Below are 57,671 nucleotides of genomic sequence, written 5' to 3'. Positions count from 1 at the left end.
ACGGACATCGTCACCCCTCTCCCCACGCGCGACGCAGAGCCCTCGCGGGCTGCGCAGTTAATTCGTATTTTTTCAGTCAGTTACGCTTGACAAGGTTCGGGGGCGTGCGTAAAGTTCGCGGCCATTGCAGGCACGTAGCTCAGTTGGTTAGAGCACCACCTTGACATGGTGGGGGTCGTTGGTTCGAATCCAATCGTGCCTACCAAACATTTCCCGTCCTGCACGGGGCTGAAAAAGGGTGATCCGAAAGGGTCGCCCTTTTTTCGTTTGGGGGTGCGGGTGGAGAGGCCGGAGTGGGTTGCCAGGCTCCGCTTCGCGCCCAGGTCCGCTCCTGAAGACGCCTGACCCCTGAACCAAGTCGGTAGGAGCGGCGCCCTCGCCGCGATGGGCTTATCGGAGGCCGTCATCGCGCCGGGGGCGGCGCTCCTACCCAATCGTCGATCCTCGGCATTTGTAGGAGCGGGCATAACCGCGAAGAAGAATCCGCAGATCCTGCCTTCGCGCCCAGGTGCGCTCCTAAAGACGCCTGACCCCTGAACCAAGCTGGTAGGAGCGGCGCCCTCGCCGCGATGGTGTTATCGGAGGCCGTCATCGCGCCGGGGGCGGCGCTCCTACCACACCCTTATCAACCACCGGCGTTTCTGTAGGAGCGCGCATGACCGCGAAGATTGACCGGGCTCCGTCTTCGCGCCCAGGTGCGCTCCTACATTCAAGCCGGTGCATACCTTGTAGGAGCGGACCTGGCCGCGAAGCAGAATGCACGGCCCTATAACTCTTGCCCCCTCGATCAAATCTTCTTCAACTGATCACGCAGCTTGGTGATCTCGTCGCGAATACCTGCCGCCAGCTCGAACTCCAGATCCCGCGCGGCCTGGAACATCTTTTCCTCCAGCTGACGAATCCGCTTGGTGATCTCCGATGGCGAACGCAGGTTGACGGCGTATTCGCCGCCCTCTTCCGCAGCCTGGGCCTTCTTGCGTTTGTTGGAGCGGCTGCCGGGCACGACGGCGCCTTCCATGATGTCCTTGATGCTCTTGGTCACGCCGATCGGTGTAATGCCGTGCTCAAGGTTGAAGGCTATCTGCTTCTCGCGGCGGCGCTCGGTTTCGTTGATCGCCCGCTCCATCGACCCGGTCATCTGGTCGGCGTAGAGAATGGCCCGGCCATTGAGATTCCGCGCGGCCCGGCCGATGGTCTGAATCAGCGACCGCTCTGACCGCAGGAAGCCTTCCTTGTCGGCGTCAAGAATCGCAACTAACGCAACTTCAGGCATATCAAGGCCTTCGCGCAACAAGTTAATGCCAACTAGCACATCGAAGGTACCGATGCGCAGGTCGCGAATGATCTCCACGCGCTCGACCGTGTCGATGTCCGAGTGCAGGTAACGCACCTTGACGCCGTGATCGGCGAGGTAATCGCTGAGGTCTTCCGCCATGCGCTTGGTGAGCGTGGTCACCAGTATGCGCTGGCTCTTCTCGATGCACAGATTGATCTCCGAGAGCAGGTCGTCGACCTGGGTGCGCGCCGGCCGAACCTCGATGGTCGGGTCGACAAGGCCGGTCGGTCGAACCACCTGCTCCACCACACGCCCGGCGTGCTCTGCCTCGTAAGGCCCGGGCGTGGCCGATACGAAGATCGTCTGCGGGGAGATCGCCTCCCACTCATCGAAGCGCATCGGCCGGTTATCCAGCGCCGAGGGCAGGCGGAAGCCATACTCCACCAGCGTTTCCTTGCGCGAGCGGTCGCCCTTGTACATGGCGCCCACCTGCGGCACCGAAACGTGGGACTCGTCGATGATCAATAGCGAGTTTGCAGGCAGGTAATCGTAGAGCGTCGGCGGCGGCAGGCCTTGGGGGCGCCCTGAGAGATAGCGCGAGTAGTTCTCGATGCCGTTGCAGTAACCAAGCTCCATGATCATCTCGATATCGAACCGGGTGCGTTGCTCCAGGCGCTGTGCCTCGACCAGCTTGTTGTTCGCGTGCAGGTATTCCAGCCGCTCCTTGAGCTCGACCTTGATCTTCTCGACGGCGTCGACCAGATTCTCCCGCGGCGTCACATAATGTGATTTGGGATAGATAGTTGTGCGCGGAACCTTACGTAAAACCTCACCTGTTAGCGGGTCGAAGAAGCTGATGGTTTCCACCGTATCGTCGAACAGCTCGATACGGATCGCCTCGAGGTCCGACTCGGCCGGAAACACGTCGATCACGTCACCGCGTACGCGGTAGGTGGCACGGGACAGTTCCATGTCATTGCGGGTGTACTGCAGTTCGGCCAGGCGGCGCAACATGGTGCGCTGATCGATCAGATCGCCACGGCTGATGTGCAGCACCATCCGCAGATAGGACGACGGGTCACCCAAACCGTAAATGGCCGACACGGTTGCAACGATGATTGCGTCCGGCCGCTCCAGCAGCGCCTTGGTCGCGGAGAGGCGCATCTGCTCGATGTGGTCGTTGATCGAGGCGTCCTTCTCGATAAAGGTGTCGGACGACGGCACATAGGCTTCCGGCTGGTAGTAGTCGTAGTAGGAAACGAAGTACTCCACCGCGTTGTTTGGGAAGAACTCACGAAACTCGCCATACAGCTGCGCAGCCAGCGTCTTGTTCGGCGCCATGATGATCGCCGGGCGCTGCACCTGACTGATGACGTTGGCGATGGTGAAGGTCTTGCCGGAGCCGGTCACACCGAGCAGCGTCTGATGCGACAGCCCCGCTTCCAGCCCTTCCACCAGTTGATGGATGGCTACGGGCTGATCACCGGCCGGCTTGAATCGGGTTTGCAACTTGAACTGGCTCATGAGTACCGCTTCTGCCTCTTGATTGCGACCGCTCAGCATAACACTGGGCCTGTGACCATCAGAGTGGTGGCCGCGTCGGATGGTTTCAAGGGGCCGATGCGCCACTCGCATCGCCTGATCGGTCCGTCTATAATGTGCGGCCGCAAGCGGCATTCGCCGACACCCTCCATTCACCTGTCTCGAGTACCCCAGATACCATGAGTCTGTTCTTCCCTGTCGAAATGGCCCCACATGATCCGATCCTGGGCCTGAACGAAACCTATAACGCCGATCTGCGCGCGGAAAAGGTGAACCTGGGCGTGGGGGTGTATTACGACGAAGCAGGCAAGGTGCCTTTGCTGCGCGCCGTCCAGGCCGCCGAAGAAGCACGCGTTGCCGAGCATGCGCCCCGCTCTTACCTGCCGATCGAAGGCCTGGCGCCGTACGACCTGGCTGTGCAGAAGCTGCTGTTCGGTACCGAGTCGTCGATCGTCGAGTCCGGGCGTCTGATTACCGCCCAGTCATTGGGTGGCACCGGCGCGCTGAAGCTTGGCGCGGACTTCCTGTTCCGCCTGACCGGCAAGAAGCTGGTGGCGATCAGCGATCCGAGCTGGGAAAACCACCGTGCGCTGTTCGAAGCAGCGGGCTATGAAGTGGTCACCTACCCTTACTACGACGCCGCGACCAACGGCCTGAACCTGAGCGGCATGCTCGAAGGTATCGAAGCACTGCCGGAAGGCAGCGTCGTGCTGCTGCATGCGTGCTGTCACAACCCGACCGGTGTGGATCTGGGCCTGGCCGACTGGGCCCGAGTGATCGATGTGATCCAGCGCAAGAACCACGTACCGTTCCTGGATATCGCCTACCAGGGTTTTGGCGAGAACCTGCAGGACGACGCCCTCGCCGTTCGGCTGTTCGCCGAGACTGGCATGCCGTTCCTGGTGGCCAGCTCCTTTTCCAAGTCGTTTTCGCTGTATGGCGAGCGCGTTGGCGCGCTGACTTTGGTCACCTCGACCCCTGACGAGCGCGACCGCGTGCTCTCGCAGCTCAAGCGCGTGATCCGGACCAACTATTCCAACCCGCCGACCCACGGCGCCAAGGTTGTCGCAGCAGTGCTGAACAACCCCGAGCTGTATGCCATGTGGGAAGAGGAACTGGCCGAGATGCGCGAGCGCATCCGTGGTATGCGCCAGGCACTGGCAGAAAAGCTCAAGGACGCCGGCGTGACCCAGAACGTCGATTACATCCAGCGCCAGCGCGGCATGTTCTCGTACTCGGGTCTGAACAAGGATCAGGTCAAGCGCCTGGCGGATGAATTTGCCATCTATGCGGTCTCCAGCGGCCGGATCTGCGTTGCTGCGCTGAACTCAGGCAATATCGATCACGTTGCCAAGGCCATGGCTGCAGTGATGAAAGAGGCATAAGCGCCTGCGGAGCGCTTCAGGAAGTCCGGCGAAGGCGTTGACTTGGCTGGATTTTTTGATAAAGTGCGCAGCGTTCATTCCGCGATAGCTCAGTCGGTAGAGCAAATGACTGTTAATCATTGGGTCCCTGGTTCGAGTCCAGGTCGCGGAGCCAAACTGAAAAAGCCTGTGTAGCGATACACAGGCTTTTTTGTTGCCGCTCTATGGTCGGTCAGGCAGCGACGCGCTTGATCGCCTCGGCCGCCTCGGCACGGCCCTTGGCCGACTCCGCCTCGCCCATCGCCTGCCCCTCAACGTAGACGAACTCCACGTCGCTGATGCCGATGAAGCCCAGCGCGGTCTTCAAGTAGGGCTCCTGATGGTCCAGCGGACTGCCCTGATAACGGCCACCGCGAGCGGCGACCACATACACCTTGCGATCGCCAGCCAGGCCAATCGGGCCATTCTCCGTGTAACGGAAGGTTTTGCCCGCTGCCAGCACATGGTCCAGCCACGCCTTGAGCGTCGAGGTAATGCCGAAGTTATACATCGCCGAGCCGATGACCACGATGTCGCTGGCCAGCAATTCGTCGATCAGCTCAGCGGACCGCGCTGCGGCCTGACGCTCGGCCCCGGTCTGTGCATCGGCAGGCTTCATCCAGCCGCCCAGCAACGTCTCGTCCAGGTGCGGCAGCGGATCAACACCCAGCTCGCGGGTGATGATCCGCGCGTCCGGGTGCTTGTTGCCCAGCGCAGCGACCAATTGATCGGTGTACTCGCGAGATGCGGAGCCTTCCCGGCGAGCGCTTGTTTGCAGAACCAGTATCTGTGTCATGACATCGTCCTCTGTAGGTTGCCTTCAATGAAGAGATGCTATGATCTGGTTTGCCTATATAAAAGCGCAAAAACAAGCTTAATCGAATCGATTAATTCGATTCTTCTTCCGGCTCGCAGGCGACACGGGAGCGCACGCGATTGATCTCACGTTCGAAGGCCTGAGTGACCGTGGTGCTCTCGCCTTCGTTAACGGTGAGTCGCTTGCGCGGAGGGCGCTCGGGGCCGTTTTCGAAGTAGACCTCGCAGCGGGCGGCCTGGTCTCCATTGTTGGTCAGGCTGATGGTCGCCACGTTGCCGATATAGCCGGTGGTGCCTTCGATATCGACACCCTCGTTTTCCACGTTAAGATCGATGGTGAATGCAAAGGTCGTTGCAGGAAGGACCATCGCCAGTGCGATTGCACAGATTTGCCGCTTCATATCGGTTCTCCGTTTGAACGGGCACAAGGAACTAGCTCAATGAAAGCACCCAGGGTCACGCTGGAACAGTGGCGCACACTTCAGGCCGTGGTCGACAACGGCGGTTTTGCCCAGGCCGCCGAAGCGTTGCATCGCTCGCAGTCCTCGATCAGCTACACGGTAGCGCGCATGCAGGAACAGCTCGGCGTGCCGCTGCTGGAGATCGAAGGTCGCAAGGCAGTGCTGACCGAAGCCGGCGCCGCATTGCTGCGTCGCTCGCGCCAATTGGTCAAACAGGCGAGCCAACTGGAACAGCTCGCCTGGAATATGGACCAGGGCTGGGAAGCCGAGGTTCAGTTGGTAGTCGATGCAGCCTACCCCACCGGCCGCCTGGCCCGCGCGCTGCAGTCATTCATGCCGCTCAGCCAGGGCTGCCGCGTGCAGCTGCGTGAAGAAGTGCTGTCCGGTGTGGAGGAATGTCTGTTGTCCGGCAGCGCGGACCTGGCGATCTCAGGCATCAGCATCGCCGGGTATCTGCCGCAACAACTCAACGCGGTGGAATTCGTCGCGGTAGCCAACCCCAATCATCCGCTGCACCAGCTGCAGCGGCAACTGACCCACGCGGATCTGGAGAACCATCTGCAGGTGGTGATTCGCGACTCGGGCCGCCGCCAGCCCCGGGACTCCGGCTGGCTCGGCGCCGAGCAGCGCTGGACCGTGGCCAGCCTGGGTACCGCTGCCGAACTGGTCGCCAGCGGACTCGGGTTCGCCTGGCTCCCAAACCACGAGATTGTTCGCCAGATGGCGGACGGGCTGCTCAAACCGCTGCCCCTGCAGCAAGGCGCGAGCCGCTCGCATTTTCTCTATCTGTACGCCAACAAGGATCGACCGCTTGGCCCGGCAACGCGCATCCTGGCCGACCTGATCATTGAACATTCGATGACCGACGAGGCATGAGGCTTCAAACCGCGCCGCGAGTCTGTTAACAATAAGCGCTCGCGAAAAGGAACTCCTATGCCGCACCTTACCGCCAACGGCTGCCGCTTGTACTACACCGATCAGGGTCAGGGTGAGCCTGTGGTGCTCATTCACGGACTCGGTTCGAGTTCGCGGGACTGGGAGAACCAGACCGACGTGCTGCTCGAGCGCTATCGGGTCGTCAGCATCGATATGCGCGGGCACGGCCTCAGTGACAAGCCGCGCGGCGCCTATTCGATCAAGGGTTTTGCCGACGACGTGGTGTGCCTGCTGGAGATGCTCAAGGTGCAGCGTCCGCACATCATCGGCATCTCGATGGGCGGCATGATCGCCTTCCAGCTCGCCACCGATCACCCGGATGTACCTGCCAGTCTGACCATCATCAACAGTGCCCCGGAAGTCCGCCCGCGCCGACCCGGCGAGTTTGCCAAGGTGGCGCAGCGGCTGATCCTTGCGCATGCCCTGCCGCTGAGCGTGACTGCACGAGGGCTTGCGCGCGTGCTGTTTCCCAAGCCCGAACAGCAGGAACTGCGGGAAACCTTTGAGCAACGCTGGTGCGAGAACGATCGCAAGGCGTATCTGGCCTCGCTGCGTGCGATCATTGGCTGGAGCGTGGTCGAGCGGCTGGACCGCATCTGCTGCCCGGTGCTGGTCATCAGCGGGGACAACGACTACATGCCGGTCGAGCGCAAGCGGGAGTATGTATCCCGCCTCGGCGATGCTCGCCTCGAAGTGATCGCCGACTCACGCCACGCCACGCCCGTCGACCAGCCCGAGCACTGCAACCGCCTGATACTGGACTTTTTGCGCCAATCCGAGTCTGCTAGGCAACCTCAACAAGAAACCACCGGAGTCTGAAGATGTTCAAACGCCTCGCCGCTGCCTGCGGTCTGTTCCTGATTGCCACGACCGCCCACGCCGACAACCCCCGGGTGCTGTTGAACACCAGCCTCGGCGAGATCGAGATGGAGCTGTATGAAGACAAGGCACCGGTGACCGTCGCCAACTTCCTGCGCTACGTCGATGCGGGTCATTACGACAATCTCATCTTCCACCGCGTCATCCCGGGCTTCATGATTCAGGGCGGCGGATTCGATGCCAACATGCGTCAGCGCAGCGTCGGCGAGCCGATCAAGAACGAGGCGGATAACGGCCTGAAGAACAAGCGCTACACCGTAGCCATGGCCCGCACCAACGATCCGGATAGCGCCACGGCCCAGTTCTTCATCAACCACAGTAATAACGACTTCCTGGACCGCAACGCCAACAGCGCGGGCTACGCGGTGTTCGGCAAGGTCACCGAAGGCCAGCAGGTCGTCGAAACCATCGCCAAGGTACCCACCGCCAATCAGGGCATGCACCAGAACGTGCCGCAGAATCCGGTGACGATCATTAGTGCGAAGCGGGTTGAGGGAGAGCAGCAGTAAAGTAAAGAAAGTCAACGGCGCGATGGAAGGTCTATTTGAAAGCTAAGGGCCGTTAGAACCCATCGCGGCGGGGGCGCCGCTCCTACGGCGACGGTTCACTTACAGCCAAACCGCATCCCAATGTGGGTAATCGCCGATGCAGTCCACAAGGCCGGCGCGCAAGGGGTTGGCGATCAGGTAGCGCGCGACCTTCTGGATGTCCTCTTCCCTTCGCAGCGCGTGGTCGTGGAAACCGGGCTGCCACATTGGACCGCCATGCTGTCTTGCAGATACCGATTTCATTGCGCCCACCACTGTAGAGAGCGTTCCTCGCTTCAGCTCAAAAATCCAATGGAGGTGATCGGGCATGAGGACATATGCCATGGTCGCTACGCGCTTATCCGTATACAGAGTGGCGATCGTGGTCCTTGCCAAAGCGAAGTTAGCGAACAGCGGTTTGCGGCTGCGTGTAACGGTAGTGATCAGGTAGAGCCTGCCATGCTCCGAGGTCCGACCCTGTCGTAGGCAGTTTCCGCGCGGTGGCGATTTCGAATCTCTCACGCTAACCCTCTTCAGCAAGTAAATCGAAGGGTCGCATGGGGCGGAACGACAATGAAGCGGAACGAAGCGGTTTTGAGATCCGGTCGTCAGAGTTGAACCCACCCCTATCGCGGCGAGGGCGCCGCTCCTACCAGCATCCGTGGAAGCCCGGACCCAAGGTCATCTCCACCCTAACCGGTAGGAGCGGCGCCCTCGCCGCGATAGCGCGCTGTGTCGCTAGCCCGGGGCCAGACAATCGCACCGTAGTTGCCCCGCTAGGGTTTCACTCCTGCCTATACGGAAGGTAACTCCTCGCATCCTGCTGATACGCCTTGATCCCCGCCCGCTCGCGCACCAGAAAATCCGCCACGGCCTCATGCAACCCCGGTTGAAGCTTGTGCCAGGACTGGGTCAGGACCGGCTCGAAGCCGCGGATAAGCTTGTGTTCGCCCTGGGCACCGGCGTCGAACCGCGACAGGCCTTCGGCTATGCAGAGCTCCATGCCTTGGTAGAAGCACGTCTCGAAATGCAAACGGTCGTACTCTTCCAGGCATCCCCAGTAGCGGCCGTACAGCGTGTCGTTTCCAGCAAGAAACAGGGCGCCAGCCACGTCCCGACCTTCATGGCGCACGAAGAGCAACCGGACGGCGTCAGCCATGCCGGCATTCAGCAATGAGAAGAAGGCACGGTTCAGGTAAGGCTCCTGCCCGCGCTTGTAGTACGTGGCGGCATAAAAGGGATAAAACGCATCCCAGTGCCGCTTCTCCAATGCCTCACCAGCGACCCAGTGGAAACCGAAACCCTGCGCGGCAACCGCTGCGCGCTCCTTGCGGAAGTTCTTGCGCTTGCGTGAGCTGCACGCAGTCAGGAAGTCGTCGAACCCGGCATATCCTCGGTTGAACCAGTGAAACTGGCAGCCCAGCCGCTGCACCCAGCCATGCTTTTCAAGTGCGTGATCTTCCCCACCGGTGTTGAATAGCACATGCCCACCTGAGGCCTCACGGTCCATCAGCAGACTGTCGATGCCCGCCAACAGAGCGTCTGCTCCGCCGGCCTTGCGGGCAATCAGGCGCGGTCCCTGCACAGGGGAGAAAGGCACCGCTGCCAGCAGCTTCGGGTAATAACGCTGCCCTGCCCGCTCCCAGGCATCGGCCCACTGGAAATCGAAAACGTACTCACCATAGGAGTGCATCTTGAGATACAGCGGCATCAGCGCATCGAGTCTGCCGTCGTCGGCCTTTAGAACCAGGTGTGCCGGGGTCCAGCCGTTGGAGGGTGAGACCGAGCCGCTGGCCTCGAGAGCATGCAGGAAGGCGTGCCGGAGAAAGGGATAGCCGGTGCCAACCAGCTCGTCCCAATGCTCGGGCCGGACCTCGTCGATGGATTGCAGTTGAAGTAGCGTCATGGCTCTAGCATGCCACAGGCAATCCACCGCCGGACAATGCGCAGCTGTAAAAAAACCCCACCGAAGTGGGGTTTGAAGGAGCAGACCGGCCACGCATATGCGTTCATCGTTCCGGTGACTCATGTTCACGCTCGCCGATAGCAAACTGATGGCAGAGCGGTGAATTTATGATGACAGCGCACGCGTCCGACAGCGCTGAGCCAGTATCGGGCGGTACCCGTCTTCGCTGGATCAGCGATTATTCTCTTGCCATTCGAGAAATGCTGCCTTGCTTTCCGGCGTAAGCAACCGCCACAACTGCTGCAACGTTGCTAGCGTGGCGTCGTTATGCGGCAGCGAGGCAGCGGCGGTCGGAGCAGGCGGAGCGACGCCTGCTGCCACGGGAGCGCGAGTGGATTCCAGCGGAGCGACCGCTTCGGCTGCGGTTGGCGTGGCCGGGCCGCTGCCCATCAGCTGACTCAGAGAAGATTGCAACTTTCCGCCGGGTTGCGTTTCAGTGCGTTCACCCGTGGCGAGGTTCTCGCTCCAGCCGCTGAATGACTCTCTCAGCTCACGGGCCTGCTCCAGGTTCTCTGGTGCGCGATAACCCAGACGCCAGGTTTCCCCTGCCCTGCCATCGACAGAGAAGATGGCACTGCGCGTGCGAACCACTTCGGTGCTGATACCGCCGCCGATATCGTAGACGTTCTTGAAGAACGCATGGATGCGATAAGTGCCCGGCTCGAGCTTGAGGACACGCTTGTCACCGTTGAACATCGAATTGGCCGCGGGTACTTCCTGCCCGTTGACGTCGATGATCTCCAACCCTGACGGTACCTCGACAATCAACTCGCGGCTTTCAGGCAACTCCGCCCCGGGATACAGCTGTACTTGAGACTGTTGTGCGCAAGCGGGCAGAAGGCAAGCCAGCGCTAGTAAAACGATGTTACGCATGAGAACTCCGAATGAGAAAGACGCACGATCCTGATCCCTCGACCAGCAGAGCCGGCGGGCGTGACGCTGCAAGATTAAGTCTGATTGATGTCATTTACATGACAAAGCCGGATTGCCTCTAAGAGACAATCCGGCTTTGAAGCGGACGCTTGCTAGTTCGACTTAGAAGTCGTAGCGCAGGCCGACCGACAGGCCGGAGGCTTCTTCGCCTGCGGTGCCCGACGGGGTAGCGGTGCGAGCCTGACCCCAGGGAGTTAGAGCAGCATTGTCTTCGTTATCTACCACAGCGTAGTTGGCGTACACCCGCACTGCCTTGTCCAGCTTGTGCTCAAGGCCTACTACCCACATGTCGCTGTTGCGATCATCGGCGTCAACGTCACGGGTCATCCACATGCCTTTCAACGCAGTGTTGGAAGCTACTTTGAACTCGGCACCCAGACCGTATACGTCAGCGGTCAACTGGTCGTTCTGAGCGGCGGTCAGGTTGTCGCTGTCGTGCTCAAGGGTCTGGTAGAAGCCGACGACCTTCAGCGGATCCACGACCTTGTACGCAGCTGCAACACGCACGCCCTGGCGATCGCCCACACCCAGAGTCACAGGCGGCGTCCCGGTGGTGGTGCTACGGGTTTCGTCTTCAGCGTCTTCGTAAGCGATGGATGCTTCCAGCGGGCCGCCGACGTAGTTCAGCGCCAGGCTGTATGAGCTGCTTTCATGATCTTCGCCAGCGAAGGTGCCCTGGTGAATCGAGTAAGCTGCCTGGCCGTAGAAGCCGCCCATCGAAGGCGTGGTGTACATCACGGTGTTGTCATAACGCTCGTCGAAGCGCGAATTGCCAACGCGGGTCAGGTTACGCATATCGCCAACCTGGTCGCCGAACAGGTTGGCCGGACCACGAGCCATTTTGAAGGGACTGTCGAAGCGACCCAGACGCACGTCGCCAAAGTTGCCGCCCAGACCGACGAAGGTGTCGCGGGTGTTGAAGTCACTACCGCCTTCGCGGCCGAAATACACTTCCTGCTCGAGCTGGAAGAAGGCTTTCAGGTTCGGGTTGATCTGATGATCACCTTTGAAGCCCAGGCGCGACGAGTTGCTGGACAGATTGGTTTCGGAGTAATCGGCACCGTCGTCCAGGAAATCAACGGATACGTGAGCGCGACCGTAGACGCTTACATCAGCCATGGCCAGCGCAGGCATGGCAGCGGCAGCACCCACGATAATCGCAATCAGCTTCTTCTTCATCAGACAAACTCCTTCGGGTTTTGAGAACGTCAATCCAATTCGTGACGTGACGTCGTTTGTATCGACCGAAGCGATTATGGAAAGGCCATGTGACGCTGAGCTTTCCGTTCTGTGAAGATTTGATGACTACGGAACTTCTGCCTCAAATAGTTGTACCGGCCCTACGCCGCGGGGAGCAACCGGAGGACGATGCAATCTGAGGATGTAGCTGGAGGCGGGAAAGAACCTGAGAAAAGACAATCGGGACATAGGGTCCCGATTTTTCATGACAATTGTGCGACCGTTACAACTTGCGAACGATCACGCTGCCGATCGAATAGCCGGCACCGAACGAACAGATGACCCCGTGGGTACCCTGCTCCAGATCGTCCTGGTGCTTGTGGAAGGCAATGATCGAACCGGCGGAGCTGGTGTTGGCGTACTCGTCGAGGACGACCGGCGCTTCCTGCTCATTGGGATCACGGCCGAGCAGCTTGCGTGCGATCAGCATGTTCATGTTCAGGTTGGCCTGGTGCAGCCAGAAGCGACGGATGTCGCTGACCGGCAGCCCGGTCTGCTGCAGATGCTCGCCAATCAGCTCGGCGACCATCGGGCAGACGTCCTTGAACACCTTGCGGCCCTGCTGGATGAACAGCTTGTCCGGCTGATCGGCATACTGATCATCGGCGCGATTGAGGAAACCGAAATTGTTGCGGATGTTGTTGGAGAACTTGGTCAGCAGCTTGGTGCCCAGGATTTCCCACTGATAGTCCGAGGTGGCGTCTTCGGCGCGCTCGATGACGACCGCCGTGCACGCGTCACCGAAAATGAAGTGGCTGTCACGGTCGCGGAAGTTCATGTGACCGGTGCAGATCTCCGGATTGACCATCAGCACGGCACGCGCCTGGCCCAGCTGGACTGCATTGGCCGCGGCCTGGATGCCGAAGGTCGCCGAGGAACAGGCAACGTTCATGTCAAAACCGAAACCTTCAATGCCCAGCGCTTCCTGCACTTCCACTGCCATGGCCGGATACGCCCGCTGCAGGTTGGAACAGGCCATGATCACGCCGTCGATATCGGCAGCGGTCTTGCCTGCGCGTTCCAGCGCCTGGGTCGCAGCCTTGACGGCCAGTTCGGCCAGCACGGCGAGCTCGTCATTTGAGCGCTCGGGGATGTCCGGCTTCATGCGGTTGATATCGAGAATGCCGTCCTTGTTGACCACGTAGCGGCTCTTGATGCCGGAAGCTTTCTCGATGAATTCAGTGCTCGATGGGGCCAGCGGTGCAACCTCACCGGTAGCGATGGCGGCAGCGTTTTCCTGGTTGAATTTCTCGACGTAGGCATTGAAGCTTTCAACCAGCTCTTCGTTGCTGATGCTGTAGGGCGGTGTGTACAAACCCGTTCCGCTGATCACTACTTTCTGCACGGTCGGTCCTCTTTATAGTGTTGGCAATGTCGTGGTAAGCCGCAGGTCGATCAGGCAGCGTTCCCGGCGGTCTTCGCCCCGTGGAGTCGCTGCTGCATCCAGGCCAGCACCAGGGGGAAATGGTCCAGTGTGGCCTGCGGATGGATGAGCAGGTCATTGTGGCCATAATCGCGGGAGCAGCCGGTCCCTTTCTGCAGCAGGATCATTTGCATGTCATGTGGCCCGAACCCTCGGGCGAACGCCTTGACGTCATCAAACTGACCCAGATATTTGTCATCCTTGCCCGCAAGATACAACCCTGGCGGCCAGGACAGTTCTTCTAGCCCCAAAGCATAGTCGAATCCGTCGTCCAGATCACGCCATTCGGCGGCACGAGACCAGGCCAGTTGTCCGGCGTGCAGATCAAGGGATACGTCATTCGAGCCGATGCCCAGTGAGCGTGCGGGAATCAACCCCTGGCGCCGGCCTAAAGCGGGCATCACCTTTCCCCAAAGCGTGTCGAGCATCAGTCGCTGGCGCCAGCCCCCGTTACGAGCGACGCGTCGACTGGCAAAGTGCATGAGGCCGGCAATGCGGTCAAGCCAAACCGGCTGACGAATCAGCGCGGCCGCCAGCAACACACTGCCCCAGGCGTGCCCTGCAGCGAAGACCGGCTCACCGGGATGATGATTCTCGATCAGCTCGAACAGTGCGGGGATATCCTGCACGACCATAGCGTGCTGGGTGATCGAAACGCCTGGACCCAGCTTCGGCGGGCTGGCGCCGTGACCGCGCAGATCGGGTACGAAGACATCGAACCCTGCTTCGGCGAGAAAGACAGCCAGGCCCGCGCCGTTGCGCGGACAGAATACGCCTCCGTCCTCGACCAACCCGTGCACCAGCAACACGGCCGGGCCGCCGGGATCAGCGAAGAGCCGCCGAACCTCCAGGGAAATATCCGCAGTAACTGCGCACTGCAATGTAGTGACGGTAATGTCGGGCACGGTCGATCCTTTGCGAAGCGATAGGCCAGTCTAGCGACTGCAGGCGGATCAAGCTGTGATTTCCTGCCAAAGTTTTTGCAGTCGCTTGATCGAAACCGGCATTTTCGTGCCCAGCTGCTGCGCGAACAGTGACACCCGATACTCCTCCAGTGCCCAGCGCCAGGTCTGCAGACGCGGATCCACCCGACCTTCCTGGCGGTGCTTTTCCAGCCTCGCCGAGTACTGCTGCCACAGGTGCTGAATCTCGTCGGTCCAGACTCGATCACGCTGTACCTGACTGCCGAGTTTGTCCAGACGCTGCTGCAAGGCCGCAAAGTAGCGAGGGTATTGTTCAAGCCATTCCCCCGGCACATCCCGGACGAAGCCGCGATAAACGAGATGTGCCAGCTGCTCGCGAATATCGTTGAGCGCCATGGCCCACGACAGGTCAATGCGTCCCTTGAGTCGCTTCTGTACCGCGTGCCAGTCCTTGAGAATGCTCAGCACGCGGCCGGCGAGCTTCTCCGTGGCCGGCACCCACTCTGCGCGCCCGCGTTCGACGCAGGCAGCAAGCGCCTGGGGGTCTCGAGGCAGCGTATCCAACGGTTGCAGGCAGACCTGATCAAGCGCTGCCAGCAGTACGTCATCGGTCAGTTGCTGCACGGTGCCCAACTCGCGGTAGTAGATCGATGCATCCTTCAGCGCGGTCACCTTCTGCCGCAGGAACTTTGCCTGTTCGGGCATCGCCTGCAGCAGCAATCGCTGGACCCCCCGGCGGTGCGCTGCCTCGGCCTGCGCCTGAATGTCGAACAGCTCCTCCACTACCGAGTCGCCCTGGTCGACCCAGGCCGGCCAGAAGGTGACATCGATGCCGGCCTGGCGGCGGCTGACCTGTTCCGGTAATGCGGCGGTACCGGCAGGCCGAGCCGCTTCTTCGGTCCTGAGTGCGGCCGGCGCGGCAGCTTCGATCGGCTGGTCAGCGAGACGCGCGCAGAGTTCGCCATAATCGCGACCCGAGACGATCTCGCGGCCTTGGGCATCGACAACCTCAATGCGCATCTGCAAATGCGGCTCGAGCTCGATGTCCGCCCAGGCGTCCTCAGGAAGACGGGCACCGGTCATCCGCGTCAGCTCGCGGGCCAAGACCTGGGTCAGACTGCCCTGCCCGAACGGCATGCGCTCGAGCGCCGCACGGACGAAATCCGGTACCGGCACGAAGTTCTTGCGCAGGCTCTTGGGCAGGCCGCGGACCAGAGCCAGGCACTTGTCATAGATCAGGCCGGGAACCAGCCACTCCAGACGCTCTTCCGGAAGCTGCCGCAGGAGCGCGGCCGGCACACGTAGCGTGACGCCATCGGCCGGATGGTTGGGCTCGAAGTGATAGGACAGCGGCAACGCCACCCTCTCCCAACGCCAGGTGTCCGGGTACTGCTCGGCCGTAATCTCGTTGGCGTCGCGCTGCAACAGATCGTCACGAGTCATGTGCAGCAGCTTTGGATCCTCCGCGCTCGACTTCTTAAGCCAGCGCTCGAAGCTGGCTAGCTGGAAGATGTTTTCCGGCACACGCGCGTCGAAATAGCGGAACAGCGTCTCGTCATCGACCAGAATGTCGCGCTTGCGAGCCTTGGCTTCGAGTGCGTCGAGTTGCTCGAGCAGCGCCTGGTTGGCCTTATTGAATGCCGCCTTACCGTGCCATTCACCGCCAACCAGCGCCTGACGGATGAATATTTCGCGCGCAACGACCGGGTCGATCGGCCCGAAGTGCACGCGCCGTTTGGGGACGATAACCAGGCCGTACAAGCTGACCTGCTCGTAGGCAATCACCTGGCCGCGCTTCTTCTCCCAGTGTGGTTCGCTGTGGCTGGTCTTGACCAGATGACCGGCCAGCGGCTCGACCCAGTCCGGATCGAGCTTGGCAGCGATGCGTCCGTACAGCCGGCGCGTCTCGGTGAGTTCGGCGACCATGATCCAGGCCGGGCGCTTCTTCGCCAGTTTGGACGATGGATGAATCATGAAACGCCGTTGGCGCGCGCCCATGTAATCGCCGTCTTCGGTCTTGTTGCCCAGGTGACTGAGCAGCCCCGCGAGCAGCGCCTTGTGTATCGGGTCGGCGCCGGCGGGCTCGGCGCCGGGCTTGAAGCCCATGTCGCGACAGGTGAGCAGCAGCTGGCGGTGCGTCTCGCGCCATTCGCGCATCCGCAGGTAATTGAGAAAGTTTCGCCTACACCAGCTGCGCAGCTGGTTCTGGCTCATGGCCTGACGCTGCTCTTCAAAGCCGCGCCACAGGTTGACGAAGGCAGCGAAGTCGGATGTGTCATCGGCCCATTGCGCGTGCGCCTGATCGGACGCCTGTTGACGCTCAACCGGCCGTTCGCGGGGGTCCTGCACCGAAAGACCACTGGCGATAATCAGCATTTCGTCCAGGCAGTTCTGGGTGACCGCCTCCAGCAGCATGCGGCCGATACGCGGGTCGACCGGAAGTCTGGCGAGTTGCCGGCCGATCTCGCTGATGGCACCGCTGCGATCCACTGCCGCCAGTTCCTGCAGCAGGGTGAAGCCGTCACTGATCGCGCGGCCATCCGGCGGCTCGATAAAGGGGAAGTCCTCGATCCGGCCCAGGCGCAGATGCAGCATCTGCAGGATGACCGCGGCCAGGTTGGTACGGAGGATTTCCGGGTCGGTAAACGCCGGGCGGCTGTTGAAGTCGTCCTCGCTGTACAAGCGAATGCAGATGCCCGGGGCCACGCGCCCGCAGCGCCCCTTGCGCTGATTGGCGCTGGCCTGGGACACTGGCTCGACGGGCAACCGCTGGACCTTGGAGCGCGGACTGTAGCGGCTGATACGCGCCTCGCCAGGATCGATGACGTAGAGAATTCCCGGCACGGTCAGCGACGTTTCGGCAACGTTGGTGGCGAGCACTACGCGGCGACCGGAATGCGGCGCGAAGATCTTCTGCTGTTCGGCCGCTGACAACCGCGCATACAGCGGCATGATTTCGGTGTGCCGCAGGTTGGCCTTGCGCAGGTACTCGGCGGTGTCGCGGATTTCCCGCTCGCCCGGGAGGAAGATCAGCACGTCCCCCGGCAGCCCGCGCGTGGCCTTCTCGTGTTCATCGATCTCGCGCAGGGCAGCGAGGATGCCCTGGTCGATACTCAGATCTTCCTCAACGCGATTACCCTCCTCGTCCATCTCGGCAGACAGAGGGCGATACCAGACATCGACCGGGAAGGTACGCCCGGAAACCTCGATGATCGGCGCGCCGTCGAAGTGCGCGGAGAACCGTTCAAGATCGATGGTCGCCGAGGTGATGATGACCTTGAGGTCGGGGCGCCGGGGCAGGATGGTTTTCAGATAGCCGAGCAGGAAGTCGATATTCAGACTGCGCTCGTGGGCCTCGTCGATGATTAGCGTGTCGTAGCGATTGAGAAATCGATCATTCTGGGTTTCAGCCAGCAGGATGCCGTCGGTCATCAGTTTGACCAGCGTGCTCTCGCTGCTCTGGTCGGTGAAGCGCACCTGGTAGCCGACGGTTTCGCCGAGGGGCGTGCCGAGCTCTTCGGCCACACGCGCCGCTACGCTGCGTGCAGCGAGGCGGCGCGGCTGGGTGTGGCCAATCAGACCGTGCACGCCTCTGCCTAGCTCGAGGCAGATCTTGGGGATCTGGGTCGTTTTACCCGAGCCGGTCTCGCCGGCGATCACCACCACCTGATTATCGCGAATCGCCGCCGAAATCTCTTCGCGCTTGGCGGCGATAGGCAGGTTATCGTCATAACGGATGCGTGGAACGTTCTGACGGCGCTGTTCGACCCGCGCGCAGGACGTCTGGAAGCGTTCCAGCCATTTCGCCTGTGCGCCGGGATCGGGTTTCTTGCGAAGGTCGTTGAATTGGCGCGACAGGCGATGCCGGTCGGCGGCCATGGCGTGGCTGAAATCGGGGGTGGGAATATGCGAATCGGTCATGGTGCGTATTGTCTGGTGCGCGGGCTAGGCTGTCGAGGGGCAGAAGGTAGAGCAAGCTGGCATACCGCAAGGTCCGCGCCTAAAAAACTCGCATTGGTTCGGCAGTTATGTAGAAGCGCACCTGGGCGCGAAGGGGCTTTGTGCATTCTTCTTCGCGGCCAGGTCCGCTCCTACACAAGAATTGGCGGTGGTTTGGGCCTTGTGTGTGGGAGCGCCGTCCCCCAGCGCGATGGCGGAGCCCGATAGCCCCATCACGGCGAGGGCGCCGCTCCTACCGTTGGGGCGCGCACATGTCGTTGTAGGAGCGCACCTGGGCGCGAAGGGTTCGTGCATCCTGCTTCGCGGCCAGGTCCGCTCCTACAGAAAACCGGCGGTCGTTTTGGCCTTAGTTGTGGGAGCGCCGTCCGCGGCGCGAATGGGGTTCGCAGGCATCTAGAGGTGGACAGGGCAGTAAAACGAAAACACCCCGCCTGGGCGGGGTGTTTTCTGCAGCGGCCGTGTTACTTGCCGAGCTTCTTCAACTCTTCATCGCGCAGCTCACGACGCAGAATCTTGCCCACGTTGGTGGTCGGCAGGGCGTCGCGGAATTCCACGTACCTCGGCACCTTGTATGCCGTCAGATTCTCACGCATATGATCCTTGACCTGCTGCTCGGTCAGCTTGGCGCCGGGCGCCTTGACCAGAAATACCTTGATCGCCTCGCCGGACTTCTCATCCGGCACGCCGATCGCGGCGCACTGGGCCACACCGGGGATCGATGCCATGACATCTTCCAGTTCGTTCGGATAGACGTTGAAGCCGGACACCAGAATCATGTCCTTCTTCCGGTCAACGATGCGCAGGTAACCATCTTCCTGAATGATCGCGATATCACCGGTCTTCAACCAGCCTTCGCTGTCGAGGATTTCGGCGGTGGCGTCTTCGCGCTTCCAATAGCCCTTCATCACCTGCGGGCCCTTCACGCACAGCTCGCCGCGCTCGCCCAGGGGCACTTCATTGCCCGCGTCGTCGATGATCTTGCACAGGGTGGACGGAACCGGGATGCCGATGGTACCCAGCTGCACGGCATCAATCGGGTTGACGGTGGCGACCGGGCTGGTTTCGGTCATGCCGTACCCTTCGCAGATCTGGCAGCCGGTAACCTGCTTCCAGCGCTCGGCAGTCGCCAGCTGCAGGGCCATGCCGCCGGACAAGGTGACCTTGAAGTTGGAGAAATCCAGCTTGCGAAAGTTTTCGTCGTTGGCCAGCGCCACGAACAGCGTGTTCAAGCCGACGAAGCCGGAAAACTTGACCTTCGACAGCTCTTTGACGAACGCCGGAATATCACGCGGATTGGTGATCAGAATGTTGTGATTACCGCTGATCATCATCGCCATGCAATGAAAGGTGAAGGCGTAGATGTGATACAGCGGTAGCGGACAGATGATGACCTCTTCGCCATCGATCATGTTCGAACCCATCAACGCCTTGCTCTGCAGCATGTTGGCGACGAGGTTGCGATGGGTGAGCATGGCGCCCTTGGCCACGCCGGTGGTGCCACCGGTGTATTGCAGCACGGCGATGTCGTCGTTGGTCGGGCTCGCTTCAGTAAACCGGGCCCCCTTGCCCTTCGCCATGGCGTCGTTGAACTTGACCATGCCGGGAATACTGTAGGCCGGTACCATCTTCTTCACGCTGCGGATGACGAAGTTGATCAGCAGGCGCTTGACCGGCGGCAGCAGATCGCCGACCTCGGTCACGATGACCGTCTTTACACCTGTCTTGGGAACCACCTGCTCTGCCAGGTGAGCCATGTTGGCCAGGCACACCAGCGCTTTGGCGCCGGAATCATTGAACTGATGTTCCATTTCCCGCGCGGTGTACAGCGGATTGGTGTTGACCACCACGAAGCCTGCGCGCAGGGCGCCAAACACCGCTACCGGATATTGCAGCACGTTGGGCATCTGAATGGCGATGCGATCACCAGGCTGCAGATCCGTGTGGTTTTGCAGGTAGGCAGCGAATTCACCGGAAAGACGATACAGCTCGCCGTACGTGATGGTCTTGCCGAGGTTGGTGAAGGCCGGTTTGTCGCCGAACTTTTGGCAGGACTCCTTCATTACAGCGAGGATGTTGGGGTATTGATCCGGGTTGATCTCGGTGGGGAGACCCTTGGGATACTTGTCCTTCCAGAAATTTTCAAGCATGCGTGCTCGCTCCTGAAACATGCTCGGTCGTCCTGCAACCGATGTTCTCTCTTGGGATGGTACTCTTATAGATGTTCTGAGCTTTTCGAGGCAGTTCGTGAACGATATCTCAGCTGCGGTCGAAAAGTGGCCGAAGCCTAGCAGGTTTTGCATACCCGGGCCAGTATGAGGCCGTTACTTCAGGTATTTCGAAGAAGTGTCGCGAAGCGAGACAAACTCGCAATGGGAAGCGGCCCCGGAGTCGGGGCCGCCAAAAGCCTTACTTGTCGCGCAGCTCGCGACGCAGGATCTTTCCAACCGGCGTCATCGGCAGCGAATCACGAATCTCGTAGTGACGCGGGACCTTGTAGCCCGTGAAGTTGGCGCGGCAGTAGGCCTTGAGCTCATCGATCGTCAGATCGTCGGCGCTGGGCACCACGAACAGCTTCACGGCTTCACCGGACTTCTCGTCAGGCACGCCGATTGCTGCGGCGTTGGCCACCTTCGGGTGAGCTGCGACCACGTCCTCGATCTCGTTCGGATAGACGTTGAAGCCGGAAACGATGATCAGATCCTTCTTGCGGTCGACGATGCTGACGAAGCCGTCCTCATCGATAATGGCGATGTCACCGGTTTTCAGCCAGCCGTCCGCATCGATGCTCTCTGCGGTGGCATCTGGCCGTTCCCAGTAACCCTTCATGACCTGCGGGCCCTTGACGCACAGTTCGCCGCGCTCGCCGATCGGCATCTCGTTGCCGTCGTCATCGATCACTTTCAGCGAGGTACCCGGAACCGCCAGGCCAACCGTACCCAGCCTCGCCAGACCGTCACCCGGGCTGGAACAGACCACCGGAGAGCACTCGGTCAGACCATAGCCTTCACCGATTCGGCTGCCGGTCTTGCCTTCCCAGCGCTCGGCCGTCGCCTTGACCAGCGCCGTACCGCCGGAGGTGGTGCTTTTCAGATTGGAGAAGTCGACTTCGCTGAACTCGGGATGCTCCATCAGCGCTACGAACAGCGTGTTGAGACCGACGATGGAAGAGAACTTCCACTTCTTCAGTTCCTTGACGAAGCCAGAGATATCTCGTGGATTGGTGATCAGGACATTGTGGTTGCCGGCGAGCATCATGCACATGAGGTTCGCCGTAAACGCGAAGATATGGTACAGCGGCAGTGGTGCGATGACGGTCTCGCCGGCATCACTCATGATCCTTTTGCCGTCCTTGTCGACCTGCTGCATGTTGGCGTACACCTGCAACATGTTGGCGACAAGATTGCCGTGGGTCAGCATGGCACCCTTGGCGACACCGGTGGTCCCGCCGGTGTATTGCAATACCGCCACATCGTCCAGCGTCTTGGCAACCGGCTTGGGCGATTCGCCCTTGCTGCGCGCGAGCGCAGTCTTGAATGACACCGCCTGGGGCAGATCATAGGCGGGCACCATCTTTTTCACACGCTTGACGACGGTATTGACCATGAAGCCCTTGAGCGGGCTGAGCATGTCGCCCATACGGGCCTCGAACAGGTATTTGATTCCGGTATCGGGCAATACCTCCTGGACCAGGTGGCCGAACACGTTCATGTAGACCAGCGCCTTGGCACCGGAATCGGTGAACTGATGGCGCATTTCCCGCGCGGTGTACAACGGGTTGGTATTGACGATGATCAGGCCGGCGCGAATGGCGCCGAAGACCGCAATGGGGAATTGCAGGACGTTGGGCATCTGCACTGCGATGCGGTCGCCCGGCTGCAGATCGGTGTGGTTCTGGAGGTAACTGGCGAATGCAGCAGACTGGCGATCCAGCTCGCCGTAGGTCATTGTTTCGCCCATGTTGCTGAAAGCGGGACGGTCAGCGTACTTCTTGCAGGAGCGTTCGAAGACATCGATGATCGAGCTGTACTCGGTCAGATCGATATCGTTCGGCACGCCCGCCGGACGCTTGTCACTCCAGAACGATGCTTCCATTATTCTTATCCTCTTCCCCGTTGTGCGGTGTATGGCGGCGCTGGTGCGCCTGCTTATCGTCACTCCGCCACGCCGGACGGAGTTGAATGGTCATGCGAAAACGCCTGATCGGCAAAATTACCAGCATTGCCCTGGAACGTGAAACCCCGTTCTGTTTCATTTGGTATATGAAAGTGCCATCTGTCGCAACTCGCCCGGAGCAAGGCAACGCATAACGCTTCACCCACCAAAGACGATTGAAGGAACCTGTATGGACATGTTGAGCAACCGCACCTATGACGAACTGGCTGTTGGCGACAAGGCAGAGGTGACCCACAGGGTCACGGAGCGCGATCTGATGCTGTTCGCAGCGGTGTCCGGTGACGTGAATCCCGTCCACCTGGACGAGGACTTCGCTGCGGCTACGCCATTCAAGGGCCGGATAGCCCACGGTATGTTCTCCGGCGCGCTGATCTCCGCTGCCATCGCCTGCGAGCTGCCGGGGCCGGGCAGCATTTATATAGGACAGGAGATGACTTTTCTTAGACCGGTACGGTTGCAGGACGCCATTCGCGTCGAACTGGAAATCCTCGAGAAGCTGCCGAAGAACCGCGTGCGTGTGGCCACTCGCGTGTTCAATCAGGATGGTAAACGGGTAGTCGACGGCGTCGCTACGGTCATGGCGCCAACGGAAAAGGTCAGTCTGCCCCGCCCCGTCCTGCCTGAGGTGAGCGTGAAGGGCTGAAAGCCGGCGGGTGATGGCTAGCGAAAGGCTCCTTCATAGCGAGCCGCTCTAGCTCGGCGCTTTGAAAAAAAACAAGCAAGTTGTAAAAACCTGTTGCAACTTTGTTTCCGTTGCGTAGAATGCGAATCCTTCTCATTAATGCCTAGGAATGATTTCGCATGTTCGCTCCCGTTCTGGATATTCTCGCTCTCGGCGGACCGGTAGTCTGGATACTCGGCATGTTCTCGGTACTGGCCATGACCGTCGTACTGGTCAAGGCCATCCAGTTCTGGACCCTGCGCGATGGTGGTGACGCCGTCGCCGAGCAGGCGATCGCCTACTTTGCCAACGGCGAGCACAATCAGGCCCTCGTGCTGGTCAAGGGCCGTCGTGCACCGCGGCCTCGTCTGATTGCGCAGACGCTGCAACTGATCGAAGCAGGCAAGCTCCAAGGCGAGGCCCTGCACAAGGAGATCATGCGCCAGGCCAGGCAGGCGGTGGTCGGGTTGGCCAGCTACCTGCGCATCCTCGAAGTCATCGCGACACTCGCTCCCCTCCTCGGCCTGCTCGGGACCGTACTCGGCATGATCCAGGCTTTTCAGGCAATGGAAGCGGCCGGCACGCAAGTTGATCCGTCGGTGCTGTCCGGCGGTATCTGGGTCGCTCTGCTGACGACCGCCGTCGGCCTTGCGGTGGCTATTCCGGTTTCACTGCTGCACAGCTGGTTCGAGCGCCGGGTGGAAACACAGGCCGGACTGATTCAGAACGACCTGGAACATCTGCTCAGCGTTCAAGCGGCTCGCACCAGTGCACAGGCGGACGCCAGGGCCCGGCTGAAGCTCGCCTGATGCCAGCAACCAGCCTTTATAGCCGCAAGACGAACAAGATCAGTCTCACGGCGCTGATCGATGTGGTGTTCATCCTGCTCATGTTCTTCATGCTGACGTCCACGTTCAGTCAATGGAAGGCGGTGGAATTCCATTCCCCTGTCGCCAGCACTGAGCCCACTGCGAACAAGCCCAGCGTGCTGTTTCTGGGTGCCGATGGTGCGCTACGCATGGCTGATGGCTCAATGCGGATCGGCGCTAACCAGGCGGTCGACGCCGACCGATTCGCTGCAGACGCGGTGCTGGTGTTGCTACCCGAAGCCGATGCGAAGGTGCAGGTCATCGTCAGCCGGCTTGAAGAAATGAAGGGGCTGGGGCTGGCCGTCACCATGGGCGGGGTCGCTGACCCAGTCGATCGCAGGAACTGAGACTCAAGCATGCATGATCAATCATTGATGCCCCGCCGAGGCAAGGCGAGTCCGGACGACAATCTGATCCCGCTGATCAACATCGTCTTCCTGTTGCTGATCTTCTTCATGGTTGCCGGGCAGATCGCGCCGCAGCAGGACACCACTGTGAATCCGCCTGAATCGGCCAGTGAAAAACCGCTTGAGCCAGCCGTGCTGGAGCTGTCACTCACCGCCGCCGGCGACCTGCGCTCAGAAGGTATGGATCTCGACGAGGTGGCCCTGCAGTCGCGTATTACCCAGCTGACTCAGGACGACGCGGAATTGCGTGTTTCGTTACGCGCCGATCTCGATGCCACCGCCGCAGACCTGGACGCCGTGTTCACCCAGCTTCGCGACAACGGCGTCAGCACCATCACGCTGCACAGCCGCCTGACGGAAACCGAATGATGCCAAGGCGTTACTGGATCGCGGCCTTTGTTATCGCCTTGGCGCTGCACGTTGGCGCTGCGCTTGCGCTGGCTACACGCCCGTCGACATCTGTGGGCGGCGCCCTCGATGCGGGTCTGTTCGGGCTGGAAATCGGCCTTGGCGCTGCCGGGACCTATGCCGACGTAGCCGAGCAAACTGCTGAGGAACCGGTGGTCGAGCCGGAACCGGTTAAGCAGGACGCGCCCCCGGAGCCGCAACCTGAGCCCGTGCCGGAACCGGAGCCGAAGCCGGCTCCCGAGCCCAAGCCGGAGCCCAGGCCAGAGCCGAAACCCGAGCCGGCGCCGGAGCGGAAGCCCGCGCCAGAGGTGCGCACCGTTACCAAGGCCGAGCCGGCAGCGGAGGACGTGAAGGTTGCCCAGAATCAGCCAGCCGGGCCAGTAGAAAAGAAGCCTGTCGAGCCACCGGTGCACAAGCCCGAGCCGCAAGCGGAGAGTCCCACGAACGACGAGTGGAAAGCTGCGCAGCAGCGCGTTGCAGCCAGCCGGGCAACAGGCCGCGCAGCCGACCGCCAGGCCGGTGGCCGCAAGAGCAGCCCGAAGAATTATTTCAGTGACCTGCAGGGTTGGCTGAACGCACACAAGCATTACCCGCCGCACCTGAAGAAGGAAAAGATTCAGGGCACGGTCATCCTGACATTTTCCGTCGACCGCAGCGGCAACGTACTGAGCGCTTCCATCAAGCAGAGCTCCGGTAACGCCGAGCTTGATCGCGCTGCGCTGGAAATGTTGGCCAAGGCCGAACCGCTGCCACCCATCCCAGACTCGATGGGCAAGGAGCGGATCAGCATTGCCATCCCCGTTGAGTACTCACTCATCACCCGATAGACGTTTGAAAAAGGAACCAGAACAGAATGTCTGCGAACCAAGCTAAATCCTTGCGCCCTCTGAGCCTGCGCCACCCGGCCAAGCCTGCCTTTGGTGCCCATAGCGCTCTTGCACTGAGCATTTCCGCCGCCCTCTGCAGCCCCCTTGCCATGGCGCAGGAAGAAGAGACCTTCGAACTGGACACGCTGCAGATCGAAGAGCGCACCATCGACACCAACCCCTACGCCGAGCCGGGCGCGCCGTACAAGGCGAAGTACTCCGGCGACAAGCGCAAGGTCAAGCCGCTGGCCGAGACTCCGCAGACCATTACTGTTCTGACCCAGACCCAGATCAAGGATTCGGGCAAGGATGACCTGAAGGAAATCCTCGCCGCACAGCCTGGCCTGACACTGGGTACCGGCGAGAACGGCAACGCCTTTGGCGACCGCTACATCATCCGTGGCCACGAGGCGCGCAGCGACGTGTTCGTCGATGGCCTGCGCGACCCGGGCATGACCACCCGTGAAGTGTTCGCCCTCGAGCAGGTGGAAATCACCAAAGGACCGAGCTCCACCTTTGCCGGTCGTGGCTCCACCGGTGGCGCCGTAAACGGTGTGACCAAGCAGGCCAGCACCGAGTACGGCTTCAACAAGGTCGAAGGCGGCCTGGGCACCGACGACTACCGGCGTGCGACGCTGGACAGCAACATCGTCCTGACCGACGACATCGCCGTTCGCCTGAACCTGCTGCATGCCTACCGCGACGTGCCGGACCGCGAACCTGCGGATCGCGAGCGTAACGGTATCGCCCTGGCCGGCGCCTGGCAGGCGACCGAGCAGCTGGACTTCAAGGGCGACTACTACTTCCTTGAAGCGAAGGACACGCCGGACCTTGGTTCGTACCTTGATGGCAACAACAAGCCCAACGACGACATCCCGGTCTATCTGCAGAAGAGCGACTTCCTCGAGTCCGACGTCGAAGTCTTCACCTTCCGCGTAGGCTACGATTTCACCGATAACCTGCGGCTTGAAAATGCCACGCGCTACGGCACCACCGAGAACGGCTATATCGTCACAGGCGCACGGGGCAATACTGACCTGGTCACCGGCACACCGACCATCGGTCTGAGCACTCACAACGGTTGGCAGGAGGTGGATTACTTCGCCAACATCACCAACCTGTATTTCGATACCGAGCTCGCCGGCAAGCAGAACCAGTTCGTATTCAGCACCGAGTACAGCAAGCACGACGTGGCTAACGGGCGCTATGCGATTGCCAACAACGGTGCGACGAACTGCGTACTGCCGGGACGCTTCGGTTCCTCACCTGGCTATTGCATCATTGCTCCAGATGGCAGCGAAGTGGCCAATATCGACGAGCTGATCCAGCGCAGCTACGCGAAGGGCAATCAGACCACCGACTATTCCATCGATACCATTTCAGTATCGGTCATGGACACCATCGATCTGACGGACAATTGGATCCTGGCGGCGGGCGTGCGTGCCGATCGTTTTGACTACACCAACATCGTTACCGCCAACAATGGTACCGACACCAAGTACGATTACTCCGACACCCTGTGGAACGGCCACGTTGGCCTGACCTACAAGATCAACGAGTACGGCAACGTCTACGCCACCTACAGCACCGCTGCAGAGATCAATGGTGGCGAGTCGGACGTGGGCGGCAACTGCGGCTACGGCGGGCTGTGCGGTAGCGCCGAAATCATCGGTGAGAGCAAGCCCGAGAAGTCGGAAAACTGGGAAATCGGCACCAAGTGGAACGTGATGGACGAGAAGCTGCTGCTGACCGCCGCTGCTTTCCACATCACCAAGGACGACGTCATGGAAGGCGCGGACTACGAGACCACCGGCACGCTGAACACTGGCAAGAATCGCGTACATGGCGTTGAAGTCAGCGCGGCCGGCAACATCACCGACCGCCTGAGCACCGTTTTTGGCGCTACGGTGATGAACGCAAAGGTGGTAGAGAGTTTCAACGAAGCCAGCGAAGGCGGCACCCTCGCGCAGTTTGCTGACAAGAGCATGTACCTGCAGTTGCGCTATCAGCTGACGCCGGCACTGGCCATCGGAACAGCCGGAACCTACCGCAGCGAGGTCTATTCAGGCCAGCCTGATGCCGCTGCCAGCGATCGGCATGTGCCTTCGTACACCGTCTACGATGCGTTCGCCAACTACGAGTTCACCGAGAGCCTCTCAGCTCGCCTGAACGTCAACAACGTCACCAACGAAGATTACTACCTCGCTTCGTACCGTAGCGGCTCGTTCGCCTATATCGGTGACCGTCGCAACGCCCGTCTGACCCTGGCCTACGAATTCTGATTCGTGCCAGGCGGGCACCGGTGATATCGTCACCGGTGCCCGCCGGGTCTACGCCAGGAACCATGATGACCGCATTACCTCCGCTGGATCACATTCCAGCCGATATTCTTTCAGCTGCCGATTATGAACAACGTGCGGCTGACCATATTGCCCCACCTACACTGGCCTGGCTGGCTGGTGGCAGTGGCGACGAACACACCTTGCGGGCCAATCGCAGCGCCTTCCACGACCTGCGCATCGTGCCTCGCCTGCTCACTGATTTCAGCAAGGCGTGCACGCGCGTACATCTCCTCGGGACTCCGCTCGGCCACCCCATACTGCTTGCCCCGCTCGGCCATCAGCGCCTTCTGCACGCTGATGGCGAGACGGCCTGCGCCCGTGCAGCGGCTGCGACCGGTTGCGGCTTTGTCTGCAGCACTCTCAGCTCCCTGAGCCTGGAAGACATCGCGGCCGCGACTGACGAACCCAAGTGGTTTCAGCTGTATTTCCAACCCCGACGTAACGACACGCTCGCCCTGCTCCGCCGTGCCGAGGCGGCAGGCTACCGTGCCATCGTCGTCACCCTGGATACGCCGGTGCAGCCATTGAGCCGGCGCGCACAGCGTGCGGGTTTTCGTTTTCCGGGTGACACTCCGGCCAATCTTGCTGCGTTTGCACCACCACTACAGGTAGCACTCGAACCCGGGCAAAGCATCGTGCTGCACGGCATGATGTCCGAAGCGCCGCACTGGGATGACCTGGCCTGGCTGATCGAGCAGAGCCGGCTGCCGATCGTGGCCAAGGGTGTATCACATCCTGATGACGCCAGACGATTGCGCGATCTCGGCGTGGCCGGGCAGATCGTATCCAACCATGGCGGTCGCGCCCTGGATGGCTCCCCTTCGACCCTGTCCAGGCTGCCGGTTCTCCGCGCAGCGCTTGGTCAGGCGTATCCGTTGCTGGTGGACGGCGGCGTACGTAGCGGAACCGACATATTCAAGGCGCTGGCCTGGGGCGCCGATGCGGTGCTGGTTGGCCGACTTCAGGGCTATGCGCTTGCACTGGTAGGTGCATTGGGCGTTGCGCACATGCTCAAGCTGCTGCGCGACGAACTGGAGCTGTGCATGGCTCAGGCCGGCACGCCTACACTGGCTGACATTACGGCCGACTGCCTTGTTGGAGACGTGACATGTTGATCACCCTGGACAACGTACTGAGCAAGGACGAGGTTCGGCAGTTTCGTGCACACCTTGACCGCGCCGAATGGCAGGATGGATTGAAAACGGCTGGCACGCTGGCTGCAGGTGTGAAGCAGAACCAACAGCTCGATGAGAGTGCAGGAATCGCTATCGAGCTGGGTAACCACATTCTCCGCCGCCTGGGTGGGCACCCGCTGTTCATTTCCGCCGCGTTGCCGGAAAAGATCTACCCACCCAAGTTCAACCGCTATAGCGGTGGCGGGCACTACGGGGCGCATGTCGACGGGGCGGTAATGCCGCTGCCGGGTAGTCATGGCACGCTGCGAAGCGATCTATCGGCCACCCTGTTCCTCTGTGAGCCGGAGGAATATGACGGCGGTGAGCTGACCATCGAGACCGCCTTTGGCGCGCAGCAGGTCAAGCTGGAGGCAGGCGACATGGTGCTGTATCCGTCGTCCAGCCTGCACCGGGTAGAGCCCGTAACGCGAGGGGCGCGGGTCTGTTCGTTCTTCTGGATCCAGAGCATGGTGCGCGACGATGGCAAGCGGACCCTGCTGTTTGATCTCGACCAATCGATTCAGTCGCTGACGCCCCAACAGGCGAAGGGAGACCCCGATATTCTCCAGTTGACCGGGGTGTATCATAACCTGCTACGGCGCTGGGCGGAGGTCTGAGCGCAATTCCTGCGGGATGGTTTCCGGCGACGATAGAGGCAGATTCTGCTTCGCGCCCAGGTGCGCTCCTACATCGACATCCGATCAGCCCCGACCTGTAGGAGCGGGCATGACCGCGAAGGGTTGTGGATTCTGCTTCGCGCCCAGGTGCGCTCCTACATCGACCCCGATGTAGCCCCGACTTGTAGGAGCGGGCATGACCGCGAAGGGTTTGTGGATTCTGCTTCGCGCCCGGGTGCGCTCCTACATCGACGCCTATTCAGCCCCGCCCTGTAGGAGCGGGCATGACCGCGAAGGGTCTGTGGATTCTGCTTCGCGCCCAGGTGCGCTCCTACATCAAGCCCCGATCAGCCCCGCCCTGTATGACCGCGAAGGGTTTGTGGATTCTGCTTCGCGCCCGGGTGCGCTCCTACGGCGACACCCGATGTAGCCCGCCCTGTAGGAGCGGGCATGACCGCGAAGGGTTTCGCTGCCCGCTTGACCATTACTTGGACAAAAACTTCATGCCGTCTTCCAGACCCTGCAGGGTCAGGGGAAACATCCGGTCCTCGACCAGATCACGAATGATCCGGGTAGAGGTGGTGTAATCCCAGGTGTCGCGCGGATACGGGTTGATCCAGATAAGCTTCTTGTACTTCTCCATGAAACGCTGGATCCACACGTGACCCGCCTCTTCGTTCCAATGCTCAACGCTTCCGCCCGGCTGGGTGATCTCGTAGGGCGCCATCGCCGCATCGCCGACGAACACGACCTTGTAGTCAGGCCCGTACTTGTGCAGCAGGTCGATGGTCGGCGTCCGCTCGGCCGTTCGGCGCAGGTTGTTCTTCCACACCGACTCATACACGCAGTTATGGAAGTAGAAGTACTCCAGATGCTTGAACTCTGTCCGGCACGCGGAAAACAGCTCCTCACACACCTTGATGTGCGCATCCATCGAACCGCCAATGTCGAACAGCAGCAGCAGCTTCACTGCATTGCGCCGCTCCGGACGCATCTGGATGTTCAGCAGCCCAGCGTCCCGCGCGGTATGGTCGATAGTGCCATCGATGTCGAGTTCATCGGGCGAGCCCTGGCGGGCGAACTTGCGCAGGCGGCGTAGCGCTACCTTGATATTCCGGGTGCCCAGCTCGACTGAATCATCGAGGTTCTTGTATTCGCGCTGGTCCCATACCTTGGCCGCCCTGCCCTGGCGTTTCCCTGCATCACCGACGCGAATCCCCTCGGGGTTGTAGCCACCCGATCCGAATGGGCTGGTACCGCCTGTGCCGATCCATTTGTTGCCGCCGGCATGCTTTTCCTTCTGCTCTTCGAGACGCTTCTTGAATTCTTCAATCAGCTTGTCGAGGCCGCCAAGGGACTGAATCTTGGCCTTCTCCTCGTCAGTGAGCATCTTCTCGAACTCCTTGCGCAACCAGTCCTCGGGGATCATAGCCTCGATCAGCTGGTTCAGGTCCTGCAACCCGTTGAAGTAGGCACCGAACGCGCGGTCAAACTTGTCGAAGTGGCGCTCGTCCTTGACCATGATCGTGCGCGACAGGTAGTAGAACTCGTCCATGTCCGCGAAGACCACGTGATGCTTCAGCGCATTGATCAGGTCGAGCAGTTCCCGGACCGATACCGGCACCTTGGCGGCGCGCATTTCATTAAACAGGCCAAGCAGCATTGTTACGGAACCTCTGAGTGCGCCGAGACATCGGCGCGCTTTTGATTGATGAGATCAGATATCTTCGTGGTGCTGGGGCAAGCCGTCGCGTATCTCATACCAGTCTGCCCTGGACGCCACGAAGATGTGCGCCTGCGGGGGTACTCCCAACGCCGAGTCGAGGGTGCCGGCGGCGACGCCCAGCTCCGTCTCGCGACTGTCGACAAACTGCAGGTTAGCGCCGCAGTGCCTGCAGAAAGTACGTGTTACCGTCTCGGACGAGTGAAACGCGGCGACCGCATCCTTGCCTTCGGTGACATGAAAAGCATCCAACGGCACACCGACGTACGACGCGAAGGCAGCACCGTGCGCCTTGCGGCACATACTGCAATGACAGTGGGTGAGGCTCGAAATTGGCGCATCGATACGGTACTTCACCGCGCCGCACAGGCAGCTTCCGGTCAGCATATCAATCCTCCTGTTCAACCCCACCCCACTGCAGCGCGGGTACGTTAGCGGTTCTGACGACGGGTCATGAACGCCAGGCGCTCAAGCAACTGCACGTCCTGTTCGTTCTTCAGCAGTGCGCCATATAGCGGGGGGATGGCCTTGGTCGGGTCGCGATCACGCAGAACGGCTTCGGGGATCTGGTCGGCCATCAGCAACTTGAGCCAGTCGACCAGTTCGGAGGTCGACGGCTTCTTTTTCAGACCCGGAACCTTGCGCACGTCGAAGAAGATGTCCATCGATTCGGCCACCAGTTCCTTGCTGATGTCCGGGAAGTGAACGTTGACGATCTTCTGCATTGTCTCGCGGTCCGGGAAGGCGATGTAATGGAAGAAGCAGCGGCGCAGAAAGGCGTCGGGCAGTTCCTTTTCGTTGTTAGAGGTAATGATGATGATCGGGCGTTGCTTGGCCCGGATCGTTTCATTGGTCTCGTAAACGTAGAACTCCATCTTGTCGAGTTCCTGCAACAGATCGTTGGGGAACTCGATATCGGCCTTGTCGATCTCGTCAATCAACAGGATGGCGCGCTGATCGGACTCGAACGCCTCCCACAGCTTGCCCTTCTTGATGTAATTGCGAATGTCGTGAACCTTGTCATCGCCCATCTGCGAGTCACGCAGGCGACTCACCGCGTCGTACTCGTACAGGCCCTGATGCGCTTTGGTGGTCGACTTGATGTGCCAGGTGATCAGGTTGGCGCCCAGCGACTCGGCCAGCTGTTCGGCGAGCATGGTCTTGCCGGTGCCCGGCTCACCCTTGACCAGTAACGGACGCTGCAGGGTAATGGCTGCGTTGACCGCCAGCTTGAGGTCGTCGGTTGCGACATACGACTGAGTGCCTTCGAATTTCATCTGAATATGTTCCTTGGACGACAGCCCGGCAGGCCAGGCGATTCATGAAAACGGGAAAAAAGCACTATAGCGTGCCCCCGAATCGGGTGTAAACGAACGGGGATATTCACAATCCTGATACACAGCCGCATGCCCCATCAGCCGGCGCAGACGTTTGTTCACGGCCCGCTTGCAGCTGACCGTCAGCGGCTTTACGCTGAATGGCCCTGGCATTGCCACATGGAGCCTTCAGACATGACCCGCATCTTCGCCGACAATTCCCAGTCGATCGGCAATACACCGCTGGTACGCATCAACCGACTCGCGCCCAAGGGCGTGACCATTCTGGCCAAGATCGAAGGCCGTAACCCGGCGTATTCGGTCAAGTGCCGCATTGGCGCAGGCATGGTGTGGGACGCCGAATCGACCGGCAAGCTGAAACCGGGCATGACGATAGTCGAGCCGACTTCCGGCAATACCGGCATTGGTCTGGCATTCGTCGCGGCCAGCCGGGGCTACAAGCTGATACTCACCATGCCGGCGTCGATGAGCCTGGAGCGCCGCAAGGTTCTGAAGGCGCTCGGCGCTGAACTGGTGCTCACAGAGCCAGCCAAGGGGATGAAGGGCGCGATCGAGAAAGCGCGCGAGATCGCCGAGAGCGATACGTCGCACTACCTGCTGCTGCAGCAGTTCGAGAACCCGTCAAATCCGGCGATTCACGAGAAGACCACGGGACCGGAAATCTGGAACGATACCGACGGGGCCATCGATGTGCTGGTCGCTGGCGTCGGTACTGGCGGCACCATCACCGGTGTTTCCCGTTATATAAAGAAGACGCAGGGCAAACAGATCCTGTCCGTTGCGGTAGAGCCGGTCGGCTCGCCGGTGATCACCCAGACGATGGCTGGTGAAGAGGTCAAGCCCAGCCCGCACAAGATTCAGGGCATCGGCGCGGGCTTCGTGCCGGGCAACCTCGATCTGGACATGGTCGATCGGGTCGAGCAGGTGACCGACGACGAGTCCAAGGACATGGCACTGCGTCTGATGCGCGAGGAAGGCATTCTCTGTGGTATCTCGTGCGGCGCAGCGATGGCCGCAGCGGTGCGCCTGGCGCAGGATCCGTCGATGCAGAACAAGACCATCGTTGTGGTACTGCCCGACTCGGGCGAACGGTATTTGTCGACCATGCTCTTCGCTGATCTGTTCAGCGACCAGGAAAACCTGCCCTAGGATCGTGCGGCGTTCCGGCGTACCGGCGCTAAGCGCCTGTCGCCGGACCGCACACACAGAAGGGCCCGCATTACTACTACGCACGGCCACTTCCGCGAGCCAGGCAATCTGGCTATGCTGCCGGCTGATTCTTCAACCAGACGCAGCCTTTCCATGCCCAACAGCTTCGAACGCATTGCCCAATATATTCTCGACGGGTTCGATGATTACCGGACCCGCTTCCGTCAGCTGACGCTCGGTGCTCGGGTCCGCTTCGAGCAGGCGCGCTGGACCGACATTCAGGATGCCTCGACCGCCCGTATCAATCTCTACGAAGAATGTGTCGATCTGACCACCGACAGTCTCGCTGCGACTGAAGGCAACGAGGCGATCATGGATGTCAGCAGCTGGCCGGGAATCCGCCAGGCCTATATAGAGCTGATCGACCAGCGTTTCGATGGCGAATTGGGTGAGACCTGGTTCAACTCGATCTTCTGCCGGCTGCACCAGCATGACGACATCAGTGATGAAACCATGTTCGTGCACAGCACCCGACCGGTTACCCGTCCGCCGTCCCACATCCCGTTGACCCGCGGATTCATTTCCGGCGGCTCACTGGATGATCTGGCCGGACAGATTCTCGATGAGTTCGCCTTCGACGTGCCCTGGGAAGACTACTCGCGCGACCGCAAGCTGGTGGTCGATCAGCTGGAACAGGGCCTGCCGGACTGGGCCAGACTCGATAGCGACCTGACGGCGGAGATGATTCAGGCAGTTTTCTACCGCAACAAGGGTGCCTACCTGGTCGGCCGGCTCATCAGCCACGGGGAGCAATGGCCCTTCGTGCTGGCGCTGGTTCACAAGGAGAATCAGGGGATCAGCGTGGATACGCTCATCACCGACGAATCGGAGGTGTCGATCATCTTCTCCTTCACCCGCTCCTATTTCATGGTCGACGCACCGGTGCCCTGCGAGGTGGTCAGCTTCATCAAGCGGCTGCTGCCGGGCAAGCACATCGCCGAGCTATACACGGCGATCGGCTTCTACAAGCAGGGCAAATCGGAGTTCTACCGCTCGCTGATCGATCACCTTGCCAACAACGATGATCGATTCATGATGGCGCCGGGTGTACGCGGCATGGTGATGAGCGTGTTCACCCTCCCCGGCTTCAACACGGTGTTCAAGATCATCAAGGACCGTTTTGCACCGTCGAAGAACATCGAACGCTCCACCGTCATCGAGAAGTATCGTCTGGTGAAGCGTCACGACCGCGTGGGCCGGATGGCCGATACGCAGGAGTTCTCGGACTTTCGTTTTCCGCGCGACAAGTTCGAGCCCGAGTGTCTGGCAGAACTGCTGGAAGTCGCCGCCTCGACGGTGATCGAGGAAGGCGACGTGATCCTTATTCGCCACTGCTGGACCGAGCGGCGGATGATCCCGCTGAATATCTACCTGGAAAATGCCAGCGAAACGCAGACCCGCGAGGCGCTCTACGATTACGGCAAGTCGATCAAGGAACTGGCTGCTGCCAACATCTTTCCGGGCGACATGCTGTTGAAGAATTTCGGCGTTACCCGCCACGGGCGGGTGGTGTTCTATGACTATGACGAGATCAGCTACCTGACCGAGGTGAATTTCCGCCATATCCCCGAACCGATGTATCCCGAGCAGGAGATGTCGGGAGAGCCCTGGTACTCGGTAGGCCCGAACGACGTGTTCCCGGAAGAATTCCCGGTCTTCCTGTTCGCCGATATCAAGCATCGCCGGCTGTTTTCGAGCATGCATGGCGAGCTGTTCGACGCCGGTTACTGGAAGGGGATGCAGGACAAGATCCGCGCCGGGCTGGTGATCGACGTATACCCCTATCGGCGCTCGAAACCTGAGAAAAAAGAGGCGTAAAGCCTGTCAATGAAAATATCCGACGAAAGGGATGTGTTTTTTCAAAACTGACGTATACTGAATTTCGTCCATCCGGAGCCTGACCATCGACAGCCAGCGATTGCTTGACATGTTCGGTCTTAAGGCGCAGAGTGGGCGCGTAGGTTTTCAAGATAGAGTTGTAGGCTGCAAGCGCACTGTCCAGTACGTAAGTTTGTCATTCTCGCAATCTTTGATTCCCGCGCTAAATTGAGCACAAGCTCAAGTATTTCAATTTGATAGGAATTATCAGAAATGGCAACTGGTACAGTTAAGTGGTTCAACGACACTAAAGGCTTCGGCTTCATTACTCCGGACGGCGGCGGTGACGATCTGTTTGCCCACTTCTCCGAGATCAAGGTTCAGGGCTTCAAGTCCCTTGCCGAGAACCAGAAGGTGTCTTTCGACATCACTACTGGTCCGAAGGGCAAGCAAGCTGCGAACATTCAAATCATCGGTTAATTCCGATATTTGATAAAAAACCCGGCCTCGGTCGGGTTTTTTTATGCCCGCGATTTGCTTCCACCCTTCTCCTCGGCGCTGGCAAAAAACGCTCGCCTGCGCAGCCTGTAAATCGTACCCTATGCCGATTCGTAGTGGGTGCAGCACACCGGCAATAGCCGGTCGCGACCGACTCTAACCAGACGTCCGGAAGGGGTTTTCGCAGTGGACAACAATCAAGCACAGAAGGCTAACGACTCGCTCCGGCTCACGATATTCCGCGCCGCCGAAGCCATCGTAAGCGAGCAAGGCGCCTCTCAGCTGAGCTTCACCAGTCTCAGCGAGCGGACCGGCACCGACGAAGCAACCTTGCGCGGCATGTTTCCCGATCGCGAAGCGCTGCTGGTTGCCATGATCGAACACCGCCTGGAACGTTTCCGCGTTCGCTGGGGCGCCTACGAAAGCGTTCTTCCCGACGAGCCCATGCGCGAGCTGAAGGCGTTGCTGCTCAGTAATCTCAGTGAGTCCAGCGAAGAGAAGAACCTCGATTCGGCGATTTTCGCCGCGGCGGCCAGCAATCCGGCATTACTGCAAACCACCGCTGATGACGTGCAGGGATTGTTCGACATTCTCGCCAAATCCCCACTGGGGCTGGCCCAGGCGAGCATCCTGTTCTTTTCCGTACGAGGCTATCGCCTGTTCGAACAGATCGGCATCTGCCCGATGACCGACGAGCAGCGCACCGAATTCCAGGAGCAGATCATGCGTCTTGCCCGTACCTTGTACGAGCAGGGCAACGAGAAGTAATCAGCGGGCAGCCGGGCCTGAGGCCTGGCTCGGCTCCTGGTCTGCATCACCCGTGCGGCCTCGCCAGTGTTGCCAGGCCGCCCTCAGGCAAGCCAGCCCAACGTAGGCCAACAGCGCGATGACCAGTGTCAGCGACAGGTCTCCAAGCATGCGCGCCTGATTGCTACCCGTATCGAACAACGTATCAAGCAGCCAGACGATGAATGCCGGGGCCATTTCAGGCTGCATCGGTTCGACTTCGGCCGGAGTAAACAGCAGGACTGCCATTGCGATCACCAGCGGCTCACGCACGAACCACCAGCCAATCCAGCGCGTCATGCGCCACCAGACCAGCAGCCCGCCCGCGGCCGCGGCGAGATAGACGATCCAGACGATCTGGTATTCCTGTTCGTTGAACATCGAGCGATAACCGGGGTTGGCTGTGCGAGCCGCTATAATACTGGTTTTATCCGAGGAGTCCCAACACGATGCCACCTGTAGCTCGCCGTGACACAGCAGCTGATCCCTACGCCTGGCTGGAACAACGTGACGCCCCGGAGGTGATAGCCCACCTCGAAGCAGAGAACCGGCACACCGAAGCCTGGCTGGCAGCCCACGATGACCGTCGCGACGCGCTGTTCAATGAAATCCGTAGCCGCATACGTGAAACCGACCTTTCACTCCCGGCCATCTGGCAGGGCTGGCTCTATTATCAGCGGACCGAAGCCGGCGCCGAATATCCTCGCTACTACCGCTGCCGGCAGGCGGAACCGTACAGCCTCGAAATCGACGCCGAGACCGAGAGGCTGCTACTGGACCTCAACGAACTGGCTGGCGACGGCTTCCTCCAGTTGGGCGACTTTGCCATCAGTCCGGACCACCGCTGGCTGGCCTACAGTGTCGATCGTCAGGGCGACGAGATCTACACCCTGCATCTGAAGGAGCTGGCAACCGGAGACGTCCTCACACTGCCCCTCGACCGTGCCGATGGCAGCCTGACCTGGGCCAATGACAGCCAGACAGTATTCGCGGTAAGCATGGATGAAGCGTCGCGCCCGAGCACGCTGTGGCGCCTGAGCCGCACCGAACCCCCGCAGGAGGTTTTCCACGAGCCCGACCAGCGTTTTCTGCTTCACGTCTATCGCAGCAGTTCCGAGCAGTGGCTACTGGCGAGCAGCGCGAGCAAGAACACCAGCGAAGTTCGACTGCTTGATGCCAGCGAGCCGACTGGCGAATGGCGGCTGATCAGCGCGCGTTCGACCGGACATGAGTACCACGTCGATCACGGACCGGACGGCCTGGTGATCCGCAGTAATGCTGATGGTGAGAACTTCGCGCTGTATGGCGCCGACCCGCTGCATCCCGAACAGACTGCCTGGAAGCTGCTGCGCGGCGTCGACCCACAACGCACTCTGGAAGACTTCTCCCTGCAGCAGAAAGCACGCGTGCTGCACTATCGTGATCAGGGCCTGGTAACACTCGAGGTACAGCCTGCCGGCGGCGATGCCTATCCGCTGAGCATGCCTGATGCGGTGTACAGCCTGCGCGCGCAGGGCGGGGAGGATTACCAGAGTGACCGCTTGCGTATCCGATACGAATCGCTGAACCGGCCAGCCGAAATCCGCGCATTGAGCCTTGCCAGTGGCGAACAGACCGTGCTCAAGCGAACCCCCGTCGAAGGCAGCTTCAGTGCCGAGGATTATCACGTCGAGCGGCGCTGGGCCGTGGCGCCTGATGGTACGCGTGTGCCGATGAGCCTGGTCGGCCGGCCCGAGGCGTTCACCCACCCTGCCCCGCTGTATCTGTACGGCTATGGCTCCTACGGCGCAAGCATGGACCCCTGGTTCTCCCACGCGCGACTGTCACTGCTCGACCGTGGCTGGATATTTGCCATCGCGCATATTCGCGGCGGCGCCGACATGGGAGAAGCCTGGTATCAGGCGGGCAAGCTGGAGCACAAACACAACACCTTCACGGACTTCATCGCCTGTGCCGAAGAGCTGGTAACCAGTCAGGTGACCAGCACTGATCGGCTGGTAATCGCCGGCGGGAGCGCGGGCGGACTGTTGATCGGCAACGTGATCAACCAGCGTCCGGAGCTGTTCGCTGCCGCCGTAGCAGACGTTCCCTTCGTTGATGTCTGGAATACGATGAACAATCCGGATCTGCCGCTGACCATTGGCGAGTACGAGGAATGGGGCGACCCGAACGAGCCGGAGGTGGCCGAACGGATCCGCGGCTATGCGCCGTACGAGCAGGTCAGGCAGCAGGCCTATCCGGCCCTCTTCGTCACGGCCGGTTATCACGATATGCGCGTGCAGTATTGGGAGGCGGCAAAGTGGGTCGCCAAGCTGCGTCATATCAAGACGGACGACAACCCCTTGTTACTGAGAACGCAGATGTCGGCAGGACACGGCGGAGCCAGTGGCAGGTATCAGGCCATTCGAGAGCTGGCAGAGGAGTACAGCTTTCTGCTGTCGGTCATCACCGCGTGGCAGTCTGGGAGCTGACGGCGGAGCCAGACAGGAGAGTCTGCCCCCCTCGCCGGCGGCGCGCTTCCACAGGATGAGCGTGCATCAGCGCACGTCCTGTGGGCACTACCCAGCGCGGTTACCGGGCCTGATTGCTCAGGCCTTGTGCTTGAAGCCCCTCTGTTCCAGCAGCATGTAGAACACCGGTACGAAGATCAGCGCCAGGGTACTGGCTGCAATCATGCCGCCCACCACCACGGTTCCTATTTCCTGCCGGCTGACCGCACCGGCGCCAGTACTGAATGCAAGTGGCATGCTGCCGATGATGAAGGTCAGTGCGGTCATCATGATCGCGCGGAAACGCTGGCGGGCGGCGGTCAATGCCGCATCGAAGGGCGCCATGCCCTGCTTCCGGTTCTGCGCTGCAAATTCGACGATCAGAATCGCGTTCTTCGCGGCCAGACCGATCAGCACGAGCAAACCTACCTGGAAGTAGATGTCATTGGGGAAACCGCGCAGCATCGATGCGATGACCGCGCCGAACACCCCGAACGGAATCGCTGTCGCCACCGCCAGGGGCAGACTCCAACGTTCGTACTGCGCTGCCAGGATCAGAAACACCATGATGATGCCAAGGGCGAAGGCGATGCCACCGGCCGAAGCGGAATCGACGATCTGATACGCCTCGCCAATCCAGCCGAGCTGGGATTGATCGTCCAGCGCCTCGATGCTTACTTCCTGCAACGCCGCCAGCGCCGCCGCAGTGTTGTAGCCCGGACCCGGATCAGCGGTGATCTTGGTCGCCTGATACAGGTTGAAGCGGCTGACGCTATCGATACCCTGCGTCTGTACCAGGTTGACTACGCTGCTGAGCGGAACCAGCTCGCCACTGCCGGAGCGAACGAATATGCGGCGCAGATCGTCCGGATGGCTGCGGAAGTCGCCCTCGGCCTGCATGTTGACCTGCCAGTTTCGGCCCTGAAGGGTGAAGTCATTGACGTAAAGCGCGCCGAAGGTACTGCGCATGGTGGTGAAGATGTCGTTGATGGCAATGCCCATCGCCTTCGCCTTGTCCCAGTCCACCTTGGCCTCGAAACGCGGCACACCGATGTTCACGGCGGCGCGGACGTTGCTGAGTTCGGGCCGCTCGCGCGCGGCTGCAAGCAGCTTGTCCGCCTGCTCCTTCAAAGCCGCGGGGTCGTTATCGCCACGTACCTGCAGATAACCTTCGACACCACCGGTAAGCGAGAGCCCGAGAATCGGCGGCGGCACGAAAGCCATGACATTGGCCTCCTGTATGCCGGCGCCCAGCCCCATGATCTTGCCCGCGACAGCCTGGGCACTGTGCTCCGGACCCGGCCGGTCGTCCCAGTCGATCAGCGACACGAAGCCTACGCCCGTATTGGTCTTCAGCCCCCGATTGAGAATGTCGAAGCCGGCAAAGGCGGTGATACCACGGACTTCGTCCAGGTCGACCACCTGCTGCGCCAGCTCGTCACGCACTGTCTCGGTACGGCCAAGCGCGGACACCGGCGGCAGCTGGAAAACGGTAATCAGAAAGCCCTGATCCTCCTGCGGCACCAGGCCGCCGGCCATGCGGTTGAGCAGGAACACCGTCGAGCCGATGAGCACCGCGAAAAGCACCAGCGAGATCACCGCGTGGCGCAGCATCCAGCCTACCGTGGCAGCGAAGCCGTCGGTGAGCTTGTCGAAGCTGTTGTTGAACCAGGCGAAGTAGCGGGAGGGCTCGGTTTCTTCACGGCTCAGCAGCAGCGCACACATGACCGGGCTGAGCGTCAGCGCCACGACGCCCGACAACAATACCGATACCGCGATCGTGATGGCGAACTGGCGATACAGCTCCCCGCTCAAGCCACCCAGAAAGGCTACCGGGGCGAACACGGCCACCAGCACCAGTGTCGAGCCCACCACTGCACCTGACACCTGCTGCACCGTCTTGCTGGCAGCCTCGTACGCAGACAGTCCTTCTTCCTTGATCAGCCGCTCGGCGTTTTCCATCACGATGATGGCGTTGTCGACCACCACCCCGATCGCCAGGATCAACCCGAACAGCGTCAGCAGATTGACCGAGAAACCGAGCAGGCTCATGCCGGCGAAAGTGCCGATCAGCGAGACCGGAATGGCTACCAGCGGGATCAGTGTGGCTTTCAGATGCTGCAGAAACAGAAATGTCACCAGCACCACCAGCGCCAGCGCCTGGACAAAGGTGATGATCACTTCACGTATCGACACGTCGATGAAGCGAGTCGTGTCGTAGGGTATATCGAAGCGCAGATCGCCGGGAAAGCGGTCGGAAAGGTCGTTCATCGCTTCGCGAACCGCTTCGGCAGTATCCAGCGCGTTGGCGCCCGGCTGCATGTACACCCCGATCGGCACCGCCGCCTTGGCGTTGAACGTTGCGGTGAAGTCGTAGCTCTGAGCGCCCAGCTCCGCTCTGGCAACATCACCCAGGCGCAAGGTGCGTCCGTCGGCATCGCTGCGCAGAATGATGCGTTCGAAATCGTCCGGCGAAACCATCCGGCCCGGCGTACTGACGCTGAAAGTGAAGGCCTGGTCAGGCGGAGCCGGCTGAGCGCCAATCCGGCCAGCCGCGAACTGAGCGTTCTGCTCGCGCAGCGCCGCAGCGACATCGCTCGGCGTCAGACCGTACTCGGCCAGCTTGTCGGGTCGCAGCCAGATGCGCATGGAGTAATCCTGTGCACCAAACAGCGCAGCATCACCGACGCCCGGAAGCCGAACCAGTTCATCCAATACGTTGAGCAGCGCATAGTTGCTGATAGCCAATGTGCCGAGCTGTTCGGTTTCCGACGACAGCGTGATCACCTGCAGCAGCGACGTGGAACGCGCCTGCACCGTCACGCCAAGGTCGCGCACCTCCTGCGGCAGCTTGGCCGTGGCACGCTGCACACGGTTGTTGACGTCGATGGTCGCCTGATCCGGATCCGTACCGATACTGAAGGAGATGGTCAACTGCATGGCGCCGGAGTCGGCCGCGTACGATTCCATGTAGAGCATGTCATCGACGCCGTTGATTGCCTGTTCAAGCGGGGCGGAGACGGTATCGGCGATCACCTGGGCACTGGCGCCGGGATAGGTTGCCTGCACCACGATTTGCGGCGGCACTACTTCGGGATACTGCTCCACGGGCAATTGCCAGAGCGACGCGCCGCCGCCGATCAGAATCAGGATCGAGAGAACGGTCGAAAAGATGGGACGGTCGATAAAGAACTGGAACATGCCGTTTACTCCCGACCGGCGGCGTCAGCCTGGGCGCCACCACCGGATCCGGCGATGCGCACTTCCATGCCCGGCTGCAGACCCACCTGACCATTCACAACGATGCGCTCACCCGGCTCGACGCCGTCCTCAATGACCTGGCGTTCACCGATCGCCGTACCCAGGCGCACCGGACGCAACTGGGCCTTCGATTCGCCATCGATGACCCAGACGTTCGGCCCGCGCGCATCGGCGCCAATGGCTTCGGTCGGCACGATGATCTGGTCCTCGAAGCGGCGCAGCAGGACCCGCGCACGCACGAACTGACCCGGGATCAGCTGCTGATCGGGGTTCTCGACCACGGCCCGCACGGCGATGGTCCCGGTGGCGTTGTCGATGCTGCTGGCGGTGAAGTCGACGTTGCCCTGACGCTGATAGACAGAGCCGTCAGGCAGGAGAATGTCAACATGGGCATCGAGCAGCTTGTCGTTCACTCGCGCGGCGCGCTGAATTGCTGCATCACGCTCCGGCAGAGCGAAGATCACGTGGACCGGATCCTGCTGCACGATGGTCGTCAACAGGGCTCCCACCCCCAGCAAGCTGCCTTCCGGCAGCACTTCGAGGCTGGTAGAGCCGGAAATCGGTGCCAGAACCTCGGTGTAGGACAGATTCAGCCGTGCCTCGTCGTGCCCGGCCTGCGCCTGCGCCATGCCCGCTTCGGCAAAATCCAGTTGAGACCGAATCCGGTCGCGCTCGCTGGCACTCAATGCCCCGCGCTCGAACAGTTGTTCGGCACGGCTCCAGTCACGTTGTGCCTGGCGCTGCTCGGCGCGAGCATTGGACAGCGCGGCCTCGGCCTGCTTCAGCTGAATGCGCATCGGAGTAGGATCGATGCGAAACAGGAGATCGCCCTCCTCGACGTCGGCTCCCTCTTGGTAGGCACGTTCCAGCAACACACCGGAGATGCGCGCGCGAACCTCGGTTTCGCGGGCGCCGCGAATCCGTGCCGGGTATTCCTGAACCATTTCAGCGTCGGCGCGCTGCACTTCCTGAACCGTCACCACCGGTGCCGGGCGGCCCTGACCCTGAGCTTGCTGCTCCTCGTCCCCGCAGGCGCCAAGCAACAGCGCAATGGAAGCCAGGCCGAGAAGCCGCGTCGCCGATGGGCGGGCCGATGCGGAGAGGATGGTTCGCAAGTTCATGTGTGTATCCGTATTGGTCGTTTTACTTGGGCCGGCGGCACACGCCGGTCGCCTTATGATCAATCCTGGCCGAGAATGCCGTTGAACAGCAGGTCGGTCAGTTTCTCCGCCTCGTCATCGAGCAATACCCGACGCTCGGAAATACGCGTGACGAACACGCTTCCGTAGGCCAGATTAGCCAGCGCATCGAGCACGAGCTCTGGATCTTTCACCCGGCACGGGTAGCGCTCGATCAGCTGCTGGCAGATATCAACCCAGCGCCGCCGCCGCGCTTCCGAGTAGACGAAGTACAACGGCTTGCTGCCGCGTAGCTCCGCCCGTTCATGAATGAACAGCTCCACCGTCTCGGGATGCTCGCGAAAGAACTCGATATATGCCCGAAACGCAGCCCGCAGCTGCAACAAAGGATCCCGGCAATGCTCGATCGAAGCGTCAACCCGCCCGGTAAGCCGCTGCATGGCAGCATCTACGGCAGCCTTGAACAGCTCATCCTTGGTTGCATAAAAACGGTAGATCGTACCCTTGCCGATGCCAGCGAGATCGGCGATCTGCTGGACTTCCGCACACCGAAAACCCTGCTCGGCAAACACCTTGCCGGCGGCAACGAGAATATCTTCCCGACGCTGCTCCGCCGACTTGCGCTGGCGCTTTGCAGGATTGCTGGTGTGCTCTGGCATGGGAGTTTCGCTAAACGGACTGACGAGTCAGTCCGTATTAGAGATCAGCCGACGGCTCAGGACAAGCCGCCGAACCGGAAAAAGACTGTTGCGTGGAGTACAACAGTCCTTCCGGGGAGGCACCGCGCTCGGTGGAGCACGGCCTGTTTCGGCTTCAGTATCGCCCGGCGACGTCGTCGAAGGTGCGTTCGATGGTGGCGGACGGAGCCGGCGTCACCAGCGATACGACGATGATCGCCACGGTAGCGAGGATGAACCCGGGAATGATTTCGTACAGGCCGATGGTATCGATCTGCTTCCAGAGCACCACGGTGACGCCGCCGACGATGATCCCGGCCAGCGCGCCATTGCGGTTCATGCGCTTCCAGAACAGCGATAGCAGGATCGCCGGGCCGAACGCCGCCCCGAAACCGGCCCAGGCGTAGGACACCAGCCCGAGAACAGTGCTCTCCGGATTGAAGGCGAAAAGCAGCGCGATCAGAGCGATGCCGATGACGGCGAAGCGCCCTACCCACACCAGTTGCGCCTGCGACGCGTCGCGCCGAAACAGGGCCTTGTAGAAGTCCTCTGCCAGGGCAGAAGACGACACCAGCAACTGCGAATCGGCCGTCGACATGATCGCTGCCAGCACCGCCGCGAGCAGAATACCGGCTACGATCGGGTGCGTCAGCGCCTGAATCAGAGCGAGGAAAACCGTCTCGGGATCTGCCAGCCCTTCGTCGCCGAAATAACCTATGCCGACCCAACCGGTAAACAGCGCCGCCAGCAGGCAGATCGCGGTCCACGCTACAGCGATGCGCCGCGCGGTTGGCAAGGCAGCGTCGTCACCAATGGCCTTGAAGCGAGCCAGCACATGCGGCTGGCCAAAGTAGCCCAACCCCCAACCGAGGAGCGAGATGATGGCGACAAAGCCGAGCGACTCGCCCTCGACATCCGTGAGGAAGGTCAACAGGTTCGGGTTGCTGGCTTCCATCGAGGCATGCGCCTGATCCCAGCCGCCTACGCTGTTGAGCGCGAGGATTGGCACCACGACCAGCGCCGCCGCCATCAGCAGCCCCTGGATGACGTCGGTCCATGATACGGCGAGGAACCCCCCGAAAAAGGTATAGGAGACGATGATCAGCGTCCCGAGTACCACTGCGATGCGGTAGTCGAGCCCGAACGTGCTTTCGAACAGCTTGCCCGCGGCAACCAGGCCAGAGCTGGTGTAGAACAGGAAGAACAGCAGGATGAAGATCGCCGAGATCACGCGCAGCAGGCGAGTCTTGTCTTCGAAGCGAAACTCGAAGTACGCAGGCAGCGTCAGCGAATCGTTTACCGCATGGGAGTAGACACGCAGACGACGCGAGACGATCAGCCAGTTCAGCCAGGTGCCGATCAACAGGCCTGCGGCAATCCAGGTAGCCTCATAACCGGCCACCATCGCGTAACCCGGCAGACCCAGCAGGAGCCAGCCGCTCATGTCCGAGGCGCCAGCGGACAGGGCTGCCGTACCCGGGCCCAGCGATCGGCCACCGAGGATATAATCGGACAGGTTGGTCGTACGCTTGTATGCGACGTAACCCAACAGAAGCATTACCGCTATATACACTGCGAAGGTGGCACTGACGGTGCCGATGTTACCTGTCATGTTCTTCTCTCCTTGCGGACCATCCGTGTCCTGTTATTGGTATGGGAGACGTTCCACTCCCTTTGCTGCCGGCTCCGCCTGGAACCGGCCATTGCTCATGGCTCGCCATTGCCCAGCGACAGCAGACTGGCGTTCCCACCGACTGCTGTCGTATTGATGGTACGGGTCCGTTCGGTGGCGAATCGTAGCAGATAATGCGGGCCGCCGGCCTTGGGTCCCGTTCCGGACAAGCCCTGGCCCCCGAAGGGCTGCACACCGACTACTGCGCCGATCTGGTTCCGGTTGACGTAGACATTGCCGATGCGCACGCGCTGATCGATGTAGCGCGCGGTGTCTTCATTGCGGCTATGAATGCCCAGCGTCAGGCCGAACCCGGTGGCATTGATTTCATCGATGATCTGGTCCAGCTGATCGTGCCGCCAGGTGATCACATGCAGCACCGGCCCGAAGTGCTCTCGGTCGAGTTCGCTGATGCTCTTGAGGCGAAACGCCACCGGTGCTAGAAAATGACCATTGAGGCCCGCAGGCATCGTCGCCTCCGCGATCAGGTAGCCGGCGTCCTTCATTCGCTGGATATGCTGGCTCAGCCCTTTCCGTGCCTCGGCATCGATTACCGGTCCGACGTCGGTGTCACGCCGCGAGGGATCACCGATGTGCAGCTCGGCCATCGCGCCCTTGAGCAATTCGATCACCCGCTCGGCTATGTCTTCCTGAATGAACAGCACGCGCAATGCCGAACACCGCTGACCGGCGCTGGTGAAGGAGGAATGCAAAACGTCCTTGATCACCTGCTCGGGCAGCGCGGTCGAATCCACCAGCATGGCGTTCTGCCCGCCGGTTTCGGCGATCATCGGCGCGATCGCGCTGTCACGCGCGGCCAGCGCCCGGTTGATGATGTGAGCTGTCTGGGTGGAGCCGGTAAAGGCCACACCGGCGATACGCGGATCCGAGCTGATGACGCTGCCGACCTGAGCGCCGTCGCCAGGCAGCAGAGCGATCACTTCGCCGGGAAGGCCTGCCTGCAGCATCAGCTCGACACAGCGTACGGCGATCAGGCTGGCCTGCTCTGCGGGCTTGGCCACTACCGTGTTCCCCGCCACCAGCGCAGCCGATACCTGCCCGAGAAAGATCGCCAGCGGAAAATTCCACGGGCTGATGCAGGCAAACACGCCTCTGCCCTGCAGATACAGCTCGTTGCTCTCGCCCGTCGGCCCGGGAAGCGTGATCACGGCGAAGCGCTGGCGCGCCTGCTGCGCATAGAAGCGGCAGAAATCCACTGCTTCACGCACCTCATCGATGCCGTCCTGCAAGCTCTTGCCCGCTTCGCGGCTGCACAGTGCCATCAGCTCTGGCATGTTCTGCTCGAGCAGGTCGGCGGAACGCTCCAGGATCGAAGCACGCGTATCGACTGGCGTAGCGTTCCAGTGCGCGAAAGCCGTCGCCAGCCCGGCGATCGCATCGCGCGTCTGCGCGCCGGTCGCCCAGATCACCTCTCCGACCTGCACGTCCAACTGATAGGGACACATCACCGGACGCGCCTCGCCCTGCAGACGCTTGCCATTGACGATAGGCGCCCCGGTCCAGGTGCGCTGCAGGAAGCTGTCCAGCTCCTGCTTGAGCGGCAGCCACTGACTTTCCACGTTCAGGTTGAGACCGCGTGAGTTGCGCCGCTCGGGACCATAGATGGCCGGCGGCAGCGGGATCCGATCATTCGCCAGGCTGGCGTACTGGCGCAGGCGGTCGACGGGGTGTTCGATAAGCGAACCGACCGGTACGCGATGATCCACCAGCTTGTGCACGAACGAGGAGTTAGCGCCATTTTCCAGAAGCCGGCGCACCAGATACGGGAGCAGATCCTTGTGCGCCCCGACCGGCGCGTAGATGCGCACGGGGCAGCCGACTTCCTCGATGACCGTGTCATACAACGCATCACCCATGCCGTGCAGGCGCTGGAATTCGAACTGCTGGTCGCGACCCATGTCCAGGATGCAGGTCACGGTATGGGCGTTATGCGTTGCGAACTGCGGGTAGATCAGCCCCGCCGTGACCGGACTCAGGAGATAGCGCGCGCAGGCCAGATACGACACGTCGGTCGCTTCCTTGCGCGTGAAGACCGGGTACCCCTCGAGCCCAGCCTGCTGGCACAACTTGATTTCGGTGTCCCAGTAGGCGCCCTTGACCAGGCGTACCGGGATCTGGTCGCCCTGCCCCTTGGCCAGCTGGGTCAGCCACGCCAGTACCGGTAGCGCGCGTTTGGAGTAGGCCTGGACAACCAGACCGAAGTTGCCCCACCCGCGCACCTCGGGGTGCCGATAGACCTCGCGGAACAACTTCAGCGACAGCTCCAGGCGGTCGGCCTCCTCGGCATCGATGGTGATGCCGACATCGCCTGCCCGCGCCTGGCGAACCAACTCGAGCACTGTCGTACCCAGCTCGCGCAGCACCTGCTGTTCACGTGCCGGCTCGTAGTGCGGGTGCAAGGCGGAGAGCTTGATGGAGATGGTCGGCCGGGGGCTCTTGCCCTTGTACCTGTCTTCGGCTATCGCGCGGATCGCGTCGCTGTAATCCTGGCGGTACCGCTCCGCGTCAGCGCGGGTCAACGCCGCTTCGCCGAGCATGTCGAAGGAATAGGTATAACCGGCGTCACGCTGCGGCTTGCCGTTCTTGAGCGCTTCCTTGATGGTACGTCCGAGCACGAACTGCCTGCCCATGATGCGCATCGCCTGCATCATGGCGGTGCGTATCACCGGTTCACCGCTACGCTTGATCAGTTTGCCAAGCACCGTGCCGGGCGTGCCGTCCTGACGCATGTCCATCTTCACCACACGGCCGGTCATCACCAGGCCCCAGGCGGCGGCATTGACCAGCGTGTGCTCACTCTGGCCGAGATGCCGATCCCACTGCGCGGCATTGAGCTTGTCGCGGATCAACGCGTCTGCGGTGTCCGAATCAGGTACGCGCAGCAGTGCCTCGGCCAGACACATCAGCATGATGCCTTCCTGGGTATCCAGACTGTATTGCTGCAGAAGCGCGTCGATGCTGTCGACGGCGTTGTCGCGCTTGCGCACGGCTTCGATCAGCTTGCGCGCGCGGGCAGACAGCGCAGCGGAATCGGCCGGCTCGGCCAGTGCAATCAGGTCGGTGAGATAGGCGCTTTCGTCAACGGCGTAGTTGGCGCTGAGGGCGCCAAACAGGGAATCCGGGTCGTCCGAAAGAAACCGACCGTCGAGCACTTCGCTGGCTTTGAACATCTGGCACGCTCCAATCGCGCCCGGCACGTTGCCGGACAAAAGGATTCGCCTCGACTAACCCTAGCTCAGGGTTCGACAGGTGGCGAATCGAATTCATTGTTCGTGGCTGGCATCGTCTGCAACTGAGGCGATGCGCCATCTAACCAATGTAGGAGCGAAGCCCGACGGCTTCTTGCATGAAACTCGGATTGTGTTGCATGGAACTATGAAGCAGCGGCAACGCCCTGGCGAATCGCGCCGGGAGTCAGCCCGAGATGCCGTCGGGTGGCGTGCGTCAGCGCGCTCTGGCTACAGAAACCGCTGCGGCTGGCGACCTCGGCAATGGGCAGGCGCGTTTCCCTGAGCCAGTCGGCCGCCTGGCGCACGCGACAGATTTGCACGAAGTGATGCGGTGTATGACCGGTGGCCTGCCGAAACAGCGCATGAAAGTGGCTGGGACTCACATGGACCTGTCTGGCCAGATCCCTGACGCTGATCGGTTTGTCCAGATGCTGCATCACGTAGCGCCTGAGCACCTCGATATCCAGCGCCGCTCGGGGCGATGGCACGTATGACGAGAGCTGCTGGCTGATTGCATGCAGCACGGTGTTGCCCAGATGCCAGGCCACCGGTGTGTCGCTGCCGTGCCGGCCCAGCTCGACACCGGCGAAATCCAGCAGGCCAAGCAGCCGGGAATCCAGCGTGAGGAAGCGCGGCCGATCGAACAGTCGCTTCAGTCCCGCGTCGGTGAACTCCTGCATGGCCACATCGAGGATCAGCATACGATTCTCGCCACGGCCGGAAAAAGCGTGGGCGGCGTCACCCGGAACGATGCAGGCATGAAGCCTGCTGACCGCGCCACCGGTACCGTCAACCTCGAAGTCGGCGCACCCGTTCAGGCCAAGCACCAGCTGATGCTCCGGGTGAGCATGCGTCGCACTCTGGCTTGGCAGATCGAGGATGCGGGTTGTGGGCATGGGTGTGCGTGTCGTGGTGGACCAGAAGAGATGGTAGCCCTCGCACCGTTTGGTAACAAGAAAACCCATATTGAATTGTTCGCGCGCCGCCACTATCTCAGTAGGCATACATATCGCTGAACAGGTAGCGTAGATGACCGACCATGAGCACCAGCAACCCGACGTAATCGAAGAGCAGGATCAGGAAGCCGGTTTCCAGCCCGGTACCGGACTGGTGATCCCCAACCAGCGCCTGCCGGACAAGCTGTATCTGCTGCCGGTACACAACAGACCGTTCTTCCCCGCTCAGGTTATGCCGGTGGTGGTGAATGAAGCGCCCTGGGCGGAAACCATCGAGCGCGTGTCGAACACGCCGCACCATGCCCTGTCGCTGTTTTACGTGGATGGCAGCCCAGGCGAAACCGGTCTGCTGAACAGCGAAGACCTGCCGCAGACCGGCTGCGCGGTGAAAATCCACCACGCGGTGAAGGAAGACGGCAAGATCCAGTTCATCGCCCAGGGGCTGACTCGCGTTCGTATCACTCAATGGCTCAGCCGCAAGCCGCCCTATCTGGTGGAAGTGGAATACCCCGAACCGCCGGCTGACGAGCGCGATGAAGTTCGGGCCTATGCCATGGCGCTGATCAACGCCATCAAGGAACTGCTGCCGCTCAACCCGCTGTACAGCGAAGAGCTGAAGAACTATCTGAACCGCTTCAGCCCCAACCAGCCCTCGCCGCTCTCGGACTTTGCCGCAGCGCTGACCTCAGCCAAGCCCGGCGAGCTGCAGGACGTACTCGATACGGTGCCGATACTGCGGCGCATGGAAAAGGTCCTGGTGCTTCTGAAAAAGGAGATCGACGTCGCCCGCCTGCAGGGCGAAATCAGCGCCGAGGTGAACCGGACCATCTCCGACCATCAGCGCAAGTTCTTCCTCAAGGAGCAACTCAAGATCATCCAGCGCGAGCTGGGTCTGTCCAAGGACGACAGAACCGCCGATGTCGAGCAGTTTCGTGAGCGCCTCGAAGGCAAAACGTTGCCTGATACCGCGCGTGACAAGATCGAAGAAGAGCTCAACAAGCTGTCGGTCCTGGAGACCGGCTCACCCGAGTATGCGGTCACGCGAAACTACCTCGACTGGGCCACCAGCATGCCCTGGGGCGTGACCCACAAGGACAAGCTCGACATCGCGCACGCGCGCAAGGTGCTGGACCGTGACCATAGCGGACTTGATGACGTCAAGGCGCGAATACTCGAGTTTCTGGCTGTGGGGGCGTATCGCGGTTCGGTAGCCGGCTCGATCATTCTGCTTGTTGGCCCACCCGGGGTGGGCAAGACCAGCATCGGACACTCGATCGCTGAAAGCCTCGGGCGTCCGTTTTACCGCTTCAGCGTTGGCGGCATGCGCGACGAGGCGGAAATCAAGGGTCATCGGCGCACCTACATCGGCGCGATGCCGGGCAAGTTCGTCCAGGCGTTGAAGGACGTGAAGGTAATGAACCCGGTCATCATGCTCGACGAGATCGACAAACTCGGCGCCAGTCATCAGGGGGATCCTGCCTCGGCGCTTCTGGAAACGCTCGATCCGGAACAGAACAGCGAGTTTCTCGATCATTATCTGGACCTGCGCCTGGACCTGTCCAAGGTACTCTTCGTCTGTACCGCCAACACGCTGGACAGCATTCCCGGGCCGTTGCTCGATCGCATGGATGTAATCCGTCTGTCCGGCTACATCACCGAAGAAAAGATGGCGATCGCCAAGCAGCATCTCTGGCCTCGCCAGCTCGAGCGCGCCGGCGTACGCAAGGGTCAGTTGCGCATCAGCGACAAGGCCATGCGGCAGGTGATCGAGGGATACGCTCGTGAAGCCGGCGTACGGAATCTGGAAAAACAGCTGTCCAAGCTGGTGCGCAAGTCCGTGGTCACGCTGCTTGAGCAAGGCGATGCGAAAATCAGCATCAAGCCCGAGAATCTCAAGCCGCTGCTTGGCACCCCGGCGTTCAGAGTCGAAAAGACGTTAAAGGGAACCGGCATCATTACCGGGCTGGCCTGGACCTCCATGGGTGGCGCGACGCTACCCGTGGAAGCAACGCGGATCCATACTCTGAACCGGGGATTCAAGCTGACCGGCAAGCTGGGTGACGTGATGAAGGAGTCGGCCGAAATTGCCTACAGTTACCTGTGCGCGAATCTCGAACGCTACAAGGCTGACAAGACCTTCTTCGACGAAGCCTTCGTGCATCTGCACGTGCCTGAAGGGGCGACGCCGAAGGATGGGCCGAGCGCCGGCGTGACCATCACCAGCGCTCTTTTGTCGCTGGCTCGCAACGAAGCGCCGCGCCCCGGCCTGGCCATGACCGGAGAGATTACCCTGACCGGACAGGTCCTTCCGGTTGGCGGCATACGCGAGAAGGTCATCGCCGCGCGACGCCAGTCGATCTTCGAGCTGATTCTGCCGGAAGCCAACCGGGGTGATTACGAAGAGCTGCCGGACTACCTCACCGATGGCATGACGGTGCATTTCGCCAGCCACTACAAGGATGTCGCCAGGCGGCTGTTTGCCTGATCAGAAAACAAACAAGGCGACCATCCGGTCGCCTTGCTTACGTTCGTCCCGCCTTACCTGTCCTCGGACCGGGGCTTGTCGTCCCTGCGCATCCCCGGAAAGTGCTCGTTGTGCTCGTCGTCGAGCTCCTCGATCTCGGGGAACTCGTGCAGGCTGCTTTCAAAGCGCTCATCCGCTGCACCGAATGCCGTCTCGTTATCCTTGCGCGGCGCAGAAGGCGTCAGCCCCTCGATCAGATCCCAATCGGGATCCAGCGTGAAGTCGTTCAGATTAAGCTGGGTCGCGGTGATGTCTTCGGCCCGCTCTCTTTCGGCCTGTTCGTCCGCCTCCGGTGTGGTCTCCTCGGCCAGCATTGGCTCGACGTGGTCTACCTGCTCCACCAGCCCGGCGTCCGTGGCGGCGAACAGGGCCGGGAAGCGTGCCTTGATCTGCTCGATGCGGCCGGCATCGCCGCCCTGGGCCAGCACGTTCTGTTCCTGCGCGGTGAAAGCGCGGGACTCACCCAGTTCCGCCAGAACCCGCAGCTGCTTGTAACGTAGATCCAGCCGGTTGGGTTGCTCGACAATCGCCTTGTCCAGCATGGCGCGTGCCTCTGCAAAGCGTCCATAAGTGATGTACAGCTCGACGCCATCCAGTGGGTCAACGGGCTTGGGCGCGGCCCGCACGGCCGTCGGCCGCTGAGTAGCCGAATCAGCGGCCATCGCTGCGGCCAGGGGCGCAGCGGCTTCAGGTGCCACCCGGGTGGGCTGCGCGGGCATCACCCGTTCTTCCTCTTCGGGGTCATCCTGATCGTCAGCGCGCTTGCGGGCGAAGAACACCAGACCCAGCAGAACTGCCAGCAGTGCAAGCAGAGCCGGCCACCAGCGTGAAATCAGGCCCTGTTCCTGGGCCTCCGGCACAGTGCTCCCCTCGCCATCCGCCGGCTGGGCCGGTTCGGGGGCTTCCGCTACGGCGGGCAATACTTCCGCGTCCACGGCGCCGGGCTCAGGTTCTTCGCTGCCCGTGGTGGAAACAGGTCCCTCGGCGTCCTGTGCATCGCTCAATGTAGGGCCGGCTGCGGATGCAGCGCTCCCTTCGCCCTGATCGCTCTCTGCCTGCTGCGCCTGCCGCAGGATCTCCAGCTCAGCCTGCAAACTGGCAATCTGGCGATCACGTGCATCGAGTTCGTCCAGCATCACATTGAAGCGGGCTTCCAGGCTGCGCAGCCGATCGGCCAACAGCGCCGCATCTGCACTGACCCGCTCGGAGCGCTGCTCTTCTTCGATCCGCAGCCGCGCTGTTGGCTCGGCGTCAGTGACGGCTGGCTCGGAGCGGCTACCAGCCGCTGCAGCGGAACCGGTCTGGGCGTCCATTCCTGAACGGCTGTCGGTAGTTGCCGCGGGACGCGGAGCGATCAGCGGCGCAGCGGCGCGTTCCTGTGACAGCGATCCGTCCGAGGCTGTCTCGGGCACTGGCGCCTCGCCCGCTGCGCCCAACTGCTCCGCCGTGGGCAGCGTAAGCACCTGACCCACGCGCAGGCGGCTTGGATCGCCGTCGATGAAGGCATCAGGATTCAACGCGCGGATCGCCAGCATGGTTTCTTCGATTGACACAGACTCACCCGGCCGGGCCCGCGAGGCGATCCCCCACAAACTGTCCCCTGCAGCGGTACGGTACTGCCGCGCGCCGGCAGCAGGAGCGAGGTCAGGCAGCGCAGCAGGCGCCGCTGCCGGGCGTGGCGCGGCAGGCGCCCGCGGCGCTGCGTCTACGGCTCGCCCCTGCTGCACCGGGTTGCCGGCAGGCGCTGGAAACGAACGCGGCTGCGGCGCACTCGGCGGCTGGTACAGTGGCGGGTCTAGGAGCAGAGTGTACTCGCGCAGCAGACGACCGTTCGGTCGACGCAGTTCGACGAGGAAGTTCAGATACGGCTCGCGTACCGGGCCGGGCGATTGTACGCGCACAACCAGCTGGTTGTTTTCCATGGTCGGAGTGAAGCGCAGCTCGGTGAGAAAATGCGGCCGCTCGAGGCCCGCATTGCGAAAGGCAGCCGCGTCCGCGAGGCTTACCCGGATGTCGGACGGGTCCACATCACCGCCGCCCTGCAGGAATATGGTGGCATCAAGAGGCTGGTTAAGCGCCGAGTCCAGCTTCAACTCACCCAGACCCAGCGCATTGGCGACGCCGATGTACAACGTCGCCAATGATGCGACGCCCCAGACAATCTGGCGTTTCACAGCCATACCATATCCTCATTCATGCGAACGACAGGCGCACGCCCTCGTTCATCGATGCTATCCGTTGCATCCCCGCAGCGGGAATCCTGCGTTGGCATGGGCGGGAGGAGCAAATTAATATCATTATGCCATCGAGCGGTTCAAATTTTGAACAGATCTGCGTCAGACGTCAAAAAAAGCTGCAAAAGCACATTCACCTCGCGCTGTTGGACGTATTCATGACACACGGCGTACATCTTGCCGCTAGCGAGCCGGCCGTTCAAGTGCCCTGTCACGGACGGTAGCTTGCGGTAGAATCGCGCTTTGCCTGTTTGCGAGCGCCCGCCATGACCCACACCGACAATCTGTTCTCCACCCGCAAAAGCCAGGTGGCGGATTTCGTTTTCGATCACGACGTTGCGCGCGTATTCCCGGACATGATCAAGCGTTCGGTACCGGGCTACCCCACGATTGTCGAAAGCATCGGGCTGATCGCCGGTCAGCATGCCACCAGCGGGACTCGCCTGTATGATCTGGGCTGCTCGCTAGGCGCAGCGACTCAGTCCATGCGGCGCCATGTACGCGCGGAAGGATGCCGCATCACGGCTGTCGACAATGCCTCGGCAATGGTCGAACGCTGCCGGGAGTACATGGTTGCGCAGGATGCGATGGTCGAGGAGCCCTGCCCCGTCGAAGTGGTCGAGGCCGATATCACCCGCCTGGAACTGGCGCCGTGCTCGGTGGTGGTGCTGAACTTCACCCTGCAGTTCGTGGCCCCTGCCGAGCGCCTGGCATTACTGACGCGCATCCGAGAGGCGCTGCTGCCCGGCGGCGTGATGATCCTGTCGGAAAAGTTGCAGTTTACCGACGACGCGACGCAGCATTGCCTTGAACAGCTTCACTACGCCTTCAAGCGGGCGAACGGCTACAGCGAGCTGGAAATCGCACAGAAGCGCAGCGCGATCGAGAACGTGATGATCCCCGATACGCTCGAAACGCACACACAACGGCTCAGCGCTGCCGGCTTCAGCCATGCGCATACCTGGTTTCAATGCCTCAACTTCTGCTCGATGATTGCCTACCCGTGATTGACTACAGCCCACTATTCGACCAGCTGCGCGATTCCCCCCTGGCCCATTGGCTTGACCCGCTGCCCGCTGCACTGCGACAGAGACTGGCGATCGCCGAGCGCCACGGCGACCTGCCGCGGTGGCAGGCCTGCCTGGCGGATCTGCCGGCTCTTCACACGACTGCCGATCTCTCCGAGGGCGTCAGGATAGGTTCGCCTGCCGATCTTGACAAAACCGGCCATGAGCAGCTGGAGCAGGCACTGAGAGGCCTGCACCCGTGGCGCAAGGGGCCGTTTGAGCTGTTTGGCGTGCACATCGATACCGAGTGGCGCTCGGACTGGAAGTGGCAACGCGTCGCTCCGCACCTCGATCTACGTGGTCGGCGGGTGCTGGATGTAGGCTGCGGGAACGGCTACTACATGTGGCGCATGTGGGCCGCAGGCGCCAGCCTGGTCATCGGCGTGGACCCCAATCTGCTGTTCCTGACGCAGTTCGAAGCGGTGCGCACCTATCTGCCGGACGCGCCAGTGTGGCAACTGCCATTCACACTGGAAGATCTGCCAGAGCCGACCGAAGGATTCGACACCGTGTTCTCGATGGGCGTGCTCTATCACCGGCGCTCGCCCATTGATCATCTCCTGCAACTGCGCGCATGCCTGCGGCCGGGCGGGGAACTGGTGATGGAAACGCTGGTGATCGAGGGCGATGAGACGGCATGCCTGGTGCCCGAGGACCGCTACGCCCAGATGCGCAACGTCTGGTTCCTGCCTTCGGTGAAGATGCTCGAGCTGTTCCTGCGCAGGGCCGGTTTCAGCGAAGTGCGCTGCGTTGACCTGAGCCGTACCAGCACCGACGAACAGCGCAGCACCGAATGGATGCGCTTTCAATCGCTGCCGGACTTTCTCGATCCCGCTGACCCGACGCGCACCTGTGAAGGCTACCCGGCACCGCTGCGCGCCACCCTGGTAGCGACACGCTAGCGACTACTGCTGGATCAGCCACTCCGCCAGCTCACCAGCCGGCATCGGTCTGGCAAACAGATACCCCTGGCAGACGTTGCAGCCGCGGCTCTGCAGGAACCGCCACTGGGCTTCGTTTTCCACGCCTTCGGCGACCACATCCAGCTGCATGTTCGCGGCCATGTCCAGAATGGTAGTCACCAGCTGGTTGTCCTCCAGGCGCTCGGGCACCCCGGCCAGGAAGCTCTTGTCGATCTTCAGTCGGTCCAGCGGGAATCGGCGCAGGTAGGCGAGCGAGGAGTAGCCGGTGCCGAAGTCGTCGATGGCGACGCCGACCCCTAGCTTCT

General features: G+C 61.3%; 44 protein-coding genes and 2 tRNA genes (1 of these 46 cut by a window edge). 22 read left to right on the top strand and 24 right to left on the bottom strand.

The features are described 5' to 3' along the window. Nucleotides 1-128: 128 nt before the first annotated feature. Nucleotides 129-205, top strand: a tRNA-Val gene (locus tag KEM63_RS07505). 582 nt (nucleotides 206-787) lie between these two features. On the opposite strand, the gene uvrB is transcribed toward KEM63_RS07505, so the two are convergent. Then, entirely contained in the window at nucleotides 788-2,800 is a 2,013-nt protein-coding gene (uvrB, locus tag KEM63_RS07500; protein ID WP_223655579.1) for an excinuclease ABC subunit UvrB, read from the bottom strand. A 197-nt stretch (nucleotides 2,801-2,997) separates the two neighbouring features. On the opposite strand from uvrB, the gene KEM63_RS07495 reads away from it, so the two are divergent. Both KEM63_RS07495 and KEM63_RS07490 read left to right on the top strand, forming a co-directional pair. Next, entirely contained in the window at nucleotides 2,998-4,203 is a 1,206-nt protein-coding gene (locus tag KEM63_RS07495) for an amino acid aminotransferase (protein WP_223655577.1), read from the top strand. A 78-nt stretch (nucleotides 4,204-4,281) separates the two neighbouring features. Next, nucleotides 4,282-4,357, top strand: a tRNA-Asn gene (locus KEM63_RS07490). Nucleotides 4,358-4,414: 57 nt separating this feature from the next. Here KEM63_RS07490 and KEM63_RS07485 read toward each other — a convergent pair. Together KEM63_RS07485 and KEM63_RS07480 are read right to left on the bottom strand one after the other, a co-directional pair. Then, a complete protein-coding gene (locus KEM63_RS07485) occupies nucleotides 4,415-5,017 on the bottom strand; it encodes an FMN-dependent NADH-azoreductase (RefSeq protein ID WP_223655575.1) in 603 nt (200 codons plus the stop codon). A gap of 91 nt (nucleotides 5,018-5,108) precedes the next feature. Then, entirely contained in the window at nucleotides 5,109-5,438 is a 330-nt protein-coding gene (locus tag KEM63_RS07480; RefSeq protein WP_223655572.1) for a 3-phosphoglycerate kinase, read from the bottom strand. A gap of 39 nt (nucleotides 5,439-5,477) precedes the next feature. Here KEM63_RS07480 and KEM63_RS07475 point away from each other — a divergent pair, with 39 nt between their 5' ends. From KEM63_RS07475 to KEM63_RS07465, 3 genes are read left to right on the top strand one after another with little or no spacing between them, the layout of a single operon-like run. Next, entirely contained in the window at nucleotides 5,478-6,374 is an 897-nt protein-coding gene (locus KEM63_RS07475; RefSeq protein ID WP_223655570.1) for a LysR family transcriptional regulator, read from the top strand. A gap of 57 nt (nucleotides 6,375-6,431) precedes the next feature. Beyond that, nucleotides 6,432-7,253 (top strand): alpha/beta fold hydrolase, encoded by an 822-nt coding sequence (locus tag KEM63_RS07470; protein WP_223655568.1) that lies wholly within the window; start codon nucleotides 6,432-6,434, stop codon nucleotides 7,251-7,253. A gap of 2 nt (nucleotides 7,254-7,255) precedes the next feature. After that, nucleotides 7,256-7,822, top strand: coding sequence for a peptidylprolyl isomerase (locus tag KEM63_RS07465; protein ID WP_223655566.1), 567 nt, complete (start codon nucleotides 7,256-7,258; stop codon nucleotides 7,820-7,822). A 99-nt stretch (nucleotides 7,823-7,921) separates the two neighbouring features. Here KEM63_RS07465 and KEM63_RS17025 read toward each other — a convergent pair whose 3' ends face one another. From KEM63_RS17025 to KEM63_RS07420, 9 genes are all read right to left on the bottom strand, one after another. Beyond that, nucleotides 7,922-8,362, bottom strand: coding sequence for an REP-associated tyrosine transposase (locus KEM63_RS17025; RefSeq protein WP_223655564.1), 441 nt, complete (start codon nucleotides 8,360-8,362; stop codon nucleotides 7,922-7,924). Between the two features lie 262 nt (nucleotides 8,363-8,624). Continuing rightward, a complete protein-coding gene (locus KEM63_RS07455) occupies nucleotides 8,625-9,746 on the bottom strand; it encodes a GNAT family N-acetyltransferase (RefSeq protein WP_223655562.1) in 1,122 nt (373 codons plus the stop codon). 231 nt (nucleotides 9,747-9,977) lie between these two features. Continuing rightward, nucleotides 9,978-10,679, bottom strand: coding sequence for a DUF2057 family protein (locus KEM63_RS07450; protein WP_223655560.1), 702 nt, complete (start codon nucleotides 10,677-10,679; stop codon nucleotides 9,978-9,980). Nucleotides 10,680-10,841: 162 nt separating this feature from the next. Then, a complete protein-coding gene (locus KEM63_RS07445; RefSeq protein WP_223655558.1) occupies nucleotides 10,842-11,918 on the bottom strand; it encodes a porin in 1,077 nt (358 codons plus the stop codon). Nucleotides 11,919-12,201: 283 nt separating this feature from the next. After that, nucleotides 12,202-13,323, bottom strand: a complete 1,122-nt coding sequence (locus tag KEM63_RS07440; protein ID WP_223655557.1) for a beta-ketoacyl-ACP synthase III — start codon at nucleotides 13,321-13,323, stop codon at nucleotides 12,202-12,204. A 50-nt stretch (nucleotides 13,324-13,373) separates the two neighbouring features. Further along, nucleotides 13,374-14,210 (bottom strand): alpha/beta fold hydrolase, encoded by an 837-nt coding sequence (locus KEM63_RS07435; protein ID WP_423747854.1) that lies wholly within the window; start codon nucleotides 14,208-14,210, stop codon nucleotides 13,374-13,376. 144 nt (nucleotides 14,211-14,354) lie between these two features. After that, a complete protein-coding gene (gene hrpA / locus KEM63_RS07430) occupies nucleotides 14,355-18,245 on the bottom strand; it encodes an ATP-dependent RNA helicase HrpA (RefSeq protein WP_223655555.1) in 3,891 nt (1,296 codons plus the stop codon). A 500-nt stretch (nucleotides 18,246-18,745) separates the two neighbouring features. After that, nucleotides 18,746-20,431 carry a long-chain-fatty-acid--CoA ligase FadD1 gene (gene fadD1, locus KEM63_RS07425; RefSeq protein WP_223655554.1) on the bottom strand — a complete coding sequence of 562 codons (1,686 nt, stop codon included), beginning with the start codon at nucleotides 20,429-20,431 and terminating at the stop codon, nucleotides 18,746-18,748. A 259-nt stretch (nucleotides 20,432-20,690) separates the two neighbouring features. Further along, on the bottom strand, nucleotides 20,691-22,376 hold the full coding sequence (locus tag KEM63_RS07420; protein WP_223655553.1) for a long-chain-fatty-acid--CoA ligase: 1,686 nt from the start codon (nucleotides 22,374-22,376) through the stop codon (nucleotides 20,691-20,693). A 250-nt stretch (nucleotides 22,377-22,626) separates the two neighbouring features. On the opposite strand from KEM63_RS07420, the gene KEM63_RS07415 reads away from it, so the two are divergent. The 8 genes from KEM63_RS07415 (at nucleotide 22,627) to KEM63_RS07380 (ending at nucleotide 29,802) form a co-directional block, all read left to right on the top strand. After that, complete coding sequence (locus KEM63_RS07415; RefSeq protein WP_223655552.1) at nucleotides 22,627-23,100, top strand: MaoC/PaaZ C-terminal domain-containing protein; 474 nt, start codon at nucleotides 22,627-22,629, stop codon at nucleotides 23,098-23,100. Nucleotides 23,101-23,258: 158 nt separating this feature from the next. Further along, nucleotides 23,259-23,927 carry a MotA/TolQ/ExbB proton channel family protein gene (locus KEM63_RS07410; protein WP_223655551.1) on the top strand — a complete coding sequence of 223 codons (669 nt, stop codon included), beginning with the start codon at nucleotides 23,259-23,261 and terminating at the stop codon, nucleotides 23,925-23,927. Beyond that, nucleotides 23,927-24,334, top strand: coding sequence for an ExbD/TolR family protein (locus KEM63_RS07405; protein WP_223655550.1), 408 nt, complete (start codon nucleotides 23,927-23,929; stop codon nucleotides 24,332-24,334). Before KEM63_RS07410 ends, KEM63_RS07405 begins: the two co-directional genes overlap by 1 nt. A gap of 9 nt (nucleotides 24,335-24,343) precedes the next feature. After that, nucleotides 24,344-24,763: an ExbD/TolR family protein gene (locus tag KEM63_RS07400; RefSeq protein WP_223655549.1), complete on the top strand. Its 420-nt coding sequence runs from the start codon at nucleotides 24,344-24,346 to the stop codon at nucleotides 24,761-24,763. Beyond that, entirely contained in the window at nucleotides 24,760-25,629 is an 870-nt protein-coding gene (locus KEM63_RS07395; RefSeq protein ID WP_223655548.1) for an energy transducer TonB family protein, read from the top strand. The genes KEM63_RS07400 and KEM63_RS07395 overlap by 4 nt, the downstream gene beginning before the upstream one ends. Nucleotides 25,630-25,655: 26 nt before the next feature. Further along, the gene (locus KEM63_RS07390) at nucleotides 25,656-27,950 is read left to right on the top strand and encodes a TonB-dependent receptor (RefSeq protein ID WP_223655547.1); all 2,295 of its coding nucleotides are present in this window, start codon (nucleotides 25,656-25,658) and stop codon (nucleotides 27,948-27,950) included. Nucleotides 27,951-28,015: 65 nt separating this feature from the next. Next, on the top strand, nucleotides 28,016-29,125 hold the full coding sequence (locus KEM63_RS07385; RefSeq protein ID WP_223655546.1) for an alpha-hydroxy acid oxidase: 1,110 nt from the start codon (nucleotides 28,016-28,018) through the stop codon (nucleotides 29,123-29,125). Further along, on the top strand, nucleotides 29,119-29,802 hold the full coding sequence (locus KEM63_RS07380) for a Fe2+-dependent dioxygenase (protein WP_223655545.1): 684 nt from the start codon (nucleotides 29,119-29,121) through the stop codon (nucleotides 29,800-29,802). The genes KEM63_RS07385 and KEM63_RS07380 overlap by 7 nt, the downstream gene beginning before the upstream one ends. A 484-nt stretch (nucleotides 29,803-30,286) precedes the next feature. Here the strand turns inward: KEM63_RS07380 and KEM63_RS07375 are convergent, their stop codons facing one another. From KEM63_RS07375 to KEM63_RS07365, 3 genes are read right to left on the bottom strand one after another with little or no spacing between them, the layout of a single operon-like run. Then, entirely contained in the window at nucleotides 30,287-31,465 is a 1,179-nt protein-coding gene (locus KEM63_RS07375) for a vWA domain-containing protein (protein WP_223655544.1), read from the bottom strand. A gap of 54 nt (nucleotides 31,466-31,519) precedes the next feature. Beyond that, the gene (locus KEM63_RS07370) at nucleotides 31,520-31,918 is read right to left on the bottom strand and encodes a GFA family protein (protein WP_223655841.1); all 399 of its coding nucleotides are present in this window, start codon (nucleotides 31,916-31,918) and stop codon (nucleotides 31,520-31,522) included. A gap of 38 nt (nucleotides 31,919-31,956) precedes the next feature. Further along, on the bottom strand, nucleotides 31,957-32,802 hold the full coding sequence (locus KEM63_RS07365; RefSeq protein ID WP_223655542.1) for an AAA family ATPase: 846 nt from the start codon (nucleotides 32,800-32,802) through the stop codon (nucleotides 31,957-31,959). 234 nt (nucleotides 32,803-33,036) lie between these two features. Here KEM63_RS07365 and cysK point away from each other — a divergent pair, with 234 nt between their 5' ends. The 4 genes from cysK (at nucleotide 33,037) to KEM63_RS07345 (ending at nucleotide 37,155) form a co-directional block, all read left to right on the top strand. After that, nucleotides 33,037-34,011 (top strand): cysteine synthase A, encoded by a 975-nt coding sequence (gene cysK, locus KEM63_RS07360; RefSeq protein WP_223655541.1) that lies wholly within the window; start codon nucleotides 33,037-33,039, stop codon nucleotides 34,009-34,011. A gap of 153 nt (nucleotides 34,012-34,164) precedes the next feature. Further along, nucleotides 34,165-35,889 (top strand): bifunctional isocitrate dehydrogenase kinase/phosphatase, encoded by a 1,725-nt coding sequence (gene aceK / locus KEM63_RS07355; RefSeq protein ID WP_223655540.1) that lies wholly within the window; start codon nucleotides 34,165-34,167, stop codon nucleotides 35,887-35,889. 273 nt (nucleotides 35,890-36,162) lie between these two features. Further along, nucleotides 36,163-36,369: a cold-shock protein gene (locus KEM63_RS07350; RefSeq protein WP_036989629.1), complete on the top strand. Its 207-nt coding sequence runs from the start codon at nucleotides 36,163-36,165 to the stop codon at nucleotides 36,367-36,369. Nucleotides 36,370-36,573: 204 nt separating this feature from the next. Next, nucleotides 36,574-37,155, top strand: a complete 582-nt coding sequence (locus KEM63_RS07345; RefSeq protein WP_223655539.1) for a TetR/AcrR family transcriptional regulator — start codon at nucleotides 36,574-36,576, stop codon at nucleotides 37,153-37,155. Here the strand turns inward: KEM63_RS07345 and KEM63_RS07340 are convergent, their stop codons facing one another. Then, on the bottom strand, nucleotides 37,156-37,554 hold the full coding sequence (locus tag KEM63_RS07340; RefSeq protein ID WP_223655538.1) for an MFS transporter: 399 nt from the start codon (nucleotides 37,552-37,554) through the stop codon (nucleotides 37,156-37,158). Nucleotides 37,555-37,622: 68 nt separating this feature from the next. Between KEM63_RS07340 and KEM63_RS07335 the strand changes: the two genes are divergently transcribed. Continuing rightward, a complete protein-coding gene (locus tag KEM63_RS07335) occupies nucleotides 37,623-39,644 on the top strand; it encodes a S9 family peptidase (protein ID WP_223655537.1) in 2,022 nt (673 codons plus the stop codon). A gap of 117 nt (nucleotides 39,645-39,761) precedes the next feature. On the opposite strand, the gene KEM63_RS07330 is transcribed toward KEM63_RS07335, so the two are convergent. From KEM63_RS07330 to KEM63_RS07305, 6 genes are all read right to left on the bottom strand, one after another. After that, nucleotides 39,762-42,863 carry an efflux RND transporter permease subunit gene (locus KEM63_RS07330; protein ID WP_223655536.1) on the bottom strand — a complete coding sequence of 1,034 codons (3,102 nt, stop codon included), beginning with the start codon at nucleotides 42,861-42,863 and terminating at the stop codon, nucleotides 39,762-39,764. A 5-nt stretch (nucleotides 42,864-42,868) separates the two neighbouring features. Then, entirely contained in the window at nucleotides 42,869-44,044 is a 1,176-nt protein-coding gene (locus KEM63_RS07325; protein ID WP_223655535.1) for an efflux RND transporter periplasmic adaptor subunit, read from the bottom strand. A gap of 59 nt (nucleotides 44,045-44,103) precedes the next feature. Further along, a complete protein-coding gene (locus KEM63_RS07320; protein WP_223655534.1) occupies nucleotides 44,104-44,721 on the bottom strand; it encodes a TetR/AcrR family transcriptional regulator in 618 nt (205 codons plus the stop codon). A gap of 154 nt (nucleotides 44,722-44,875) precedes the next feature. Continuing rightward, entirely contained in the window at nucleotides 44,876-46,351 is a 1,476-nt protein-coding gene (gene putP, locus KEM63_RS07315) for a sodium/proline symporter PutP (protein ID WP_223655533.1), read from the bottom strand. 95 nt (nucleotides 46,352-46,446) lie between these two features. Then, nucleotides 46,447-49,602 carry a bifunctional proline dehydrogenase/L-glutamate gamma-semialdehyde dehydrogenase PutA gene (putA, locus tag KEM63_RS07310; RefSeq protein ID WP_223655532.1) on the bottom strand — a complete coding sequence of 1,052 codons (3,156 nt, stop codon included), beginning with the start codon at nucleotides 49,600-49,602 and terminating at the stop codon, nucleotides 46,447-46,449. 203 nt (nucleotides 49,603-49,805) lie between these two features. Further along, entirely contained in the window at nucleotides 49,806-50,558 is a 753-nt protein-coding gene (locus tag KEM63_RS07305) for an AraC family transcriptional regulator (RefSeq protein WP_223655531.1), read from the bottom strand. A gap of 133 nt (nucleotides 50,559-50,691) precedes the next feature. Between KEM63_RS07305 and lon the strand changes: the two genes are divergently transcribed. After that, entirely contained in the window at nucleotides 50,692-53,103 is a 2,412-nt protein-coding gene (gene lon, locus KEM63_RS07300) for an endopeptidase La (protein WP_223655530.1), read from the top strand. 53 nt (nucleotides 53,104-53,156) lie between these two features. Here the strand turns inward: lon and KEM63_RS07295 are convergent, their stop codons facing one another. Further along, nucleotides 53,157-55,322, bottom strand: a complete 2,166-nt coding sequence (locus KEM63_RS07295; protein WP_223655529.1) for a type IV pilus assembly protein FimV — start codon at nucleotides 55,320-55,322, stop codon at nucleotides 53,157-53,159. A 320-nt stretch (nucleotides 55,323-55,642) separates the two neighbouring features. Here KEM63_RS07295 and cmoA point away from each other — a divergent pair, with 320 nt between their 5' ends. Together cmoA and cmoB are read left to right on the top strand one after the other, a co-directional pair. Further along, the gene (cmoA, locus tag KEM63_RS07290; RefSeq protein ID WP_223655528.1) at nucleotides 55,643-56,383 is read left to right on the top strand and encodes a carboxy-S-adenosyl-L-methionine synthase CmoA; all 741 of its coding nucleotides are present in this window, start codon (nucleotides 55,643-55,645) and stop codon (nucleotides 56,381-56,383) included. Beyond that, entirely contained in the window at nucleotides 56,380-57,345 is a 966-nt protein-coding gene (gene cmoB, locus KEM63_RS07285; protein WP_223655527.1) for a tRNA 5-methoxyuridine(34)/uridine 5-oxyacetic acid(34) synthase CmoB, read from the top strand. Before cmoA ends, cmoB begins: the two co-directional genes overlap by 4 nt. A 3-nt stretch (nucleotides 57,346-57,348) precedes the next feature. Here the strand turns inward: cmoB and KEM63_RS07280 are convergent, their stop codons facing one another. After that, nucleotides 57,349-57,671, bottom strand: partial view of a sensor domain-containing phosphodiesterase gene (locus KEM63_RS07280; protein ID WP_223655526.1) — the end only. The gene runs 2,800 nt beyond the window's last position; only the last 323 of its 3,123 coding nucleotides appear in the window; its start codon lies off the right edge, out of view; its stop codon occupies nucleotides 57,349-57,351.

Origin of the sequence: Halopseudomonas nanhaiensis, from assembly GCF_020025155.1 — a bacterium.
Classification (GTDB): Bacteria; Pseudomonadota; Gammaproteobacteria; order Pseudomonadales; family Pseudomonadaceae; genus Halopseudomonas; species Halopseudomonas nanhaiensis.
Note: the sequence above shows the minus strand (reverse complement) of the source record. Positions and strands in the feature narration are given on the sequence as shown.

Excerpts from the sequence above, each read along its gene's own strand:
- KEM63_RS07415 (WP_223655552.1), top strand. The coding sequence starts at position 22,627 with ATGGACATGTTGAGCAACCGCACCTATGACGAACTGGCTGTTGGCGAC.
- KEM63_RS07380 (WP_223655545.1), top strand. The coding sequence starts at position 29,119 with ATGTTGATCACCCTGGACAACGTACTGAGCAAGGACGAGGTTCGGCAG.
- KEM63_RS07405 (WP_223655550.1), top strand. The coding sequence starts at position 23,927 with ATGCCAGCAACCAGCCTTTATAGCCGCAAGACGAACAAGATCAGTCTC.
- uvrB (WP_223655579.1), bottom strand. The coding sequence starts at position 2,800 with ATGAGCCAGTTCAAGTTGCAAACCCGATTCAAGCCGGCCGGTGATCAG.
- KEM63_RS07480 (WP_223655572.1), bottom strand. The coding sequence starts at position 5,438 with ATGAAGCGGCAAATCTGTGCAATCGCACTGGCGATGGTCCTTCCTGCA.
- aceK (WP_223655540.1), top strand. The coding sequence starts at position 34,165 with ATGCCCAACAGCTTCGAACGCATTGCCCAATATATTCTCGACGGGTTC.
- KEM63_RS07455 (WP_223655562.1), bottom strand. The coding sequence starts at position 9,746 with ATGACGCTACTTCAACTGCAATCCATCGACGAGGTCCGGCCCGAGCAT.
- cmoA (WP_223655528.1), top strand. The coding sequence starts at position 55,643 with ATGACCCACACCGACAATCTGTTCTCCACCCGCAAAAGCCAGGTGGCG.
- KEM63_RS07445 (WP_223655558.1), bottom strand. The coding sequence starts at position 11,918 with ATGAAGAAGAAGCTGATTGCGATTATCGTGGGTGCTGCCGCTGCCATG.
- KEM63_RS07395 (WP_223655548.1), top strand. The coding sequence starts at position 24,760 with ATGATGCCAAGGCGTTACTGGATCGCGGCCTTTGTTATCGCCTTGGCG.
- KEM63_RS07350 (WP_036989629.1), top strand. The coding sequence starts at position 36,163 with ATGGCAACTGGTACAGTTAAGTGGTTCAACGACACTAAAGGCTTCGGC.
- KEM63_RS07450 (WP_223655560.1), bottom strand. The coding sequence starts at position 10,679 with ATGCGTAACATCGTTTTACTAGCGCTGGCTTGCCTTCTGCCCGCTTGC.
- KEM63_RS07365 (WP_223655542.1), bottom strand. The coding sequence starts at position 32,802 with ATGAAATTCGAAGGCACTCAGTCGTATGTCGCAACCGACGACCTCAAG.
- KEM63_RS07305 (WP_223655531.1), bottom strand. The coding sequence starts at position 50,558 with ATGCCCACAACCCGCATCCTCGATCTGCCAAGCCAGAGTGCGACGCAT.
- KEM63_RS07495 (WP_223655577.1), top strand. The coding sequence starts at position 2,998 with ATGAGTCTGTTCTTCCCTGTCGAAATGGCCCCACATGATCCGATCCTG.
- KEM63_RS07420 (WP_223655553.1), bottom strand. The coding sequence starts at position 22,376 with ATGGAAGCATCGTTCTGGAGTGACAAGCGTCCGGCGGGCGTGCCGAAC.
- KEM63_RS07325 (WP_223655535.1), bottom strand. The coding sequence starts at position 44,044 with ATGAACTTGCGAACCATCCTCTCCGCATCGGCCCGCCCATCGGCGACG.
- KEM63_RS07375 (WP_223655544.1), bottom strand. The coding sequence starts at position 31,465 with ATGCTGCTTGGCCTGTTTAATGAAATGCGCGCCGCCAAGGTGCCGGTA.
- KEM63_RS07400 (WP_223655549.1), top strand. The coding sequence starts at position 24,344 with ATGCATGATCAATCATTGATGCCCCGCCGAGGCAAGGCGAGTCCGGAC.
- KEM63_RS07320 (WP_223655534.1), bottom strand. The coding sequence starts at position 44,721 with ATGCCAGAGCACACCAGCAATCCTGCAAAGCGCCAGCGCAAGTCGGCG.
- fadD1 (WP_223655554.1), bottom strand. The coding sequence starts at position 20,431 with ATGCTTGAAAATTTCTGGAAGGACAAGTATCCCAAGGGTCTCCCCACC.
- KEM63_RS07410 (WP_223655551.1), top strand. The coding sequence starts at position 23,259 with ATGTTCGCTCCCGTTCTGGATATTCTCGCTCTCGGCGGACCGGTAGTC.
- KEM63_RS07485 (WP_223655575.1), bottom strand. The coding sequence starts at position 5,017 with ATGACACAGATACTGGTTCTGCAAACAAGCGCTCGCCGGGAAGGCTCC.
- KEM63_RS07390 (WP_223655547.1), top strand. The coding sequence starts at position 25,656 with ATGTCTGCGAACCAAGCTAAATCCTTGCGCCCTCTGAGCCTGCGCCAC.
- KEM63_RS07340 (WP_223655538.1), bottom strand. The coding sequence starts at position 37,554 with ATGTTCAACGAACAGGAATACCAGATCGTCTGGATCGTCTATCTCGCC.
- cysK (WP_223655541.1), top strand. The coding sequence starts at position 33,037 with ATGACCCGCATCTTCGCCGACAATTCCCAGTCGATCGGCAATACACCG.
- putP (WP_223655533.1), bottom strand. The coding sequence starts at position 46,351 with ATGACAGGTAACATCGGCACCGTCAGTGCCACCTTCGCAGTGTATATA.
- putA (WP_223655532.1), bottom strand. The coding sequence starts at position 49,602 with ATGTTCAAAGCCAGCGAAGTGCTCGACGGTCGGTTTCTTTCGGACGAC.
- KEM63_RS07385 (WP_223655546.1), top strand. The coding sequence starts at position 28,016 with ATGACCGCATTACCTCCGCTGGATCACATTCCAGCCGATATTCTTTCA.
- KEM63_RS07295 (WP_223655529.1), bottom strand. The coding sequence starts at position 55,322 with ATGGCTGTGAAACGCCAGATTGTCTGGGGCGTCGCATCATTGGCGACG.
- KEM63_RS07330 (WP_223655536.1), bottom strand. The coding sequence starts at position 42,863 with ATGTTCCAGTTCTTTATCGACCGTCCCATCTTTTCGACCGTTCTCTCG.
- hrpA (WP_223655555.1), bottom strand. The coding sequence starts at position 18,245 with ATGACCGATTCGCATATTCCCACCCCCGATTTCAGCCACGCCATGGCC.
- lon (WP_223655530.1), top strand. The coding sequence starts at position 50,692 with ATGACCGACCATGAGCACCAGCAACCCGACGTAATCGAAGAGCAGGAT.
- KEM63_RS07470 (WP_223655568.1), top strand. The coding sequence starts at position 6,432 with ATGCCGCACCTTACCGCCAACGGCTGCCGCTTGTACTACACCGATCAG.
- KEM63_RS07465 (WP_223655566.1), top strand. The coding sequence starts at position 7,256 with ATGTTCAAACGCCTCGCCGCTGCCTGCGGTCTGTTCCTGATTGCCACG.
- KEM63_RS07335 (WP_223655537.1), top strand. The coding sequence starts at position 37,623 with ATGCCACCTGTAGCTCGCCGTGACACAGCAGCTGATCCCTACGCCTGG.
- KEM63_RS07475 (WP_223655570.1), top strand. The coding sequence starts at position 5,478 with ATGAAAGCACCCAGGGTCACGCTGGAACAGTGGCGCACACTTCAGGCC.